This is a genomic window from Streptomyces sp. Ru62 (genome assembly GCF_002920615.1).
Taxonomy (GTDB): Bacteria; Actinomycetota; Actinomycetes; order Streptomycetales; family Streptomycetaceae; genus Streptomyces.
Window position 1 is genome coordinate 1 of record NZ_PQSU01000049.1, and the last position, 47,127, is coordinate 47,127.

The 47,127-nt window shown below is 71.7% G+C and carries 38 protein-coding genes, 1 tRNA gene and 2 pseudogenes; 19 read left to right on the forward strand and 22 right to left on the reverse strand.

The genetic code is table 11. The features are described 5' to 3' along the window. The 3 genes from C3492_RS40170 to C3492_RS40180 form a co-directional block, all read left to right on the forward strand. Nucleotides 1–899, forward strand: an 899-nt coding sequence (locus C3492_RS40170) for a chitinase (RefSeq protein ID WP_103817573.1), incomplete at its 5' end; no start/stop codon positions are given. A gap of 234 nt (nt 900–1,133) precedes the next feature. After that, nucleotides 1,134–1,493, forward strand: coding sequence for a DUF6204 family protein (locus C3492_RS40175; RefSeq protein WP_103817543.1), 360 nt, complete (start codon nt 1,134–1,136; stop codon nt 1,491–1,493). A gap of 75 nt (nt 1,494–1,568) precedes the next feature. Then, nucleotides 1,569–2,012, forward strand: coding sequence for a MarR family winged helix-turn-helix transcriptional regulator (locus C3492_RS40180; protein ID WP_103817544.1), 444 nt, complete (start codon nt 1,569–1,571; stop codon nt 2,010–2,012). A gap of 182 nt (nt 2,013–2,194) precedes the next feature. On the opposite strand, the gene C3492_RS40185 is transcribed toward C3492_RS40180, so the two are convergent. Continuing rightward, nucleotides 2,195–2,626, reverse strand: coding sequence for a MazG nucleotide pyrophosphohydrolase domain-containing protein (locus tag C3492_RS40185; protein ID WP_103817545.1), 432 nt, complete (start codon nt 2,624–2,626; stop codon nt 2,195–2,197). A gap of 128 nt (nt 2,627–2,754) precedes the next feature. Here C3492_RS40185 and C3492_RS40190 point away from each other — a divergent pair, with 128 nt between their 5' ends. Then, the gene (locus C3492_RS40190; protein ID WP_103817546.1) at nt 2,755–3,753 is read left to right on the forward strand and encodes a TAXI family TRAP transporter solute-binding subunit; all 999 of its coding nucleotides are present in this window, start codon (nt 2,755–2,757) and stop codon (nt 3,751–3,753) included. 33 nt (nt 3,754–3,786) lie between these two features. Here the strand turns inward: C3492_RS40190 and C3492_RS40195 are convergent, their stop codons facing one another. Both C3492_RS40195 and C3492_RS40200 read right to left on the reverse strand, forming a co-directional pair. Further along, nucleotides 3,787–5,217: a HAMP domain-containing sensor histidine kinase gene (locus C3492_RS40195; protein WP_103817547.1), complete on the reverse strand. Its 1,431-nt coding sequence runs from the start codon at nt 5,215–5,217 to the stop codon at nt 3,787–3,789. 9 nt (nt 5,218–5,226) lie between these two features. After that, nucleotides 5,227–5,913, reverse strand: coding sequence for a response regulator transcription factor (locus tag C3492_RS40200; RefSeq protein WP_103817574.1), 687 nt, complete (start codon nt 5,911–5,913; stop codon nt 5,227–5,229). A 296-nt stretch (nt 5,914–6,209) separates the two neighbouring features. Between C3492_RS40200 and C3492_RS40205 the strand changes: the two genes are divergently transcribed. The 8 genes from C3492_RS40205 (at nt 6,210) to C3492_RS40235 (ending at nt 12,731) form a co-directional block, all read left to right on the forward strand. Beyond that, complete coding sequence (locus C3492_RS40205) at nt 6,210–6,986, forward strand: amino acid ABC transporter ATP-binding protein (RefSeq protein ID WP_014675420.1); 777 nt, start codon at nt 6,210–6,212, stop codon at nt 6,984–6,986. A gap of 136 nt (nt 6,987–7,122) precedes the next feature. Then, nucleotides 7,123–7,962, forward strand: coding sequence for a glutamate ABC transporter substrate-binding protein (locus C3492_RS40210; protein WP_103817548.1), 840 nt, complete (start codon nt 7,123–7,125; stop codon nt 7,960–7,962). A 75-nt stretch (nt 7,963–8,037) separates the two neighbouring features. Next, on the forward strand, nt 8,038–8,703 hold the full coding sequence (locus tag C3492_RS40215; RefSeq protein WP_103817549.1) for an amino acid ABC transporter permease: 666 nt from the start codon (nt 8,038–8,040) through the stop codon (nt 8,701–8,703). Beyond that, complete coding sequence (locus C3492_RS40220) at nt 8,700–9,593, forward strand: amino acid ABC transporter permease (protein WP_103817550.1); 894 nt, start codon at nt 8,700–8,702, stop codon at nt 9,591–9,593. The genes C3492_RS40215 and C3492_RS40220 overlap by 4 nt, the downstream gene beginning before the upstream one ends. A gap of 177 nt (nt 9,594–9,770) precedes the next feature. Further along, nucleotides 9,771–11,432, forward strand: a complete 1,662-nt coding sequence (locus C3492_RS40225) for an FAD-dependent monooxygenase (RefSeq protein WP_103817551.1) — start codon at nt 9,771–9,773, stop codon at nt 11,430–11,432. Between the two features lie 195 nt (nt 11,433–11,627). Beyond that, on the forward strand, nt 11,628–11,675 hold the full coding sequence (locus tag C3492_RS47065; RefSeq protein ID WP_309506048.1) for a hypothetical protein: 48 nt from the start codon (nt 11,628–11,630) through the stop codon (nt 11,673–11,675). 67 nt (nt 11,676–11,742) lie between these two features. Beyond that, nucleotides 11,743–12,294, forward strand: coding sequence for a cysteine dioxygenase (locus C3492_RS40230; protein ID WP_103817575.1), 552 nt, complete (start codon nt 11,743–11,745; stop codon nt 12,292–12,294). Further along, a complete protein-coding gene (locus tag C3492_RS40235; RefSeq protein ID WP_103817552.1) occupies nt 12,291–12,731 on the forward strand; it encodes a rhodanese-like domain-containing protein in 441 nt (146 codons plus the stop codon). Before C3492_RS40230 ends, C3492_RS40235 begins: the two co-directional genes overlap by 4 nt. Nucleotides 12,732–13,222: 491 nt before the next feature. Here C3492_RS40235 and recX read toward each other — a convergent pair whose 3' ends face one another. Next, nucleotides 13,223–14,119: a recombination regulator RecX gene (recX, locus tag C3492_RS40240; RefSeq protein ID WP_103817553.1), complete on the reverse strand. Its 897-nt coding sequence runs from the start codon at nt 14,117–14,119 to the stop codon at nt 13,223–13,225. Nucleotides 14,120–14,122: 3 nt separating this feature from the next. Beyond that, on the reverse strand, nt 14,123–15,253 hold the full coding sequence (gene recA, locus C3492_RS40245; protein WP_103817554.1) for a recombinase RecA: 1,131 nt from the start codon (nt 15,251–15,253) through the stop codon (nt 14,123–14,125). Between the two features lie 280 nt (nt 15,254–15,533). Between recA and C3492_RS40250 the strand changes: the two genes are divergently transcribed. Both C3492_RS40250 and C3492_RS47070 read left to right on the forward strand, forming a co-directional pair. Beyond that, the gene (locus tag C3492_RS40250; RefSeq protein WP_103817555.1) at nt 15,534–16,031 is read left to right on the forward strand and encodes a hypothetical protein; all 498 of its coding nucleotides are present in this window, start codon (nt 15,534–15,536) and stop codon (nt 16,029–16,031) included. 248 nt (nt 16,032–16,279) lie between these two features. Continuing rightward, the gene (locus C3492_RS47070; RefSeq protein WP_374938426.1) at nt 16,280–16,408 is read left to right on the forward strand and encodes a hypothetical protein; all 129 of its coding nucleotides are present in this window, start codon (nt 16,280–16,282) and stop codon (nt 16,406–16,408) included. 48 nt (nt 16,409–16,456) lie between these two features. Here C3492_RS47070 and C3492_RS40260 read toward each other — a convergent pair whose 3' ends face one another. Further along, nucleotides 16,457–17,707, reverse strand: coding sequence for an AI-2E family transporter (locus C3492_RS40260; RefSeq protein ID WP_181140811.1), 1,251 nt, complete (start codon nt 17,705–17,707; stop codon nt 16,457–16,459). 135 nt (nt 17,708–17,842) lie between these two features. After that, complete coding sequence (locus C3492_RS40265; RefSeq protein WP_103817556.1) at nt 17,843–18,037, reverse strand: DUF3046 domain-containing protein; 195 nt, start codon at nt 18,035–18,037, stop codon at nt 17,843–17,845. A gap of 80 nt (nt 18,038–18,117) precedes the next feature. Here C3492_RS40265 and C3492_RS40270 point away from each other — a divergent pair, with 80 nt between their 5' ends. Beyond that, nucleotides 18,118–19,062, forward strand: a complete 945-nt coding sequence (locus tag C3492_RS40270) for a hypothetical protein (RefSeq protein ID WP_181140808.1) — start codon at nt 18,118–18,120, stop codon at nt 19,060–19,062. Nucleotides 19,063–19,192: 130 nt separating this feature from the next. Here the strand turns inward: C3492_RS40270 and C3492_RS40275 are convergent, their stop codons facing one another. Genes C3492_RS40275 through C3492_RS40285 form a run of 3 tightly spaced genes read right to left on the reverse strand, consistent with a single transcriptional unit; the run spans nt 19,193 to nt 21,197 of the window. Beyond that, nucleotides 19,193–19,501: an AzlD domain-containing protein gene (locus tag C3492_RS40275; protein WP_103817558.1), complete on the reverse strand. Its 309-nt coding sequence runs from the start codon at nt 19,499–19,501 to the stop codon at nt 19,193–19,195. Further along, nucleotides 19,498–20,253 (reverse strand): AzlC family ABC transporter permease, encoded by a 756-nt coding sequence (locus C3492_RS40280; protein WP_103817559.1) that lies wholly within the window; start codon nt 20,251–20,253, stop codon nt 19,498–19,500. The genes C3492_RS40275 and C3492_RS40280 overlap by 4 nt, the downstream gene beginning before the upstream one ends. Before the next feature lie 23 nt (nt 20,254–20,276). Next, complete coding sequence (locus C3492_RS40285) at nt 20,277–21,197, reverse strand: AraC family transcriptional regulator (RefSeq protein WP_103817560.1); 921 nt, start codon at nt 21,195–21,197, stop codon at nt 20,277–20,279. Between the two features lie 258 nt (nt 21,198–21,455). Between C3492_RS40285 and C3492_RS40290 the strand changes: the two genes are divergently transcribed. The 3 genes and pseudogenes from C3492_RS40290 to C3492_RS40300 form a co-directional block, all read left to right on the forward strand. Next, a complete protein-coding gene (locus C3492_RS40290; protein WP_103817561.1) occupies nt 21,456–26,513 on the forward strand; it encodes an ATP-dependent helicase in 5,058 nt (1,685 codons plus the stop codon). Between the two features lie 169 nt (nt 26,514–26,682). Beyond that, entirely contained in the window at nt 26,683–27,528 is an 846-nt protein-coding gene (locus tag C3492_RS40295) for a DNA-formamidopyrimidine glycosylase family protein (protein ID WP_103817562.1), read from the forward strand. 71 nt (nt 27,529–27,599) lie between these two features. Continuing rightward, nucleotides 27,600–27,938, forward strand: a pseudogene (locus C3492_RS40300) (SDR family NAD(P)-dependent oxidoreductase); the annotation flags it as partial. Here the strand turns inward: C3492_RS40300 and C3492_RS40305 are convergent. From C3492_RS40305 to C3492_RS40355, 10 genes and pseudogenes are all read right to left on the reverse strand, one after another. After that, nucleotides 27,886–28,164: a hypothetical protein gene (locus tag C3492_RS40305; protein WP_103817578.1), complete on the reverse strand. Its 279-nt coding sequence runs from the start codon at nt 28,162–28,164 to the stop codon at nt 27,886–27,888. The pseudogene C3492_RS40300 and the gene C3492_RS40305 sit on opposite strands and share 53 nt — an antisense overlap. Nucleotides 28,165–28,415: 251 nt before the next feature. Next, a complete protein-coding gene (locus C3492_RS40310) occupies nt 28,416–28,886 on the reverse strand; it encodes a Dps family protein (RefSeq protein ID WP_103817563.1) in 471 nt (156 codons plus the stop codon). Nucleotides 28,887–29,165: 279 nt separating this feature from the next. Further along, nucleotides 29,166–29,540 (reverse strand): helix-turn-helix domain-containing protein, encoded by a 375-nt coding sequence (locus C3492_RS40315; protein ID WP_014675397.1) that lies wholly within the window; start codon nt 29,538–29,540, stop codon nt 29,166–29,168. 109 nt (nt 29,541–29,649) lie between these two features. Continuing rightward, nucleotides 29,650–30,195 carry a CinA family protein gene (locus C3492_RS40320; RefSeq protein WP_103817564.1) on the reverse strand — a complete coding sequence of 182 codons (546 nt, stop codon included), beginning with the start codon at nt 30,193–30,195 and terminating at the stop codon, nt 29,650–29,652. Continuing rightward, complete coding sequence (pgsA, locus tag C3492_RS40325; RefSeq protein WP_103817565.1) at nt 30,192–30,962, reverse strand: CDP-diacylglycerol--glycerol-3-phosphate 3-phosphatidyltransferase; 771 nt, start codon at nt 30,960–30,962, stop codon at nt 30,192–30,194. The genes C3492_RS40320 and pgsA overlap by 4 nt, the downstream gene beginning before the upstream one ends. Next, nucleotides 30,959–32,431, reverse strand: a complete 1,473-nt coding sequence (rimO, locus tag C3492_RS40330; RefSeq protein WP_103817566.1) for a 30S ribosomal protein S12 methylthiotransferase RimO — start codon at nt 32,429–32,431, stop codon at nt 30,959–30,961. Before rimO ends, pgsA begins: the two co-directional genes overlap by 4 nt. Nucleotides 32,432–32,526: 95 nt before the next feature. Next, the gene (locus C3492_RS40335) at nt 32,527–33,372 is read right to left on the reverse strand and encodes a helix-turn-helix domain-containing protein (protein ID WP_181140809.1); all 846 of its coding nucleotides are present in this window, start codon (nt 33,370–33,372) and stop codon (nt 32,527–32,529) included. Between the two features lie 282 nt (nt 33,373–33,654). Then, the gene (locus C3492_RS40340) at nt 33,655–36,405 is read right to left on the reverse strand and encodes a DNA translocase FtsK (protein ID WP_181140810.1); all 2,751 of its coding nucleotides are present in this window, start codon (nt 36,403–36,405) and stop codon (nt 33,655–33,657) included. 139 nt (nt 36,406–36,544) lie between these two features. Beyond that, nucleotides 36,545–37,225 carry a two-component system response regulator gene (locus C3492_RS40350; RefSeq protein ID WP_103817570.1) on the reverse strand — a complete coding sequence of 227 codons (681 nt, stop codon included), beginning with the start codon at nt 37,223–37,225 and terminating at the stop codon, nt 36,545–36,547. 294 nt (nt 37,226–37,519) lie between these two features. Next, nucleotides 37,520–42,978, reverse strand: a pseudogene (locus C3492_RS40355) (HAMP domain-containing protein). Nucleotides 42,979–43,387: 409 nt separating this feature from the next. Between C3492_RS40355 and C3492_RS40365 the strand changes: the two are divergent. Next, a complete protein-coding gene (locus C3492_RS40365) occupies nt 43,388–46,147 on the forward strand; it encodes a SpoIIE family protein phosphatase (protein WP_103817571.1) in 2,760 nt (919 codons plus the stop codon). Nucleotides 46,148–46,191: 44 nt separating this feature from the next. Here the strand turns inward: C3492_RS40365 and C3492_RS40370 are convergent. Both C3492_RS40370 and C3492_RS40375 read right to left on the reverse strand, forming a co-directional pair. After that, nucleotides 46,192–46,267 (reverse strand) — tRNA-Thr (locus C3492_RS40370). A gap of 83 nt (nt 46,268–46,350) precedes the next feature. Continuing rightward, nucleotides 46,351–47,013 (reverse strand): DegT/DnrJ/EryC1/StrS family aminotransferase, encoded by a 663-nt coding sequence (locus C3492_RS40375; protein ID WP_103817572.1) that lies wholly within the window; start codon nt 47,011–47,013, stop codon nt 46,351–46,353. Nucleotides 47,014–47,127: the final 114 nt, after the last annotated feature.

The window sequence follows — 47,127 nt, forward strand, 5'->3', positions numbered from 1 at the left end:
CGCCTGCGGCCGGCGGCGGCACCCCCTCGGCGCCGATGGCGGTGGCGCCGTACCTGTACAACGGCTGGGGCAGCCCGCCCGACCCGACCACCATCACGCAGGCCACGGGCGTCAAGTGGTTCACGCTCGCCTTCGTGCTGAGCAACGGCTACTGCAACCCGCAGTGGGACGGCAGCCGTCCGCTGACCGGCGGAGTGGACCAGCAGACGGTCAACACCGTGCGGGCGAACGGCGGTGACGTCATACCCTCCTTCGGCGGCTACAGCGGCAACAAGCTGGAGAGTTCCTGCTCCAGCGCCGGCGAGCTCGCCGCCGCCTACCAGAAGGTCATCAACGCCTACGGCCTGAAGGCGATCGACATCGACCTGGAGGCCGACGCCTACAGCAACGGCACCGTCCAGCAGCGCACGGTCGACGCGCTGAAGACCGTGAAGGCCAACAACCCCGGTCTGAAGGTGTACATCACCATCGGCACCGGGCAGAGCGGCCCCGACACCAGTCTCATCAACCGTGCCGCCGCCTCCGGGCTCACCGTCGACGCCTGGGCCATCATGCCGTTCGACTTCGGCGGCGCCGGCCAGAACATGGGCAACCTGACGGTGCAGGCGGCCGAGGGCCTGAAGAACGCCCTGAAGAACGCCTACCACTACAGCGACGACCAGGCCTACCGGGACATGGGCATCTCGTCCATGAACGGCATCACCGACCAGAACGAGACCGTCACGGTGGCCGACTTCCGCACCATCCTCGGCTACGCCCAGCAGCACCACCTGGCCCGGCTGACCTTCTGGTCCGCCAACCGGGACCGTCCCTGCACCGGCGGGCCCGCCGACAGCTGCTCGGGCGTCGGCCAGTCCGCCTGGGACTACACGCGGGTCTTCGCCGGCTACACCGGCTGACCGGTCCGGCCCCGGGACCGGCGGCGGACACCGCCACGACGGCCCGGGGCTCTCGCGGTGACCTCACGGGAGGCGATCGGCGCGCTCGACGCGCTCGACGCCTCCCGTTCCCGGATTTCCCGGCTTGGCGCCGAGCGCCCGTCGGGCATCCGGCATCGGAGCCTTGGCGTACGGCGCCGCACGGACCGGGAAACCCGGTGGAGGAGTCACCCGGACAGTGCCTAAGGTCGCGGAATGAGTACACGAACCTTCCGGATCACCGTCCGCGGTGCCTTCGACGCCCTCACCGACGCCCAGCGCGCCGCCCTGCTGGCCGACGCCGCCGAACACGACGTCCTGCGCGCCGCCTTCACCCCCGAGGGCACCCTCACCTACGACATCGCCGCCCGGCCCGCCTTCGTCTTCCGCTTCTCCGCGACGGGAGAGAAGGAGGAGGACGTCCTGGAGGCGACGGAACGGGCCGAGGAGTCGGCGAGGTCCTGGCTGGCGGCGCGCGGCTACGGCTTCAAGCACCTGCGGACGACCGCCGAGGACCTCTCCCAGGCACCCCTGGGCAAGCGACAGCGCCGCGCCGCCCGTACGACCGGTCTCTGACGCCCGCCATGAACTTGAGTACTCAAGGAGAAGGCAAGGGATGCGGAGGCAGGGGATGCGGGAGGAGCTGGGGACGTGAGTGAGGGCCTGGACGCGGTGCTGCGCCTGGTACGGGCCCAGTCGGCGCTCGTACGGCGCTTCGACGCCCGGCTCGGCGGCCTGCACGGCGTCAGCCTGGCCGACTTCACCCTGCTGCTGCGGCTGGAGCAGGCGCCCGGCGGCCGGATGCGCCGGGTGGACCTCGCCGAGGCGCTGGGGCTGACCGCCTCGGGCGTGACGCGCGGGCTCGCTCCGCTGGAGCGGATCGGGCTGGTGACCCGGGAGCCCGACGCCCGGGACGCGCGGGTGGCGTACGCGGCGCTGACCGGGACGGGCCGGCGACGGCTGGCGGAGATGCGGGCCACGGCGGAGGAGACCGCCACCGAGGTCTTCGCCGGCCCGGCGTGGCCCGCGGCGGACATCGCCCGCCTCGCGGACCTGCTGACCCGTCTCGGCGGTACGGGCCTGACGGGACGCTGAGCCGGCGCCGCCCCGCTGCCTCAACTCCTTTCGGTACGGCTCACATCGAGGGGTGGCCGGTTGCGCGCCGGCTGCGCAGGGGGCTGCCCGCCCCTGGCCGCACCCGACGTGCCGACCGGTTCGCGGCCCACTGCGGCGTGGGACGGTCCGGCACCCTGCGCCTCCGGCTCTCGGGCACCACGTCAGGCCGCGCCGCCCGGTATCCAGCCCTGGCGGCGCAGTACGGCCGCCACGTCAGGCGCCCGGTAGTGCTCCCCCTTGAGCACCTTGCCGTCGGCCCGGCGGGCGACCGTCCCGTCCGGGCCTCTCTTGCTCATGTTGGCGCGGTGGATCTCGGCGATCACCGCGTCGAGGTCGATACCGTGCACCAGGGCCGTGCCGTAGGCCACGTACACCACGTCGGCCAGCTCGTGCGCCAGCCGGTCCAGCGGTCCCTCCACCGCGACCTCGGCCACCTCCGCGGCCTCCTCGGCGAGCAGTTCACCGCGGTGAGCGGCCAGCTCCGGGTCCACCTCCGTCGGCGTGCTGCGGGCGTCGAGACCGAAGGCGTGGTGGAACTCACGGACGAGGCGGGCGGGCGACGTGCTCGTGCGGTCGGCGGGCGAAGTGGTCATACGGCGACTCTAACGGCGGCCACTGACAACGCCCCTCGGCCCGTGCGGACCCCCGCGGCGTCCGCTTCCGGCCTCCGGAGTGACCCCGGCCCTGGTCAGTGCCGCGCGTCGCCTGGCAGGATCGCGGCATGTCCAAGGTGTTCCCCCGGCTCGGCAGGCGCCGGGCGTTGCAGGGCGCGGCCGTCGGTGCCGTCGCCCTCGCGCTGCTGCTGTGGTGGCTGCTGCCCTTGGGCGAGAAGCCGCCGAGCGGGACGATCGTGTTCAGCACCGGTACCTCCCGCGGGGTCTACCAGGAATACGGCGAGCGGCTGCGCACCGAGCTGGGCAGGGACATGCCGGGCCTGAAGGTGAAGCTGCTGAGCAGCGCCGGCTCCCAGGAGAACGTGCAGCGGGTGGCGACCGGGCAGGCCGACTTCACCATCGCGGCGGCCGACGCGGTGGCGACGTACGAGCTGCGGCACGGCAGCGGCGCCGGGCGGTTGCGCGGTGTGGCCCGGCTGTACGACGACTACGTGCACCTCATCGTCCCCCGCGACTCGGACGTCCGCAGCGTCGCCGACCTGCGGCACAAGCGGGTGGCGACCGGACTGCCCGATTCCGGGGTGCGGCTGATAGCCGACCGGGTGCTGCGGGCCGCCGGTATCGACCCGCGCAAGGACATCGAGCCGGTCGCGGACGGCATCGACACCGGGCCCGCGCGGTTGCGGGACGGGAAGATCGACGCCTTCTTCTGGTCCGGCGGCCTGCCGACGAAGGGGCTGGTCGCGCTGGCGCAGCAGGGCGGCTTCCGGTTCCTGCCGATCGACGACGCCCTCGTCGCCCGGCTGCACGGGCAGGGCGAGGGCGCGCGCTATTACCGGACCACCAACATCCCCGAGTCGGCCTACCCCAACGTGCAGCAGGGGGTGCAGGTTCCGACGATCGCCGTGTCCAACCTGCTGATGACCCGCACGGACGTGGACCCCCGGCTGACCGAGTGGGTGACCCGTACGGTGATCAAGAGCCGGGACGACATCGGCGCCCACGTCCACTCCGCCCAGCTCGTCGATCTGCGCACCGCCATCTACACCGACCCACTGCCCTTGCAGGCGGGCGCCCGGCGGTACTACCGGTCGGTCAAGCCGTAGACATTCCGCAGCCGCCGCCGGCCTTGGCGGAGCCTAGGCGGCGGCGTCCGCCGTGCCCCCGCCGGTCTCCGCGTGCCGGGGCACCCGGACCGTCACCCGCAGGCCCCGCGGCTCGTGGTGGGCGTAGTCGATCGAGCCGCCGCCCGCCCCGAGCAGCGCACGGGTGATGGACAGGCCGAGGCCCGAGCCCTTCACGTTCTGGTGCCGGCCGCTGCGCCAGAAACGGTCGCCCACGCGCGCGAGTTCCTCGTCGGTGAGGCCGGGGCCGGTGTCCGTGACGACGACGGTGGTGGTGTCGCCGTCTGCGGCCACGGTGACCTCGACCGTGCCCCCTTCGGGGGTGAACTTCACGGCGTTGTCGATCACCGCGTCCAGGGCGCTGGACAGGGCGATGGGGTCGGCCCAGCCGGTGGTGGGCGGGCAGTCGCCGGTCAGCCGGACGCCCTTGGTGCGGGCGGCCGGTGCCCAGGCGGCCACCCGTTCCCCGGCCAGCGCGCCGATGTCCGTCAGCACGAGGTCGGCCTCGGCGTGCTCGGCCAGCGCCAGGTCGAGCAGGTCGTCCAGGACCTGTGCGAGACGCTTGCCCTCGGTGCGGACCGAGGCGATCTCCTCGTTGCCCTCCGGCAGTTCGAGGGCGAGCAGTTCGATGCGCAGCAGCAGCGCCGCGAGCGGGTTGCGCAGCTGGTGCGAGGCGTCGGCGACGAAGGCGCGCTGCTGCTCCAGCACGGCCTCGACGTTGTCCGCCATCTCGTTGAACGAGCGGGCCAGCCGCCTGAGTTCCGGCGGCCCGCCGGCGACCGCGACCCGGGACTTCAGGCGGCCGGTGGCGATGTCGTGGGTGGTGGCGTCCAGGATCCGCACCGGCCTGAGCACCCAGCCGGTCAGCCTGAGCGCGGCGCCGACGGCGAGCAGCATGGCCGCGATCTCGCCGGCCCCGATGAACAGCCAGCCGCGCAGGATCCGCGAACGAAGCTGCCCGGTGGGCGAGTCGGTGACCACGACCGCGACGACGTCCCCGTCCCGGATCACCGGCGAGGCGACGACGAGCCAACCGCGCTGCCAGGGCCACACCTGCCGCGGGTCATGGCTGCGCCGGCTGAGCAGCGCCTCGTCGAACGCCCTGCGCACCTCCCCCGTCCGCGGTACGAACCAGTCGCCGGGCGCGTTGGCCATGGCGGAGCCGTTGCGGTAGAAGACACCGGCGCGGATGCCGTAGACGCCGTAGTAGCTCTCCAGTTCGCTGCGCAGGGTCTGCCCGCGCTCGTCCGTGGCGGTGCGGTGGGGTCCGCTGGGCCCGTCGGTGACGAACTGCGCGAGCGCCGCGAAGCGTGCCGTGTCGTCTATCCGGTCGACGACGACCCGCTGCTGCTGCGCGGCGGCCACGCTGCCGGCGAGCGGGATGCCGAGCGCGAGCAGGACGGCCGCCAGCAGGACGATGAGCAGCGGGAGGAGGCGTGTGCGCACCCGTCCCCGCTAGGCGGCCGGGGCGACGAGCCGGTAGCCGACGCCGCGTACGGTCTCGATCAGCGCGGGCATCCGCAGCTTGGCGCGCAGGGAGGCGACGTGCACCTCCAGGGTGCGGCCGGTCCCCTCCCAGCTGGTGCGCCAGACCTCGCTGATGATCTGTTCGCGCCGGAAGACCACGCCGGGCCGCTGGGCGAGCAGGGCGAGCAGATCGAACTCCTTGCGGGTCAGTTGGACGACCGAACCGTCCACGCTGACCTGGCGGGTGGGCAGTTCGATCCGCACCGGGCCGAGGAGCAGGGCGCTCTCGCCGCCGGTCGCCGGGTCCTCGTGGGCGGTACGCCGGCTGACGGCGTGGATCCGGGCGAGCAGTTCCCCGGTGTCGTACGGCTTCACGACGTAGTCGTCGGCGCCCAGGTTGAGTCCGTGGATGCGGGAGCGGACGTCGGAGCGCGCGGTGACCATGATCACCGGGGTGCTGGTGCGCTTGCGGATCTTGCCGCAGACCTCGTAGCCGTCCTGGTCGGGCAGGCCGAGGTCGAGCAGGACGACACCGAAGCCGTTGCCCTCGGGGACGAGCGCCTGGAGCGCTTCCTCGCCGCTGCGCGCGTGGGTGACCTGGAAGCCGTGCTTCGCGAGGACGGCCGACAGCGCCGCGGCGACGTGGTTGTCGTCCTCGACGAGGAGCAGTCTCATCCCGGCCCCCTCCGGTTCAGCGGTCGTACGGTCTCGGTTCGCGTCGGGCGTGTAGATCACGCGCACGCGCGCGTGCACCATGGCAGTGACGCTGATGGACAAGGACGGCGTCAAGAGGCTTCGGGTTGCCCGTCGCTTCCGTTATCCGGCCGATACGCGCACCGGCGACAAGTACTACGACATGTGTCCGATTGCTATCGGATCGTGATGCTCAGATCTCCCTCAGATGTGATGACGCAGGTCACAGCCCCTCACTACTGTCCTCGGAAACCCGAGGAGGACGGAGCCTGAGAGCGATGACCAATGTATCGGTGGCCAAGGAAGATGTGGCCACGTCCGACGAACTGGTCGTCCTGAGGAGCGTCAACAAGCACTTCGGCGCGTTGCACGTGCTCCAGGACATAGACCTGACGATCGCCCGCGGCGAGGTCGTCGTGGTCATCGGGCCCTCCGGGTCCGGGAAGTCGACCCTGTGCCGCACCATCAACCGCCTGGAGACGATCGACTCGGGCACGATCACCATCGACGGCAAGCCCCTGCCGCACGAGGGCCGCGAGCTGGCCCGGCTGCGGGCGGACGTGGGCATGGTGTTCCAGTCCTTCAACCTCTTCGCGCACAAGACGGTGCTCGAGAACGTGATGCTGGGACAGGTCAAGGTCCGCAAGGCGGACAAGAAGCAGGCCGAGGAGAAGGCCCGGGCCCTGCTGGACCGGGTCGGCGTGGGCACGCAGGCCGACAAGTACCCCGCCCAGCTCTCCGGCGGCCAGCAGCAGCGGGTCGCGATCGCGCGGGCGCTGGCGATGGGCCCGAAGGTCATGCTGTTCGACGAGCCGACCTCCGCCCTCGACCCCGAGATGATCAACGAGGTACTGGAGGTCATGCAGCAGCTCGCGCGCGAGGGCATGACGATGATCGTGGTCACCCACGAGATGGGCTTCGCGCGGTCGGCCGCGAACCGGGTGGTCTTCATGGCGGACGGCCGGATCGTCGAACAGGCCACGCCCGACCAGTTCTTCAGCAACCCGCGCAGCGACCGGGCCAAGGACTTCCTGTCCAAGATCCTGCACCACTGACGGCGTCGCCGGGCCGCCCGCACCGCCCGGCCGACGCTCCGCCCAGCGGCACCCGCCGACCGACCGCACGCCCGCCCGGGTCCGCGTCACCCCCGCCTCAGGGGCTCGTTCCTCACCACTCAGAAGGATGTTCACCATGAAGCTCCGCAAGGTCACCGCCGCCTCGGCCGTCCTCCTCGCGCTCTCCGTGACCGCCACCGCCTGCGGCGGCGACAAGAAGGACGACGGCGCCGGTTCCTCCGGCGGCGACAAGAAGATCACCATCGGCATCAAGTTCGACCAGCCGGGCATCGGCCAGAAGACCCCGCAGGGTTACTCGGGCTTCGACGTCGACGTGGCCACCTATGTCGCCAAGAAGCTCGGTTACAACGCCGACCAGATCGAGTGGAAGGAGTCGAAGAGCGCCGACCGCGAGACCATGCTGAAGCGCGGTGACGTCGACTTCATCGCCGCCTCCTACTCGATCACCCCGGAGCGTCAGAAGCTGGTCGACTTCGCCGGACCGTACCTGCTGGCCCACCAGGACGTGCTGGTCCGCGCGGACGACAGCAGCATCAAGTCGCCGGCCGACCTGAACAACAAGAAGCTGTGTTCGGTCACCGGTTCGACCTCGGCGCAGAACGTCAAGGAGAAGCTCGCCCCGAAGGCGCAGCTCCAGCAGTACCCGACGTACTCCGCGTGCCTGACCGGCCTGCAGAACAAGGTGATCGACGCCCTGACCACGGACGACTCGATCCTCGCCGGCTACGCCGCCCAGTCCCAGTTCAAGGGCAAGTTCAAGCTCGGCGGTCTGAAGATGACCAACGAGAACTACGGCATCGGCGTCAAGAAGGGCAGCGACCTCAAGGACAAGATCAACAAGGCGCTGGAGTCCATGGTCTCCGACGGTTCCTGGGACGCGGCCGTGAAGAAGAACTTCGGCCCGGCCGGCTACAAGAACGAGCCGGCCCCGAAGATCGGCGACATCAAGAGCTGAGGCAACGCCCGCTGGATGCGCCGTCCGTGAGGGCGGCGCATCCGGGCATCCCTACACGCGAAAGCGCGGGAGATCGTGTTCGACTTTCTTGACGGTTACGACGTACTGGGCGCCTTCTGGACGACCGTGCAGCTGACGCTGCTGTCCGCCGTGGGCTCCCTGGTCTGGGGCACTCTGCTGGCCGCCATGCGGGTGGGTCCGGTACCGCTGATGCGCGGTTTCGGCACCGCCTACGTGAACATCGTGCGGAACATCCCGCTCACGGTGATCATCCTGTTCTCCTCTCTCGGCCTCTACCAGACGCTGAACATCACCCTCGCCGCGAAGGACACCGACACGATCAACTTCCGGCTCGCCGTGCTGGGTCTGATCGTCTACACGTCGGCCTTCGTGTGCGAGGCGATCCGGTCCGGCATCAACACGGTGCCGGTCGGCCAGGCGGAGGCCGCGCGGGCCATCGGCCTGAGCTTCTCCCAGGTGCTGTTCGTGGTGGTGCTGCCGCAGGCCTTCCGGGCGGCCGTCGGCCCGCTCACCAACGTCCTGATCGCCTTGACGAAGAACACGACCGTGGCGGCCGCGATCGGCGTCGCCGAGGCGGCCCTGCTCATGAAGGACATGGTCGAGAAGGAGGCCCAGCTGCTGCTGATCTCCGCGATCATCGCCTTCGGATTCTGCTGCCTGACCCTGCCGACCGGTCTGATCCTCGGCTGGGTGGGCAAGAAGGTGGCGGTGAAGCGATGAGCTCGGTCCTCTACGACGCCCAGGGGCCGCGCGCCAAACGGCGCAACATCCTCTACACGGCGCTCTTCGTCGTCGCGTTCGCGGCCGTCCTCTGGTGGGTGTACTCGTCCCTGGACGAGAAGCACCAGCTGGACTGGGCGCTGTGGAAGCCGTTCTTCAGCGGCTCCGAGGCGTACTCGACCTACATATGGCCCGGCCTGCAGAACACCCTGAAGGCGGCGGCCCTGGCGATGGTCATCGCGCTGCCGCTGGGTGCCGTCCTCGGCATCGCCCGGCTCTCGGACCACATATGGGTGCGGGTCCCGGCCACGGTCGTGGTCGAGTTCTTCCGGGCGATCCCCGTCCTGGTCCTGATGATCTTCGGCAACGAGCTGTACAGCCAGTACACCGACGTCAGTTCCGACGACCGCCCGCTGTACGCGGTCGTGACCGGCCTCGTGCTGTACAACGCGTCGGTGCTCGCCGAGATCGTCCGCGCGGGCATCCTCGCTCTGCCGAAGGGCCAGTCCGAGGCGGCCATGGCGATCGGCATGCGCAAGAACCAGGTGATGCGCCTCATCCTGCTGCCGCAGGCGGTCACCGCGATGCTCCCGGCGATCGTCAGCCAGCTCGTGGTCATCGTGAAGGACACCGCGCTCGGCGGCGCCGTGCTCACCTTCCCCGAACTGCTCGCCTCGGCGAACACCATGAGCGGCTACTACGGCGCCAACACCATCGCCTCCTTCACGGTGGTGGCCGTCATCTTCGTGATCATCAACTTCTCACTGACCTCGTTCGCGAGCTGGCTGGAGGGCCGGCTGCGGCGCGGCAAGAAGTCCACCGGCGCGGTGCTCGGCGCCGACGAGACCGTGGACATCCCCGGCCACGCGGGTACGGGCACCGCGGCCTGACGCCGGATCAGACCCGAACGAGTCACCCGGAGGCAGTGGCATGATCGCCACTGCCTCCGGTCGCTTGACGCAAACTCTGCCAATGGGTTGCATACGTCGTGTGATCGTGCACCCCGCTTCACCTTCCTGTTCACTTGTCTCCGTCAAGGCATCGCCGCGAGCAGGGGGCGCCACACCGTGGACCCGGTGATCATCGTCGGAGCGGGGCCCGTCGGGCTCACGCTCGCCCTGGCGCTGGCGCGTCAGCAGGTGCCGTCCATCGTGCTGGACGAGGGTGTCGGCAAGGAGGAGCCCCGTCCGGCGCGCACCGTCGTCCTGCGCGAGGACACGACCGCCCTGCTGGAGCGGCTGACCGGGGCCGCGCTCGGGCAGCAGGGCGTGCGCTGGGCCGGCTGGCGGTCCGTCAGGCGCAAGCAGGTGATGAGCGAGATCACCTTCGACGGGACCGAACCCGCGCCGCTGCACATCGCGCAGCATGTGCTCACGGGCCTGCTGCGCGGGGCCATCGCCATGGAGCCCCTGGTGGAGACGGCGGTGGAGAGCCGCCTGGACGCGATCGAGCAGGAGCGTTTCGGCGTCACCGCGCGCACCCGCGGCCCGCAGGGAACCTGGTGGCGCGGCAGTTACCTGGTGGGCTGCGACGGTGCCCGCTCGACCGTGCGCAAGCTCCAGGACATCCGCTTCCCGGGCCGTACGGCGGTGGAGCGGCACGCGGTCGCCGCGCTGCGCACGGAACTTCCGTGGGAGGGTCGCGCGTTGCTCCATCGGATGCCGCCGTGGCGGTCGTCCGGGCCCTCGGCCGGGGAGGTGACCGCCCGCCCCCTCCCGGACGGCGTGTGGCGCCTGGACTGGCTGCTGCCGCCGGGCAAGGACCTGGTCACGCCCGAGATCCTGCTGGCCAGGATCCATGAGACCCTCACGGGCTGGACGGACAGCGCCACACCGGCGTACGAGCTGCTCGACACCGGCGTCCACACGGTGCACCACCGCCTCGCCCGCCGGTGGCGCGCCGGCCGGGTCTTCCTCGCCGGGGACGCGGCCCACCTGCTCGGCGCGCTCGGCACCCAGGGGCTCGACGAGGGCCTCAGGGACGCCGACAACCTCGCCTGGAAGCTGGCCGCGGCCTGGCACCACGGCCCGCACGAGGCCCTGCTGGACAGCTACCAGACCGAGCGGCGCGCGCTGGTCGCCGCCCGGCTGCGCGCCGCCGACCAGGCGCTGCCTGTGCTGCGCGGCGGGGGCGGGCTGCGCCACATCGTCCCGGGCACGGCCCGCAACCACGACGCGCTCTTCACCGACGGTCATCTGGGCCGCGGTCCGCTGGGTGCGTCCGGCACGTACGCCGAGTCGCCGCTCGCACCCCCGCGATCGGAAGGGGAGATCCCGGTCGGCACCCCGCCCGGCGCCCCGGTCACCGACGTCCGGGTCACGGCGGAGGACGGGTCCTTCGTCCAGCTGCGCGACCGGCTCGGCCGCGGCGCGCTGCTCGTGCTGCTCATCGCGCCCGGTACGGGCGTCTGGGACCGCAAGCACTGGATGTCCGCCGGGGTCATGCCCCGGCTCGCGGCGGCCGTGACCGCTCTGCCGCACCCCGCCGAGCTCTTGGTGGCCGAGAGCTACCCGGGAGCGCCGGCGCACAGCGTGCTGCTCGTCCGCCCCGACGGCCATCTGGTCACGGCGCTGAGCGGGGTCCGCCCGGCCGATCTGTACGCGGCGGCCGAGGCCACGGTGGGAGGCGCGGCGCAGACGCGGGAGACGGAACAGACGGAGGAGGAGAGACAGGGGGACGGGGAGAAGGATCAGAAGGCGGCGGCGGAGGCCGGCTCGGGCGCACGCTGAAGGAGGGCCCGCTCGTACACCGGCCGCGGCCGCCGGCTCGCGCGCCGACCGTGCTCCGCAGAGGGCTCCCGTACGCGCCGGCCGCCCCCGCGCACCCCTGTCCACAAGGTGACACCCGGTTGACCGCGGTGCGAGGGCAATGCTGTACTCCGGATCGTGACCGACACCTGTGTGCTCCTGTGGCGGAGGGTCCATATGGACCTCGTCCGCTATGCGGGCTGCGTGTGTCGCCCGTCCTGCTGAATTCGCACCCCTTCCCTCTTCCGGGCGCCGTCGCGCGCCCGTTCCGCGAACGCTCAGGACGGTGTACGTGTCTGTCCCCTCCCCCTCCCCTTCCCTGCCCGCGTCCGTCTCCCCCGCCGCCGGCCCGGCGCCCACCCAGGCGGACCTCCTGGACTTCGTCCGGCGTACGGCGGCCGACGCCGAGCTGATCGCCTCGCTACCGCTCGATCCGGAGGGCCGCACCTGGGTACGGCTGCAGGGCCCCGGCGGCAGCGAGGCCTGGCTGATCGGCTGGCCGCCCGGTACCGGCACCGGCTGGCACGACCACGCCGACTCGGTCGGCGCCTTCCTCACCGCTTCGGGCGAGCTCACCGAGAACTCCCTCGCCGCCCGGCTGCCCACCGACGGCTGGAAGACCCTGGAGCTCACCGAGGGGGTGGACCGCGTACGCCGGCTGCCCGCCGGACAGGGCCGCGCCTTCGGCCGCCACCATGTGCACGAGGTGTTCAACGAGTCCCGCGAGCGACACGCGATCTCCGTCCACGCCTACTACCCGCCGCTGCCCCGGATCCGCCGCTACAGTCGCACGGGCCAGGTGCTGCGCCTGGAGCAGGTCGAACGCCCGGAGGACTGGCAGTGAGCGGCACGATCGAGCAGCCGGGGACCAAGGGTGCGACGGCGGCACGGCCGCTCGGTATCGACGAGTTGCTGGAGCGCGTGCGAGCCGGCTACCGGCGCGTGGAGGCACAGGAGGCGCATGAGGCGGCGCAGTCCGGCGACGCGCTCCTGGTCGACATCCGTTACGCCGCCCTGCGCGACCGGGACGGGCTCATCCCCGGCGCCGTCGTGGTCGAACGCAACGAACTGGAGTGGCGACTCGACCCCCAGGGCAGCCACCACCTCCCCGAGGCCACCGGCCACGACCTGCGGATCGTGGTGATCTGCAACGAGGGCTACGCCTCCAGCCTCGCCGCCGCCTCCCTCCACCAGCTGGGCCTGCACCGGGCCACGGACCTGGTGGGCGGCTTCCAGGCCTGGCGTGCGGAGGGCCTGCCGGTGAGCCCGGCGACGCCCTGACCGGCACAGGGCACCTGACTCGGTGTCGGGCGCCCGAACCGGCACCGGGCACCTGGAACAGGGGCGATACCGGTGCCGACCGACGTGGCGAGCGTGTTGACGACGGCGATGACGGTGAAGGCCAGGACGAGCCCCATGGCCAGGTAGTTGACCTCGGCGTTCGTCTGCTGCCGATCGTCTTGAGGGTGCCGCCAGCGGTGACCAGAGCGGCCGCGCACATCAGGGCGAGGAAGGCGCCGAGAGACCCCGCCTTGCGGGCGCGGACCGACTGCAGGGCATGACGCAGCATCAGGGACGGGCTCTCTTGCGGGGATGGGAGAGCACTGCGGCGGCCCGGCGTCTTGCGACGGGGGTCACCCCGACCGTCCACGGCGGGGGTTGCCCTCACCCCTGGGTGCCCGTCAGCAGCCTCCCGCTTCTCGTCCTTCCTCTCTGAGAAGCAGCCAGAAGTCCCCGTCCCGATGAGCAGTCGGAAGCCCGGTCCCGGGCCGTCAGAAGTCCCCTTCCCCGAGGAACTCCGTGTCCTCGCCCTCTTCCTCCAGGGCCTGGCGGACGACTCTGAGGGCCATGCCCTCGGGGTAGCCCTTGCGGGCGAGCATGCCCGCGAGCCGGCGGAGTCGCTTGTCCCGGTCGAGGCCGCGGGTGGCCCTCAGTTTGCGGGCGACGAGTTCGCGGGCGGTCGCCTCCTCCTGCTCGGAGTCGAGCTGGGCGACGGCGTCCTCGATCAATGCCGAGTCGACGCCCTTGGTACGCAGTTCCCGGGCGAGCGCGCGGCGGGCGAGCCCCCGGCCATGGTGCCGGGACTCCACCCACGCGTCCGCGAAGGCGCCGTCGTCGATGAGCCCGACCTCCTCGAACCGCGACAGCACCTCCTCGGCCACGTCCTCGGGGATCTCCCGCTTGTGCAGGGCGTCCGCGAGCTGCTTGCGGGTGCGCGGGGTCCCGGTGAGCAGGCGCAGGCAGATCGCCCGGGCCCGCTCGACCGGGTCCCCTGAAGACTCCCCTCGCTCGTCCCTCGCCGAGGGAGGGCCGCCTTCGTCCTCACCGGGCCCGGACGCGTCGCCGAACCCGCGCCGCCGGCCACGCCCCCGGCGACCGCCGCGCGCTCCCCCGGACCGCCCGGACCCACGACCACCGAGGGAACCGCCCCCGTACGGCTCGCCGCCCTCGTCCCCCGGGTCCGCGGCACCGCCGTCACCGTCGTGGCCGGCGGCCCCGTGGTACGCGTCATGTCCGCCGTACGCGCCGAAGCCGTCGCCCCCGGGTCCGCCGCCCCGGTGTCCGCCGTCACCGTCCGGGGCGGAGTCCGGGTGGCCGCCGGTGCCCCTCCCCCGTGGGGCACCGGGGGTGGCGTACTCGTACTCGGCCCAGTCGGTTCGTCGTGTCACGGGTCAGCTCTTGGCTGCGGCGGCCTTGGGCTTGGTCGCCTTGGCGGCTGCCGGGGCGGGCACCGACTTGGCGGGGTCGTCGGCCGCCGCGGTGGTGACCGCCGCGTCGGCACCCGGCTCGGCGGCGGGCTCCTCCGGCCGGACTCCCACGCCCAGCTTCTCCTTGATCTTCTTCTCGATCTCGTTGGCCAGGTCGGGGTTGTCCTTGAGGAAGTTGCGCGCGTTCTCCTTGCCCTGGCCGAGCTGGTCGCCCTCGTACGTGTACCAGGCGCCGGCCTTGCGCACGAAGCCGTGCTCCACGCCCATGTCGATCAGACCGCCCTCGCGGCTGATGCCCTGGCCGTAGAGGATGTCGAACTCGGCCTGCTTGAAGGGCGGCGCGACCTTGTTCTTGACGACCTTGCAGCGCGTGCGGTTGCCGACCGCCTCCGTGCCGTCCTTCAGGGTCTCGATGCGGCGGATGTCGATACGCACCGAGGCGTAGAACTTCAGCGCCCGGCCACCGGTCGTGGTCTCCGGGGAGCCGAACATCACGCCGATCTTCTCGCGGAGCTGGTTGATGAAGATCGCGGTGGTCTTGGACTGGTTGAGCGCGCTGGTGATCTTCCGCAGGGCCTGGCTCATCAGGCGGGCCTGCAGACCCACGTGGCTGTCGCCCATCTCGCCCTCGATCTCCGCGCGCGGGACGAGCGCGGCGACGGAGTCGATGACGATGAGGTCCAGGGCACCGGAGCGGACCAGCATGTCCACGATCTCCAGGGCCTGCTCGCCGTTGTCCGGCTGGGACAGGATGAGGTTGTCGATGTCGACGCCGAGCTTGCGCGCGTACTCGGGGTCGAGGGCGTGCTCGGCGTCCACGAAGGCGACCTGGCCGCCGGCCTTCTGCGCGTTCGCCACGGCGTGCAGGGTCAGGGTCGTCTTACCGGAGGACTCCGGTCCGTAGATCTCCACGACACGGCCGCGCGGCAGACCGCCGACGCCGAGGGCGACGTCGAGGGCGGTCGATCCGGTCGGGATGACCTCGATGGGCTCCTTCGACCGCTCGCCCATGCGCATGACCGCGCCCTTGCCGAATTGCCGTTCAATCTGCGCGAGCGCGGCGTCGAGCGCCTTCTCGCGGTCGGTTCCTGCCATGGGTTCCACCCGGTTTGCTTGAGTCGATCGCTTCACGTCAAAGACGCTAACGCCTGCCACTGACAATGCGTCCCGACGCAGGCCCAGCCTGTGGATAACCGAGGGACATCTACCCGTGAATCGGGGCGAAATCCCCAACCTAAAGCCTCGCCTGAGCCTCCATAAGAATGGATGTTCGATTTTCGTGTCAAGCGCGCCACCCGGCACGGGCCGGCACTTCCGCGGGGCGGGCCCCGGCTCCCGCAGGGCAGGGGCCGGGGCCTGCGTAAGGTGGCCGGAGATGAACGACGACGACCGGACGTCGGCCCTGTTCCGCGCCCTGGACAGACTGCCCGCACCCCATCATCTGGAGCACCCCGACGGCTTCGACCACGCCGGGGCCCGGCTCCGTGCGGCGAGGCTGCGGGACCGGCTCACCCAGGACTTCGGCCGGCCCTGCCGGCTCGACGAGGGCATCCAGGACGCGAGCTTCTCCTTCTCCGTGGACATCCCGGCCGAGGCGACCGGGGCCGGTGTCCTCATCGCCGTACGGCTGAGCAACTACGGCGATCTGGCGGCGGTCACCACGTCGGCGCCGGGCAGCCACGACGACCTGGACGACGCCGTGCGCGACGGAGCGCTGTCGCAAGCGGACCGCGACCGGATCACGGCCGCCCTGTCCGACCTGGGCTACCGGCTGGTCGCCACTCGGCTGCTCCACCGTCCGTACGACGGCGTGACCTGGCTCGTCGACGAGGACCACGCGACCTGGTGGACCCGGTTCTTCGACCATCTGTGACACGGTCCGGCCTACCCCCGGTGACGTACCACGGGCGTCTCCGGCCGGACGACGTCCGCGCGCCCCGCGCCCGGAAGCCTTGGGCCCATGAAGAACCCGCGTGCCATCGCCGACCACTCTGCCACGTGACGGGGCCGCCCCTCGTCCTGTCCGGCCTCGTCCACCGGGTGGTGTGCGCGGTCGGCGGCGGCCCGTGGGACGGTCCCGTCTCCAGGCGCAATCCCGTCACGTTCGGGCTCCCGTCCTGAGTGACGCTGATCGCGGTCAGGTGGGTCACGTGGTACCTGCGGACCGGTGACCGACCGCGCTCGGTCCTGCTGCTGGTCCTCACCGCCGACTGCGGGGTGGAGGTGAGCGGCATCACCCTCCAGGCGTGACGCCGGGTGCCCTCGCACCTGGTGAGGCGGCGTTCGCGCGCGGGCGGGCTACGGCCGCTGCGCCCCGCCCGAGCGGCGGCCGGCCCAGAGCCGGCGCATGCGCGTGAGCATGCCGGGGCCGCCCGGGCCGCTGCCGCGGCGCCCGTGCACCCGGGGGTCGTCCGTGACGGCGTACCGCTTCACGTACGCCCCGAGGAACGCCTGGAGCGTGGCCACCGCCGGGATGGCGATCAGCGCGCCGACCGCGCCCAGCAGCGCGGTGCCCGCGACGACCGAGCCGAAGGCGACCGCCGGGTGGATGTCGACCGTCCTGGCGGTCAGCTTGGGCTGGAGCATGTAGTTCTCGAACTGCTGGTAGATCACGACGAAGATCAGCACCCAGAGCGAGTACCAGGGGTTCACGGTGAACGCGATCAGCATGGGCAGCGCGCCCGCGAGGTACGTGCCGATGGTGGGGATGAACTGCGAGACCAGGCCCACCCAGACGCCGAGCACGGGCGCGTACGGCACCCCGAGCGCCTCCAGCAGGACGTAGTGGGCGATGCCGGAGATGAGCGCCATGAGGCCGCGCGAGTACAGATAGCCGCCCGTCTTGTCGACGGCGATCTCCCAGGCCCGCAGCACCTCGGCCTGGCGTGCGGGCGGCAGGACGGAGCACAGGGCGCGGCGCAGCCGTGGGCCGTCGGCGGCGAAGTAGAAGGAGAACAGCGCGATCGTCAGCAGCTGGAAGAGCCCGCCGAGCACCTGGGCGGAGACGTCCAGGACTCCGGCCGCGCTGTTCTGCACGTACTTGCGCAGCCAGTCGGAGTGGAGCAGGCCCTCCTGGATGTCCACCCGTCTGAGGTCGGTGCGGAAGGTCTGGTTGATCCAGTGGATGAGCGAGTCGAGGTAGCCCGGGAAGCCCTCGATCATCTTGATGATCTGGCCGGCCAGCATGGACCCGAGCAGGGTGACGAACCCGGCGGCGAAGACGGTCAACCCCAGGAAGACCAGGAAGGTGGCGAGCCCCCTGCGCATGCCACGGGCCGCCATCCGGCTCACCGCGGGCTCGATCGCGAGGGCCAGGAAGAACGCGATCAATATGTTGATCAAGAGTCCGGTCAACTGGTGGAAGGCCCAGCTGCCGAGCTGGAACGCCGCGATCAGCGCGAGCGCGAGCACCATGGCGCGCGGCAGCCAGCGCGGCATCCGGGCGGCCGGAGCGACGGCGCCGGAGGCCGGGGGCCGGCCGGGCGGGGTCGTAGCGGCCGGTGCTGCCTGCCCGGGGGACGGCTCGCCGTCCTCGGGAGTGGATGCCAGGGGGTCCTCGTTGGGTGCCACGGGCCCAGTCTCGCCCACGCCACCGACAACCGGCGCCCCGCGGCGATCTTCGTGACAGATCAGTGCCGTACTGTCGACTTCTTCACCGGCAAACCCGGCATTTCGGCCGACGCCTCAACGCTTCTCACCAGGCACGTCCATCACCGCGCACACCACGCGCCACACGTCCTTCGCCTCCCAGCCGGCGTCCAGCGCCTGGTTCACCGTGCGTCCGCCGAGTTCCGACATCACGTGATCGCGCGCGAAGGTGTCGGCGTACCCCGGACCGAAGTGTTCCGCCATCCGCTGCCAGAAGACCGTCAACCGCATGACTCCAGTATCCCGCCCCTGGGGGTGGGCCCTGCCCGGGAGCGCCTGCCGAGACCGCTTTCCGTCCTACGGTCTGACGCATGGCCGAAACAGGAGCTTCCCCACTCCCCTCCACGCCCCCGGCGCGCTCCCCGCTCTTCCGTGCCGAACAGTTCGTGTGGCTCACCGCGCGCGTGCTGGAGCAGCACCTCTTCGCCTACCACTTCCTGCGCGGCAGCCCGGAGGCGGTGGAAACGGCACTGGACGCCTACCGCAACGAGGACGGAGGCTACGGACACGCGCTGGAGCCCGATCTGCGCGGACCGGTCAGCCAGCCCCTGCACACGGCGCACGCCCTGCGCGTGCTGGACGCCATCGGGCGCTGCGGCGGACAGCGTGTGGAGCGCGTGTGCCGCTACCTGACCTCCGTGTCCACCCCGGACGGCGCCCTGCCGGCGATCCATCCCGGTCAGCGTGGGTATCCGACGGCGCCGTTCGTCCCGGTCGTCGACGATCCGCCCAGCGACCTGCTGGCCACCGGACCGGTGGTCGGGCTGCTGCACCGCAACGAGGTGTGGCACGCCTGGCTGTTCCGGGCCACCGACTTCTGCTGGCAGGCGGTGGAGTCCCTGGAGAAGTCCCACCCCTACGAGGTCCAGGCCGCCGTGACCTTCCTGGACTCCGCTCCCGACCGCCCGCGCGCGGAGGCCGCCGCCGACCGGCTGGGCCGCCTGGTGCGGGAGCAGCGGCTCGCGGCTCTGGACCCGGACCGGCTCGACGCGTTCCCGGTCGCGTCCGGCTATGCCCCGGGCGAACACCACTTCCCGCACGACTTCGCCCGGACTCCGGAGTCGCTCGCGCGCGCGTGGTTCACGGACGACGAGATGACGCGCTCGCTGGACCACCTGGCCGCCGGGCAGGAGGAGGACGGCGGCTGGCCGGTCCGGTGGCGCCGATGGGCCCCCGCGCCCGCCCTGGAGGCGCGCTCCCTGGTGACGATCGAAGCCCTGTGCACCCTGCGGGCCTACGGGCGTTTCGTGGGCTGACCGGTCCTGTCCACGGCCCAGGTCCGCCCGTCGGGGGCCCGCTCGGCCACCGACGGCCTGCTCACGCGCCGCCCGCCCCCGCTGCCCCGGGCCGACGGTCCGTCTCACCCGCCGACAGCCCGCACGCCCCTCACCCGCCGACAGCCCGCACGCCCGCCGTCACCACCACGGCCGCCGCGACGACCAGCAGGAACGGCGCGCGCAGGAGCAGTGCGACGGCCGCCGCGCCGAGCCCGGCGGCCCGGGCGTCCAGCGCCGGCGCGTGCCCGTCGGCGAACGTCTGCTGGGCCGTGAGAGCGGCGAGCAGGGCGACCGGCAGGAGGGCGGCGAGCCGCCGCACGTACGGCCGCTCGACGGCATGTGCCGGGACCAGCAGGCCGGCGAGCTTGACGGCGTAGCAGCCGAGGGCGGTCACGCCGATCGCGATCCAGGTGTTCACCGGTTCTCCTCCGAGCCGTCCAGAGCTTCCTGGCGGGTACGGCCCCCTCGTCGGCCTTCGACGAAGAGCGCCAGCGGAGCCGCCAGTGCCGCCATCAGCACCGGCACGCCGGCCGGCAGGACGGGCAGCAGACCGAGGCCCAGCAGGACGGCGAGGCCCGCGACCGCACGCTCGGTGGCCGTCCTCAGCATCGGGGCGAGCAACGCCAGGAACACGGCCGGCCCCGCCGCGTCCAGGCCCCACGCGCGCGTGTCGCCGATCGCCCGGGCACCCAGGGCGCCGAGCAGCGTGGTCAGGTTCCACAGCGCGTACAGGCTGAGCCCGGTGACGGTGAAGCCGAGCCGCGCGGCCCGCCGGGTCGGCTGGGCCAGGGTCACCGCGGTGGTCTCGTCGATCACCCACTGCGCCGCGAACGGCCGTACCGCGCGCGGGAGGGCGAGAAGCTGGGAGAGCCGCAGTCCGTAGAAGGCGTTGCGCACGCCCAGGAAGAGGGCGCCCGCGGCGGCCGTGAACGGGTTGCCGCCGGCGACGAGCGCCCCGACCAGCGCGAACTGGGAGGCGCCGGTGAACACCAGGAGGCTGAGCGCGCAGGTCTGGAGCAGCCCCAGTCCACTGCCGGCCGAGGTCACTCCGAAGGCGAAGCCGGACAGGCCCACGGCGACGCCGACCCCGAGGGCGTCCCGTACGACGGCCGCGTCCGGCTTGTCCGCGCCGTCGGTGGTCTGGTTCGTGAGTGCTGTGTGCTGTGCCACGCCCCGGACGGTACGGGCGTCCGTCAGCCCGCGTCTTGTACGTTCTTGCGCTCTCCCGGCTCCGTGCGTTCACCCAGCTCCGTGCGCTCCCCCAGTCCCCCAGCTCCGGTGCGCTCATCCAGGCCGGCGCGCTCGCGCTGGTACGCGCCCGGGGGCACGCCGACGATCCGGGTGAAGTGCCGGTTGAGGTGGGGCTGGTCGGTGAAGCCGACGGCGACGGCCGCCTCGGCGGGGGGCGTCCCCGCGTCCAGCAGCAGCCGCGCGCGGCGCACACGGGCGTCGGTCAGCCAGGTGTGCGGCGGCATGCCGTAGGCGTTGCGGAACGCCCGCAGCAGGGCGAACGGGCTGGTCCCGAGGTCGGTGGCCAGCTGTTCCAGGGTCGGCGGCTCGCCCATCCGCTCCTCCAGCGCCGCACGCGCGCGTGCGGCGATCCGCGCGCCGGCCGTCCGGGGCCGCCGCTGGGGCAGGGAGCCGCCGTTCAGCCGCAGCAGCCTGGTCACGGCGACCCGCAGGAGCGTGTCGGCGGCCAGCGCGTTGCCCTCGTCGGTGGCGCGCAGCACCTGGTGGACCAGGCGGGCGGCGTACGGGTCGTCGAGGACGGGGCTGACGAAGCCCGGCGTGCCCCGGAGGGTCGTGGTCTCGGCGGCGATCGCGGCGACCACGTCCGGCGACGGGTACAGGGCGCCGTACCGCCAGCCCTCGGGGACCCCGGCCCGGCCGGTGTGCGGCGTGTCCGGGTTGACGAGGGCGAGCGCTCCCGCACCGGCGGAGACGTCGGAGCCGCGGTGGTGGAAGACCTCGACGCCGTCGGCGATGGCCGCGATCACGAAGTTCTCGTGGGTGTGCCGGATGAAGGTCTTGCGGATGTACCGGGCCCGCAGCAGGTCGACCCCGGGCAGCTCCGCGTACCGCCAGTGCCGTGCCCGCTCCCCTGAACCCGCCATGGACCCATTGTCCGCCCCACCCACCACCCCGCCGGCTCCACCCGCCCCAGCCCCGCTCCGCACGCTGCGCCCCGGCTCCACCGACTGCGCAGTCGCCCCGCCGCCGGCACCCCGCCCGACCCGAACGCCCAGCCCCCGCAGTCCCCTCGCCGCCCGCGCAACCGGCCCGCACCCCTCGGCGCCTCACCCCACCGCCCCGTACGCGCCCCGTTTGCCCAGGTCAGGGCGATTGTCAGTGGGTGGGTGCAGGATGGACGCATGGTCAGCTCCGCACACCGAGCCCTCGACGGCTTCTCCCCCGCGACCCGCGGCTGGTTCACGGGGGCCTTCTCCGCGCCCACCGCGGCCCAGGCGGGCGCGTGGCAGGCCATCCGGGAGGGCTCGGACGTGCTGGTGGTCGCCCCGACCGGCTCCGGCAAGACGCTGGCCGCGTTCCTCGCAGCCCTGGACCAACTGGCCTCGACCCCGCCCCCGGCCGATCCCAAGAAGCGCTGCCGGGTGCTGTACGTGTCCCCGTTGAAGGCCCTGGCGGTCGACGTCGAGCGCAATCTGCGCAGCCCGCTGACCGGTATCCGCCAGGAGTCCGTGCGGCTGGGCCTGCCCGAGCCCGAGGTCAGGGTAGGCATCCGCTCCGGCGACACCCCGGCCGCCGAGCGCCGCGCCCTGTCCACGCGCCCGCCGGACATCCTGATCACCACCCCCGAGTCGCTGTTCCTGATGCTGACGTCGGCCACGCGCGACGCGCTCACGGGCGTGGAGACGGTGATCCTGGACGAGGTGCACGCGGTCGCGGGCACGAAGCGCGGCGCGCACCTCGCGCTCTCCCTGGAGCGGCTGGACGAGCTGCTGCCCAAGCCCGCCCGCCGTATCGGCCTGTCGGCGACCGTGCGCCCGGTGGACGAGGTGGCCCGTTATCTGTCCCCGCGCCGCAAGGTGGAGATCGTCCAGCCCGAGTCGGGCAAGGAGTTCGACCTCTCCGTGGTCGTCCCGGTCGAGGACATGGGCGAGCTGGCGGGCGCCCCGGCCGCCGACGCCTCCGAGGGCGGGGAGCGGCCGTCGATCTGGCCGCACGTGGAGGAGCGGATCGCCGACCTCGTGCAGGCCCACCGGTCCACGATCGTCTTCGCCAACTCCCGCCGTCTGGCGGAGCGGTTGTGCAACCGGCTCAACGAGATCGCGTACGAGCGCGCCACCGGCGAGACCCTGGAGGAGCACCACTCCCCCGCCCAGCTGATGGGCGGCTCCGGCGCGGCCCAGGGCGCGCCGCCGGTGATCGCCCGAGCGCACCACGGCTCGGTCTCCAAGGAGCAGCGTGCCCTCGTCGAGGAGGACCTCAAGGCCGGGCGGCTGCCCGCGGTGGTGGCCACCTCCAGCCTCGAACTCGGCATCGACATGGGCGCCGTGGACCTGGTGGTGCAGGTCGAGTCCCCGCCGTCGGTCGCCTCCGGTCTGCAGCGGGTGGGCCGCGCGGGACACCAGGTCGGCGCCGTCTCCACCGGTGTCGTCTTCCCGAAGTACCGGGGCGACCTGGTCCAGGCCGCCGTGGTCACCGAGCGGATGCGCACGGGCGCGATCGAGTCGCTGAAGGTGCCCGCGAACCCGCTGGACGTGCTCGCGCAGCAGCTGGTCGCCATGACGGCGCTGGACACCTGGCAGTTCGACGACCTGCTCGCCGTGGTCCGTCGGGCGGCCCCGTTCGCCTCGCTGCCCGAATCGGCGTTCACGGCGACGCTGGACATGCTGGCGGGCCGCTATCCGTCGGACGCGTTCGCGGAGCTGCGCCCGCGCGTGGTGTGGGACCGCGTGACCGGGGACATCACCGGCCGCCCGGGCGCCCAGCGCCTCGCCGTCACCTCCGGCGGCACGATCCCGGACCGCGGCCTGTTCGGCGTCTTCCTCGCCGGTTCCGACCCCAAGAAGGGCGGCGGCCGGGTCGGCGAGCTGGACGAGGAGATGGTCTACGAGTCCCGGGTGGGGGACGTCTTCACGCTGGGCACGAGTTCCTGGCGGATCGAGGACATCACGCGCGACCGGGTGCTCGTCTCGCCCGCGCCGGGCGTGCCGGGTCGGCTGCCCTTCTGGAAGGGTGACCAGCTGGGCCGGCCGCTGGAGCTGGGCCGCGCGGTGGGCGCGTTTCTGCGCGAGGTCGGCTCGCTGGCCAAGGACGACGCCCGGCTGCGGCTGCTGGCGGCGGGCCTGGACGCGTGGGCGGCGGACAACGTGCTGTCGTACCTGGACGAGCAGCGCGAGGCCTGCGGCCACATCCCGGACGACCGCACGATCGTCGTGGAGCGGTTCCGTGACGAGCTGGGCGACTGGCGGGTCGTCGTCCACTCGCCGTTCGGCGCCCAGGTCCACGCCCCCTGGGCCCTCGCCCTCGGCGCCCGCCTGTCCGAGCGGTACGGCATGGACGCGCAGGTCATGCACGCCGACGACGGCATCGTGCTGCGCCTGCCCGACGCCGACCTGATGGGCCTGGACCTGCTCGACCAGGAGCCCGTGAAGGCCGGCACCGAGTACGACAGCGACCAGGCCCCGGTCGGCGCGGCCGACGTCGCCTTCGACAAGGGCGAGGTCGACCAGATCGTCACCGACCAGGTCGGCGGCTCGGCGCTGTTCGCCTCCAGGTTCCGCGAGTGCGCCGCCCGCGCCCTGCTGCTGCCGCGCCGCAATCCCGGCAAGCGCACCCCGCTGTGGCAGCAGCGCCAGCGGGCGGCGCAGCTGCTCCAGGTGGCGAGCGAGTTCGGCTCGTTCCCGATCGTCCTGGAGGCGATCCGCGAATGCCTCCAGGACGTCTTCGACGTCCCCGGGCTGGTCGAGCTGATGGGCGACATCGAGTCCCGCAAGGTGCGCCTGGTCGAGGTCACCACCCCGGAGCCGTCCCCGTTCGCCCGCTCGCTGCTGTTCGGGTACGTCGCCCAGTTCCTGTACGAGGGCGACTCCCCGCTGGCCGAGCGGCGCGCCGCCGCGCTGTCGCTGGACTCTCGGCTGCTGGCCGAGCTGCTGGGCCAGGCCGAGCTGCGCGAACTGCTCGACGCCGAGGTGCTGACCGAGCTGGAGCGCGAGCTCCAGTGGCTCACCGAGGACCGCCGGGTCAAGGACGTCGAGGGCGTCGCCGACGTGCTCCGGCTGCTCGGCCCGCTGACCGACGCGGAACTGGTCGCGCGCGGTGCGGACCCGCAGTGGGCGCGGGAGCTGGCCGGGGCCCGCCGGGCGATCAAGGTGCGGATCGCGGGCGCCGAGCACTGGGCGGCCGTCGAGGACGCGGGCAGGCTGCGCGACGCGCTCGGCACGGCGCTGCCGGTCGGTGTCCCCGAGGCGTTCACCGAGCCGGTCAAGGACCCCCTGGGCGACCTCCTCGCGCGCTACGCCCGTACCCACGGCCCGTTCACCTCGGCCACCGCGGCGGCCCGGTTCGGCCTGGGGGTGGCGGTCACCGAGGGCGCGCTGCAGCGGCTGGCCGCGGCCGGCCGGATCGTGCAGGGCGAGTTCCACCCGGCGGGCATCGGGCAGGAGTGGTGCGACGCGGCCGTGCTGCGCCGACTGCGCCGCCGTTCCCTCGCCGCCCTGCGGCATGAGCTGGAGCCCGTGCCGCCCGCCGCTCTCGCCCAGTTCCTGCCGCAGTGGCAGCACATCGGCAAGGGCCATGGCCTGCGGGGCATCGACGGACTGGTGCGGGCCGTCGAGCAGTTGCAAGGGGCCTCCGTGCCGGCCTCCGCGCTGGAGAAGCTGGTCCTGCCCTCCCGCGTGGCGAACTACACGCCCTCGATGCTGGACGAGCTGACCGCCGCGGGCGAGGTGGTGTGGGCCGGGGCGGGCGCCCTGCCCGGCAAGGACGGCTGGGTCTCCCTCTATCTGGCGGACGCGGCCCCGGTGCTGCTCCCGGCGCCCCACCCGCTGGAGCTGACCGCGCTCCACCAGTCGGTCCTCGACGCCCTCTCCGGTGGCTACGGCCTGTTCTTCCGGCAGATCGCCGACCAGGTCCGCGCCACCACGCACCCCGACGTCACCGACCCGCAGCTGGCCGACGCGCTGTGGGACCTGGCCTGGTCGGGCCGGCTCACCAACGACACCCTGGCGCCGATGCGTTCCCTGCTGGGCTCGGGTCGCACGGCCGGCTCGACCGCCCATCGTGCCAAGCGTGCCGTCCCGCGCGGGCGCTACGGCTCCCTGACGGCCGCCGCGCGCACCGCCTCCCGCACCGGGCCGCCGACCGTCGCCGGCCGCTGGTCACTGCTGCCCGCCGCCGAGCCGGACGCCACCGTGCGCGCGCACGCGCTGGCCCGCACTCTCCTGGACCGGCACGGTGTGGTCACCCGGGGCGCGGTCGCCGCCGAGGGCGTCGAGGGCGGCTTCTCAGCGGTGTACCGGGTGCTGTCGGCGTTCGAGGAGAGTGGTCAGGCCCGGCGCGGTTACGTGGTCGAGGGGCTGGGCGCGGCCCAGTTCGCCATGGACGGCGCGGTGGACCGCCTCCGCGCGGTGGCGAACGCCCGCGAGCGGGCGGAGGGCCTCCCGTCCCCAGCCCGCCCACAGGGCTTCGGCTTCCCTGGTGGTGCGAACGGCTTCGGCGCCCCGGATGCCGTGAACGGCTTCGCCGGGCCGAACTTCCCGAACCCGTTCGACGGTCCCGACGGTCGTTCAGCCACCACCGGCACCCCGCACGGACACACACCCCCCGGTGCCTTCGACGGAGCCGAGGGCGGTTTCGGCCACCCCGGCCTCGACGGCGACTTCACCTGGCCCCCGGAGGACCCCTCCGGCGGCGACGGTGCCCCCACGGCAGACCGCGACCTCGCCGACCCGTTCGCCTCCCCCGGCTACGGCGGCCCCCGCGGCGGCGGCCCCACCCACTACGGCTCGACCGCCTACGGCGCGGCCCCGTACCGCGGTTATGGCAACGGTCGGCTGGGCACCGCCACGCCCGATCCCCGCGCCGTGGTCCTCGCCGCGGCCGACCCCGCGAACGCCTACGGCTCCGCGCTGCCCTGGCCGGAACCGCCGACCGGAGCCGGGCACAAGCCGGGCCGCAAGGCGGGCTCGCTGGTCGTCCTGGTGGAGGGCGAGCTGACGCTGTACATGGAGCGCGGCGGCAAGACGCTGCTGGCCTGGCCGAGCACCCCCGACACGGCCGCGACGGACGACCCCCGTCTGCGCACGGCCGCCGAAGCGCTGGCCGCGGCAGCCCGCGCGGGCTCACTCGGCACGGTCACGGTCGAACGGATCAACGGCACCCAGGCCCTGACCTCCCCCATAGGCACCCTCCTGGAGGCGGCGGGATTCGTGGCGACACCGCGCGGCCTGCGCCTGAGAGCGTGAGGCCCAGTAGGCCGGGCGGCGGGGACCGACACCGACACGGGGCCGGTCCTGATCCCGTCGCCCCGCACTCCCGCCGACCCGACGCCCATCAGGCCGCGCTCCCGGCGCCCCGAACCGCCATCGGCCCGCGCCGCCACCCCCTCTCACCCCACCGTGGCACCCTTGACCCATGCCCGAAGGTGACACGGTCTGGCAGGCTGCGCGGCGGCTGCATGAGGCCCTCGCGGGCAAGGCGCTGACCCGCAGCGACTTCCGCGTGCCGAAGTACGCGACGGTCGACCTGACCGGCCGCAGGGTGCTGAACACCATCCCGCGCGGCAAGCACATCCTCACCCGGTTCGAGGGCGACCTGACCCTGCACACCCACCTGCGCATGGAGGGCGCGTGGAAGGTGTACGGCCCAGGCGAGCGCTGGCGGGGCGGACCGGCGTACCAGATCCGGGCGGTTCTCGGCACCGCCGACCGTACGGCCGTCGGTTACCGGCTACAGGTCCTGGAGCTGCTGCGCACGACCGAGGAGGAGCGGGTCGTCGGCCACCTCGGCCCCGACCTCCTCGGCCCCGACTGGGACCCCGAGCGCGCCCTGGCCAACGTCCTCTCGGACCCGGCCCGCGAGCTCGGCGAGGCCCTGCTGGACCAGCGCAATCTGGCCGGCATCGGCAACGTCTACAAGAGCGAGCTGTGCTTCCTCCTCGGCGTGACCCCCTGGCTGCCGGCCGGGGCGCTCCCCGCGGAGCTCGCCCGGCAGCTGCCCGCGCTGGCCAAGCGACTGCTGGAGACCAACCGCGACCGCCCGGTCCGGCAGACCACCGGTCTGCATCGGTACGACCTGTTCGTCTACGGCCGCGCACCCCGCCCGTGCCTGCGCTGCCACACCCCCGTGCGGGTGGCCGACCAGGGCGACGGCTCCCAGGAACGCCCCACCTACTGGTGCCCCACCTGCCAGAGGGGCCCCGCCCCCGCCCCCGGCACACCCCAACGCTGGCGCGACAAGTACCCGCGCCGCACCGGCTGACCGACCGGCCCGACCGTCCGACCGGGCCCAACCCCCTCAGACCCGGCCCCCTCGCCGACGCCGCCATACACACCGGCCCGGTGGACACCGGTGGCGCCGGGCTTCGCTGCTACAACGCGGCGAAGGCGGCCGTGACGCAGTGGACCAAGACACCGGCCACCGAGGTCGGCCCGCACGGCATCCGGGTCAACGCCGTCGCGCCGGGCTGTATCCGCACTCCCATGACCGACCGGCGCGACCGCGCGGCACAGGCCCGCTGCGGGGCCGCGATGACCCGGACGACCCCGCTGGGCCGGGCCGGCGAACCGGACGACGTCGCGCACGCGGTGCTGTACCTGGCGTCGGATGCGTCGGCGTTCATGGCGGGTCAGATACTTCGCCCGAACGGGAGCGTGGCGATGCCTTGGTGACGTCCCCCGCCCGCCAGGCGGCCACCCAACGCCCCGGGTGCACGGCGCCGGTCGCGCGCCCCTTGGGCACACAGTGCACCGGCAGCAGGCTCAGCCCCCAGCCACCGGCGGCGACGGCCCCTTCCAGCACGCCCGAGCCCTCTCCCACGGCGAGCCGCAGCACGGCCCACCACCACACCGCTCCCAGGCCGAGCGCCAGTCCCCAGCGCACTGTCCGTCCCGCCATGCCCGCCATCACCTCCAGCCGGACGCTAGACCGCCGCCCCGACCGCGCGGGAGGCGCACCGAGGGCTCACTGATGCAGCGCCGGGAGGCGCAAGCAGCCCGTCCGGCGCTCACGGCAGGCTTCCGTGCAGGGCGCCGGGGCTTCCGTGCAGGGCAGGCTCCGACGGGCTTCCACGCAGGGCCGGCTCCGACCGGATCCCACGCAAGGCCCCGACAGGCTTCCACTCCGGGCTCCGCCCCCGGCCGCACCGCTTACGCGTTCTCCGCCTGGAACATCCAGTGGTGCTTCTCCAGGTCCGCGGTGATCCCGATGAACATGTCCTGGGACACCGGGTCGGGCTGTGCGGTCGCCTCCACCCGCTCCCGCATCCGGATGATCACCGAGCCCAGCGCGTCCACCATCGTCCCGACCGCGTCCGCGTCCTTGATCCACCCGGCCGGGGTGGTCTTGATGCCGCTGCCGGAGGCCACCGTGCCGACGCGTCCGTCGGGCGGTATGCCCAGCGCAGAGGCCCGCTCGGCCACCGCGTCCATATGGGTGCGGGCGGAGTCGACCACCTCGTCCAGCTGGAGGTGGACGGAGCGGAAGCGCGGGCCGACGACGTTCCAGTGGATCTGCTTGGCGACCAGCGAGAGGTCCACGAGATCGACGAGGGCGCTCTGGAGCGCCTCGGACACGGTCTTCAGGTCTCCGTCGGCCAACGGGCTCTTCACGACGTACATCCGCTTCCTCCGGTGGTTCGGGCGCCGTCACGTCCCTCCCACGATGACCGCAGCCCGCAGCACCGGCAAATGGGCGCACATCCGGCACAGTGCGTGAAAAAGCCCCGGCCGGCTCCTCAGGTCTCCCTGGAGAAGCCGGCCGGGGCTCAAGCCGTATCGGACCGCTCGACCCGCACCCGGGTCGCTTCGCCCGCGTCCCGGTCACATCACCCGTGTCCGGTCGCTTCACCGGTAGCGGATCGTCACTCGTCCCGGAGCGTCAGACCACGTCCGCGAATCTCACGCGGCGACGACGTCCACCGCTTCCGCGGGCGCCTTGATGGTCACCCGTTCCGGTGGCACGCCGGTCACCGACACGGAACCCAGCATCGGCCGGACCGGCGTGGGCACGGGCTCGGTGGCCCGGGCGGACTGGGCCAGTTCGGCGAGCGCCAGTTCGTCGCTCACCTCTCGCATCAGTTCCGACATCCGTACGTCCAGCGCGTCGCAGATGGCGGCGAGCAGTTCGGAGGAAGCCTCCTTCTGCCCCCGCTCCACCTCGGAGAGATAGCCGAGTGAGACTCGGGCGGACGAGGAGACTTCGCGCAGAGTACGGCCCTGGCGTTGGCGCTGCCGACGCAGCACGTCACCCAGCAGGCGACGGAGCAGAATCATCGGTGGCTCCCTCCTCGGACCGCGTAGCCGCATCCTTCTCGCCCCACCGTACCGCCTTGCGCCGCGGCCGTGCGGGGAGCGATGTCGTGTTCACTCAGGGCTGCAAACATCAAAACCCCCCGTTCCGTTCCGTATCCTGTGCCCGCTCATTCCCAGTCTGTTCGCCCGCAAGCTGCTCCAGAAGCACTGCGAGTACGCTCCGTACACTCTCCATACGAATTTCCGCACGGCTGCCGTTCAACCGCAGACCCTCGACTTTTCCGCCACCGGCAGAACCGGACCGCGGGGTGAAGGGTCCGTCGACGGCCACGAAGACCGTCCCGACGGGCTTGCCGTCCTGCGGATCGGGGCCGGCGACCCCGGTGGTCGCGATGCCCCAGTCGGCGCCCAGTGCCTTGCGGACCCCGGCTGCCATCTGGCCCGCGACCTGCGGATCCACCGCTCCGCGCTGGGCCAGCAGGGTGGCGTCGACACCCAGCAGCTCATGCTTCAGTTCGGTTGCGTACGCGGTGACCGAACCCCGGAACACCCGGGACGCGCCGGGTACCCCGGTGATCTCCGCCGCCACCAGGCCACCGGTCAGCGACTCCGCGACGGCGAGGGTCTCTCCCCTCACGGTCAGTAGTCGCACCAGTTCGGTGGCCTGGGAACTCACGCTTCCTTCTCCTCCAACGCTGCCGTGCGCTCGGCGATTCCCCGTCGGCGCAGCACAACGGCTTGTCTTATGTAGTCGAGGCCCGTGACGACGGTGAGGACGACCGCCGCGGCCATCACCCAGAAGCGCAGGCTGGCGAGCCACCCGGTCAGGGCCAGGACGTACATGCCGACGGCCACGCCCTGGGTGAGCGTCTTCAGCTTGCCGCCCCGGCTGGCGGGGATCACACCGTAGCGAATGACCAGAAAACGCAGCAGGGTGATGCCGAGTTCCCGGCCGAGGATGACGGCCGTCACCCACCACGGCAGATCACCGAGGGCGGACAGACAGATGAGCGCCGCACCCATGATCGCCTTGTCGGCGATGGGGTCGGCGATCTTCCCGAAGTCGGTGACCAGGTTGTAGGTGCGCGCCAGATGCCCGTCGAACAGGTCGGTGATCATGGCGATGGCGAAGGCCGCCCAGGCCAGGGAGCGCCAGGCCGGGTCATAGCCGCCGTCGGCGAGCATCAGTGCCACGAAGCCGGGCACCAGGACCAGCCGGAGCATCGTCAGCAGATTGGCGACGTTCCAGACGCTCGCCTGGTTGACGGCCGCGGCCGCGATCTTCGCGCCGCGCGGCGACTTGCCGCCCTCGGGAGCCGTGGCCGGACCCGAAACAGAACCGGAGACCTCGGACGGGGTTCCGCCGTCGGCAGCGGCGGCGGAGCCCCGGGCGCCCTGCGCGCCGGAGGAGCCGCCCGCGGCGGATGCCGGGACTCCGGTCATCTGCCCGCCTCCTCACTACACGCGAGCGAGCCGGTCAGCGGCTCGGCCACCAGGTCGACACCTTCGGTGCCGACCACCTTCGCCTCGACCATACGTCCGACGCTCAGACCCGCGCCGCTCGTGAGGAGCACCTGGCCGTCGGTCTCCGGCGCCTGGTGCGCGCCGCGGCCATGGACGCCCTCCTCCTCGTCCACGGACTCCACCAGGACCTGGACGGTCTCGCCGACGCGTTCCTCGGCGCGCTGCGAGACGAGTTCCTCGGCGAGCCGGGAGATGTGAGCCAGGCGCTCGGCGACGACGTCCTCGTCCAGTTTGTTGTCGTACGTCGCCGCTTCCGTGCCCTCCTCGTCCGAGTAGCCGAAGACACCGATGGCGTCCAGCCGGGCGCCGTTCAGGAAGCGCTCCAGTTCGGCGAGGTCGGACTCGGACTCGCCGGGGAAGCCGACGATGAAGTTGGAGCGCACACCGGCCTCGGGGGCCTTGCTCCGGATGGTGTCGAGCAGTTCCAGGAAGCGGTCGGTGTCGCCGAAGCGGCGCATGGCGCGCAGCACGTCGGGCGCGGAGTGCTGGAAGGACAGGTCGAAGTACGGGGCGACCTTCGGCGTGGAGGTCAGGACGTCGATGAGTCCGGGGCGCATCTCGGCCGGCTGGAGATAGCTCACCCGGACCCGCTCGATGCCGTCGACCTCGGCCAGCTCAGGCAGCAGGGACTCCAGCAGGCGGATGTCACCGAGGTCCTTGCCGTAGGAGGTGTTGTTCTCGGAGACCAGCATGATCTCCTTCACGCCCTGCTCGGCCAGCCAGCGGGTCTCGTTCAGGACGTCGCTGGGGCGGCGGGAGATGAAGGAGCCGCGGAAGGAGGGGATGGCGCAGAAGGAGCAGCGCCGGTCGCAGCCCGAGGCGAGCTTGACCGAGGCGACCGGGGAGCCGTCGAGACGGCGACGCAGCGGCGCACGGGGGCCCGAGGCGGGCGCGACGCCCTCCGGGAGGTCGGCCGGGCCGTGCCCGGGCAGTGCGACGGACGCTGCCGACTGCTGGCGCTCGGCCGGGCTGATGGGCAGCAGCTTGCGCCGGTCGCGGGGGGTGTGGGCGGCGTGGATGCCGCCGGACAGGATGGTCTGCAGGCGGTCGGAGATGTTCGTGTAGTCGTCGAAGCCGAGGACACCGTCGGCCTCGGGCAGCGCCTCGGCCAGTTCCTTGCCGTACCGCTCGGCCATGCAGCCCACCGCCACGACGGCCTGGGTTCTGCCGTGGCTCTTGAGGTCGTTGGCCTCCAGCAGCGCGTCGACGGAGTCCTTCTTGGCGGCCTCCACGAAGCCACAGGTGTTGACCACGGCGACGTCGGCGTCCGCGGCGTCCTCGACGAGCTGCCAGCCGTCCGCCTCCAAACGGCCTGCGAGCTCCTCGGAATCCACCTCGTTACGAGCGCAGCCGAGAGTGACGAGTGCGACGGTACGGCGTTCAGGCATGGGCTCAAGACTACTTTGTCTCACTGACGGCCCACGTCGACGGGGTTGGCCGATCAGGGCCGACTCCGTCACACGTCCGTCCCGCGGGCCCGTCGTCAGCCTGCGACCGGGTCGCCCTTCGTGTAGGTGAGGCGCTCCACCGCGCCGGGCCGGAAGGTGTCCTCGATCTTCTTGCCGTTGACGTACAGCTCGATCGCCCCGGCGTCGCCGAGGATCAGGTTGATCTTGGAGCTGTCCTGGAAGGTCTTGGACTCGCCCTTCTTCAGCAGCCCGTCGTAGAGCATCCGGCCGTTGTGGTCCTTGGCCGAGATCCAGCTGCGTCCGTTGGGCGCGCTGACCTGGACGGTGACCTTGTCCTGGGGCGCGGCGGCGATGGCGCTGTCGGAGGGCTCGCCGGTCGGTGCGGCGGGCTTCTCCTGCTTCTTCGGCGTGGGCGAGGCGGACTTGCCGGGCGTGCTGGTCTGACCCTCGGCGACCTGCGACTTCGCGTCACCGGAGGCTCCGCCGCCCTTGAACGCGGTGAACCCGACGAACCCGATCACGACGACGATCGCGGCGACCATCGCGGCGGTCCAGTTCGGGCCGCGCCTCTCGGGCCGGATCCGCTCCGCCTCGAACAGAGGTGCGGCGGGCGTGGGCGCGGGCCGGCCGCCGTGCTCGGCGTCGTACTGGGCGATCAACGGCTCGGGATCGAGGTGGACGGCCTTGGCGAGCGTGCGGATGTGCCCACGGGCGTAGACATCGCCGCCGCAGGGGGCGAAGTCGTCCGCCTCGATGGCGCGCACGATGGCGATACGGACACGAGTGGCACTGCTGACGTCGTCCACGGTGAGCCCGGCCGCGATCCGCGCCTGCTGCAGCGCGCGGCCCACGGAGGGTCGGGCTTCCTGGGACTCGTCTCGGAACGGACGCTCGTCTTCAGGGGAGTTGCCGATGGACACGGGGGCGCCTTTCGAGCGTGTAGCCACCTGTGCTGGAAGCTCAGTCTAGGGGGGGTACGAAAGGGTGGGACAACCGGACGGTAGGACATTTGTGCGCCATCGGATTGGCCGGACAATCCGATGGTTTGACAGGCTGGTACCCCATGATGGGACGCCTACCTGTCCTTTCGCTCAACTGGACGTACGACAAAGGGAAACGGTTGCCCGCTGCTCGCTAACGGGTGGGTCACGGCGGCCCCGCCACCCGGCGTAACCCACGTCCGCCGAACGGCCCTTCGCGCCTCACCCGTCCGACTCCCCGCGGATCACGGCGAGCACGCCGTCCAGCTCGTCGGGCTTCACGAGAACGTCACGTGCCTTGGAGCCCTCGCTCGGCCCCACGATGTTGCGGGACTCCATGAGGTCCATGAGCCGGCCGGCCTTGGCGAAGCCGACGCGCAGCTTGCGCTGGAGCATGGACGTCGAGCCGAATTGGGTGGAGACGACCAGCTCGGCCGCCTGGCACAGCAGGTCCAGGTCGTCGCCGATGTCCTCGTCGATCTCCTTCTTCTGCTTGGTGCCCACGGTGACGTCGTCCCGGAAGACCGGCGCCATCTGCTCCTTGCAGTGCCGGACGACGGCCGCGACCTCCTCCTCGGTCACGAACGCGCCCTGCATGCGCGTGGGCTTGTTCGCGCCCATCGGCAGGAACAGGCCGTCGCCCTTGCCGATCAGCTTCTCGGCACCGGGCTGGTCGAGGATGACCCGGGAGTCGGCGAGCGAGGAGGTGGCGAAGGCCAGCCGGGAGGGCACGTTGGCCTTGATCAGACCGGTGACCACGTCGACCGACGGGCGCTGGGTGGCGAGCACCAGGTGGATGCCGGCCGCGCGCGCGAGCTGCGTGATGCGCACGATCGCGTCCTCCACGTCCCGCGGCGCGACCATCATGAGGTCGGCCAGCTCGTCCACGATCACCAGCAGATACGGGTACGGCTGCAGCTCGCGCTCGCTGCCCTCGGGCGGCTTGGCCCTGCCCTCGCGCACCGCGCGGTTGAAATCGTCGATGTGCCGGTATCCGTAGGCGGCCAGGTCGTCGTACCTGAGGTCCATCTCGCGGACCACCCACTGGAGGGCCTCGGCCGCCCGCTTGGGGTTGGTGATGATCGGGGTGATCAGGTGCGGGATGCCCTCGTAGGCGGTCAGCTCCACGCGCTTGGGGTCGACCAGGATCATCCGGACGTCCTCCGGGGTCGCCCGCATCATGACCGAGGTGATCAGGCAGTTGATGCAGGACGACTTGCCGGAGCCGGTGGCGCCGGCGACCAGCATGTGCGGCATCTTCGCCAGCGAGTGCATGACGTACCCGCCCTCGACGTCCTTGCCGAAGGCGACCAGCATCGGGTCGTCGTCCTCCGCCGACTCCGCCAGACGCAGCACGTCGCCGAGGTTGACCATCTCCCGGTCGGTGTTCGGGATCTCGATGCCGACGGCGGACTTGCCGGGGATCGGGCTGATGATCCGCACGTCCGGGCTGGCCACCGCGTAGGCGATGTTCTTGGTCAGCGCGGTGATCCGCTCGACCTTCACGGCGGGACCGAGCTCGACCTCGTAGCGGGTGACCGTCGGACCGCGGGTGAAGCCGGTGACGCGCGCGTCGACCTTGAACTCGGTGAAGACCTGGGTGAGCGAGGCGACGACGGCGTCGTTTGCCGCGCTGCGGGCCTTGCCGGGGCCGCCGCGCTGGAGCAGGTCCAGGGAGGGCAGCGCGTAGGTGATGTCGCCGGACAGCTGGAGCTGCTCCGCGCGCGCGGGCAGCTCGCGGGGCACCTCCGGGGCCTTCTTGGTCAGGTCCGGGACGGATCCGGTCGTCAGCCTCTCCTGCTTGGGGCGGGCCGCCGGGACCGGCTTGGGGGCGGGAGCGGGGGCCGGCTCGTCGGCGGGCTCCGGTGCGGGCACCGGGGTGGTGTCCTCGCGTTCGCCCGCGCTCACCCCCTGGGTGAGGTCGGCGACGAGCGGGGACGGAGGCATGCCGTGCAGGACGGCGCCGTCGAGCGCGGCGGCGGCCGCCGCCGCGACGTCCACGGCGTCCATCTGCCGCTGCAGGTCCGGCTGGGGCACCGCCGAGCGCCTGGGGCGACCGCGGCGCTGCGAGAGGGCCTCTTGCTCGGCGCTGTCGGGGTCGTACGCCTGCGGGGCGGCGGAGCGTCGGCGGGGGCGCGCGGGCGTCGCCTCGCGCCACTGCTCGTCGTAGTACTCCTCCCCGAACCGGTCCTCCTCCGGGTCGCGCAGCAGGCCCAGGTGCACGCCGAGCGTCCGCAGCCGCTGCGGGATGGCGTTGACCGGGGTGGCGGTCACCACGAGCAGCCCGAAGACGGTCAGCAGCACCAGCAGCGGTACGGCGAGCACCTCGGTCATGGTGTACGTCAGCGGGGTGGCCGCCGCCCAGCCGATGAGGCCGCCGGCGTCCCTTATGCCCTGCATGCCGTCGCTGCGCGCGGGCGAGCCGCAGGCGATGTGGACCTGGCCGAGGACGCCGACGACGAGCGCGGACAGGCCGATCACGATCCGCCCGTTGGCCTCTGGCTGTTCCGGGTGCCGGATGAACCGTACGGCGATCACCGCGAGCAGTATCGGCACCAGCAGGTCGAGCCGACCGAAGGCGCCGGTGACCAGGATCTCGACCAGGTCGCCGACGGGGCCGCGCAGGTCCGCCCAGGTGCCGGCGGCGACGATCAGGGCGATGCCGAGCAGCAGCAGCGCGACGCCGTCCTTGCGGTGGGCCGGGTCGAGGTTCTTCGCTCCCTGCCCTATGCCGCGGAAGACGGCGCCGACGGCGTGCGCCAGGCCGAGCCAGACGGCGCGCACGAGCCGGTACAGGCCCCCGGTCGGGCTGGATGCCGGCCGCGCGGGCACGGCCTTCTTCGCCGGGGCCTTCTTGGCGGGCGCCTTCTTGGCCGGGGCTTTCTTCGGGGCGGCCTTCTTCGCCGGAGCCTTCGCGGGAGCCGCCGCCTTCTTGGCGGGCTGCTTCTTGGCTGCGGAGGGACGTGAGGCCATGGTGTGAGGTTACCGGGGGAGACGACAGCGGACACGTGTGCCCACAGCTTCACCCGTTCGTGTCGTGCCTGCGGGGGCTCGGAACTGACGCACACTCATCCGCGACCCGGTCCCGGTGTACGTCAGTTCCGCCTGTACGTCAGTTCTGCGAGGGCACCGAGGCACCGGCGCCGCCCGTGCCCGGCTCCAGGGCGTCGAGCGCCCGGCGCAACCCGGTGAGCTTGCGCTCCAGATGGGCTGCCGTGGCCACCGCGGCCGCGTCCGCGGAGTCGTCGTCCAGCTGCTTGGACAGCGCCTCCGCCTGCTCCTCGACGGCCGCGAGCCGCGCGGACAGCTCGGCGAGGAGCCCGGCCGGCTCCTTGCCGGCGGCTCCGCCCTTGCCGCCGCCCTCCAACTGGAGCCGCAGCAGCGCCGCCTGCTCCCGCAGCTGGCAGTTCTTCATGTACAGCTCGACGAAGACCGAGACCTTCGCACGCAGCACCCACGGGTCGAACGGCTTGCTGATGTAGTCCACCGCGCCCGCCGCGTAGCCCCGGAAGGTGTGGTGCGGGCCGTGGTTGATCGCCGTGAGGAAGATGATCGGGATGTCCCGGGTGCGCTCGCGCCGCTTGATGTGCGCGGCGGTCTCGAACCCGTCCATGCCCGGCATCTGGACGTCCAGCAGAATGACCGCGAAATCGTCCGTGAGCAGCGCTTTGAGCGCTTCCTCCCCGCTCGATGCCCGCACCAGCGTCTGATCGAGCGCAGAGAGGATGGCCTCCAGCGCCAGCAGATTCTCCGGCCGGTCATCGACCAGGAGGATCTTGGCCTTCTGCACCATGGCCCGCCCTCCTCGCCCCGGCGGTACACCGGGCGCCGCCCCAGGGGACGACTCCCTTTCGCCGCCCGTCCTTGTGCCGGTCATCGTAGCCGCACCCCGCCTGTCGCCACACCCTGTCACCGCGATGTCACTGTGCACACAACGGAAACGCGGCAAGACCCCGGACGGTTCCCGGAATCCGGAATTCCGCCACGTACCCGGCCTTCATCATGCAGCAACTCCCCGCGCCCGCCGAAGGTTCCCCCGGCGTTCACCGCACACCCGTCCGATCCGCTCACCATGGACACTCCTCGGTCACTCCGCGGTCATCCACTGACGCATCACCGACAGCAGGTGATCAGGATCGACCGGCTTGGTGACATAGTCGGAGGCGCCCGACTCGATCGCCTTCTCCCGGTCGCCCTTCATCGCCTTCGCGGTGAGCGCGATGATCGGCAGCCCCGCGAACTGCGGCATCCTGCGGATCGCCGTGGTCGTCGCGTAGCCGTCCATCTCCGGCATCATGATGTCCATCAGGACGACCGCCACGTCGTCGTGCTGCTCCAGCACCTCGATGCCCTCACGGCCGTTCTCCGCGTACAGCACCGACAGGCCGTGCTGCTCCAGAACGCTCGTCAGCGCGAACACGTTGCGGATGTCGTCGTCGACGATCAGCACCTTCTCGCCGCCGAACCGCACCGCGCGGCCCTGCTGCGGCGCGCGCTCCTGCTCCGGCACCGCGGTCCACTGCTCGGGCCGCTGCCCGTCCTCCGGCCGGCTCCGCCGCCGGCGCCTGAAGAGCGCGGCCGCGCCGTTCTGCGTCTCCTGGTACGACTTCACCTCGGCCGGCGTCTCGATCTCCACCGCGGACAGCTCCGAGGACAGGTGCGCCTCGGAGGCGACCAGATCGCCGGCCTCCAGCGCGGGCACGGACTGCTGGTAACCCTGCGGCGGCAGTTCGCTCGGGTGCAGCGGCAGGTAGAGCGTGAACGTCGAGCCACGGCCCGGTTCGCTCTGCGCGTGGATCTCACCGCCGAGCAGCTGCGCGATCTCCCGCGAGATCGACAGGCCGAGGCCGGTGCCGCCGTACTTGCGGCTGGTGGTGCCGTCCGCCTGCTTGAACGCCTCGAAGATCACCCGCATCTTGCTGGCCGCGATGCCGATACCGGTGTCCGTCACCGAGAACGCGATCAGCTCGCCGCCCGGATCGCGCAGCGAACCGGCCTCCAGCAACTGTTCCCGGATGGACTGCGGCACGCTCGCGCCCGCGGGCCGGATCACCAGCTCCACCGACCCCGAGTCGGTGAACTTCACCGCGTTGGACAGCAGGTTGCGCAGCACCTGGAGCAGCCGCTGCTCGTCGGTGTGCAGGGTCGCCGGCAGCTCCGGGGAGACCCGGACGGACAGGTCCAGGCCCTTCTCCGCGGTCAGCGGCCGGAAGGTGGCCTCCACGTAGTCCACCAGCTGGACGAGCGCGATCCGCGTGGGGGAGACGTCCATCTTGCCCGCCTCGACCTTCGACAGGTCCAGGATGTCGTTGATCAGCTGAAGCAGGTCGGAACCGGCGCCGTGGATGGTCTCGGCGAACTCCACCTGCTTGGGCGAGAGGTTGCCCTCGGCGTTGTCGGCGAGCAGCTTCGCCAGGATCAGCAGCGAGTTGAGCGGGGTACGCAGCTCGTGCGACATGTTGGCGAGGAACTCGCTCTTGTAGCGCATCGAGACCGCGAGCTGCTCGGCACGTTCCTCCAGGACCTGCCGGGCCTCCTCGATCTCGGTGTTCTTCACCTCGATGTCCCGGTTCTGCCGGGCCAGCAGCTCCGCCTTCTCCTCCAGTTCGGCGTTGGACGCCTGGAGCGCCTTCTGCCGGTTCTCCAGCTCGGCCGACCGCTCCCGCAGCTGCTCGGTCAGCTCCTGCGACTGCTTGAGCAGCTGTTCGGTCTTGGTGTTGACCGAGATGGTGTTGACGCTGGTCGCGATCATCTCGGCGATCTGGTTGAGGAAGTCCTTCTGGATCTGCGTGAACGGCGTGAAGGACGCCAGCTCGATCACCCCGAGCACCTTGCCCTCGAACAGCACCGGCAACACGATGACCTGCGCGGGCGGCGCTTCGCCGAGCCCCGAGGAGATCTTCAGGTAGCCGCTCGGCGCGTCCGACACCAGGATCGTGCGCTTCTCCTGCGCGGCCGTGCCGACCAGCGCCTCACCGGGCCGGAACGACGTCGGCATGGAGCCCATCGAGTAGCCGTACGAGCCGAGCATCCGCAGCTCGTAGTCGTCCTCGCCGTTGCCGACGCCCTTGCCCTCCATGAGCGGCATCGCCACGAAGAACGCGCCGTGCTGCGCGGACACCACCGGCGTCAGCTCGCTCATGATCAGCGAGGCGACGTCCTCCAGGTCCCGGCGGCCCTGCATGAGGGCCGAGATCCGGGCCAGGTTGCCCTTGAGCCAGTCCTGCTCCTTGTTGGCGATCGTGGTGTCACGCAGATTGGCGATCATCTTGTTGATGTAGTCCTGGAGCTCCTGGATCTCGCCGGACGCGTCCACGTCGATCTTCAGGTTCAGGTCGCCGCGGGTCACCGCGGTCGCCACGCGCGCGATGGCCCGCACCTGCCGGGTCAGGTTCCCGGCCATCTCGTTCACGGACTCGGTGAGGTCCCGCCAGGTGCCGTCGACGTCACGCACGCGTGCCTGACCGCCCAGCTGCCCTTCCGTACCCACCTCACGGGCCACCCGGGTGACCTCCTCGGCGAAGCTGGACAGCTGGTCGACCATCGTGTTGATCGTCGTCTTCAGTTCGAGGATCTCGCCGCGGGCGTCAATGTCGATCTTCTTCGTCAGGTCACCCTTGGCGATGGCCGTGGTCACCATGGCGATGTTGCGCACCTGACCGGTCAGGTTGGACGCCATCTGGTTCACCGACTCGGTGAGGTCCTTCCAGGTACCGGCCACACCCGGCACGTGCGCCTGGCCGCCCAGGATGCCGTCCGTGCCCACCTCACGGGCCACCTTGGTGACCTGGTCGGCGAACGAACTCAGCGTCTTCACCATGGTGTTGATGGTGTCGGCGAGCTGCGCGACCTCACCGCGCGCCTCGATCGTCACCTGCCGCGTCAGGTCACCGTTGGCGACGGCCGCGGCCACCTGGGAGATGTTCCGCACCTGCATCGTCAGGTTGTTGGCCATCAGGTTGACGTTGTTGCTGAGGTCCTTCCAGATGCCCGTGACGCCCGGCACGTGCGCCTGGCCGCCCAGGATGCCCTCGGTGCCCACCTCGCGGGCCACCCGGGTCACCTGCTCGGCGAAGCTGGACAGCTGGTCGACCATCGTGTTGACCGTCGTGACGAGCTCAAGGATCTCGCCCTTCGCGTCAACAGTGATCTTCTTGGACAGGTCACCCTTGGCGACCGCCGTCGTCACCTCGGCGATGTTGCGCACCTGGATCGTCAGGTTGTTCGCCATGAAGTTCACGGACTGCGTGAGGTCCTTCCAGGTGCCGGAGACACCCTGCACCTCGGCCTGACCGCCGAGCATGCCCTCGTACCCACCTCACGGGCCACCCGCGTGACCTCCTGGGCGAACGACGACAGCTGGTCCACCATCGTGTTCAGGGTGTTCTTCAGCTCCAGGATCTCCCCGCGCGCGTCCACGGTGATCTTCTGGGACAGGTCACCGCGCGCCACGGCGGTGGCGACCTGCGCGATGTTGCGCACCTGGGCCGTGAGGTTGCCGGCCATGCCGTTCACGGAGTCGGTCAGGTCCCGCCACACACCGGCCACACCGGGCACCTGCGCCTGCCCGCCCAGGCGGCCCTCCGTACCCACGTCCCGCGCGACGCGGGTCACCTGGTCGGCGAAGGCGGACAGCTGATCAACCATCGTGTTGATCGTGTTCTTCAGCTCAAGGATCTCGCCGCGCGCGTCGACGTCGATCTTCTGCGACAGGTCACCGCGCGCCACGGCCGTCGTCACCTGGGCGATCTGCCGCACCTGGGACGTCAGGTTGCCGGCCATGAAGTTGACGGAGTCCGTCAGCTCCTTCCACGTACCGGAGACGCCGTCCACCCGGGCCTGACCGCCCAGCCGGCCCTCCGTACCCACGTCCCGGGCCATCCGCGTGACCTGGTCGGCGAAGCTCGACAGCTGGTCCACCATCGTGTTGACGGTGTTCTTCAGCTGGAGCATCTCACCGGACACGTCCACGGTGACCTTCTGCGACAGGTCGCCGTTGGCCACCGCCGTGGTGACCTGGGCGATGTTGCGCACCTGCCCGGTGAGGTTGCGGAACGCGGTGTTGACGGAGTCCGTCAGGTCCTTCCAGGTACCGGCCGCCCCCGGCACCTGCGCCTGGCCGCCCAACTCACCCTCGACACCGATCTCCCGCGCGACCCGCGTCACCTCGGCACCGAACGCCGACAGCTGGTCCACCATCCCGTTGACGGTGTTCTTCAGCTCCAGCATCTCGCCGGCCACGTCCACGGTGACCTTCTGCGACAGATCACCGCTGGCCACCGCGGTGGTCACCGCGGCGATGTCCCGCACCTGGGTGGTCAGGTTCCGGAACACCGTGTTGACGGAGTCCGTCAGGTCCTTCCACGTACCCGCGGCGCCCGGCACGTTCGCCTGCCCCCCGAGCCGCCCCTCCGCGCCGACCTCGTTCGCCACCCGCGTGACCTCGTCCGCGAAGATCCGCAGCGTCTCGGTCATCTGGTTGATCGTCTCGGCGAGCTGCGCGACCTCCCCGCGCGCGGGGACGGTCACCTTCTGCGACAGATCACCGTTGGCCACAGCGGTCGTCACCTGGGAGATCCCCCGCACCTGCGCGGTCAGGTTGCCCGCCATCGTGTTGACGGAGTCCGTCAGCTCCTTCCACACGCCGGCCACCTCGGGCACCTGCGCCCGGCCGCCCAGGATGCCCTCCGTGCCCACCTCCCGGGCCACCCGCGTGACCTCGGAGGAGAACGCCGAGAGCTGGTCCACCATCGTGTTGACGGTGTTCTTCAGCTCCAGCATCTCGCCGGCGACATGGACGGTCACCTTCCGGGACAGGTCACCCTTGGCCACCGCCGTGGTCACCAGGGCGATGTCCCGCACCTGGGCGGTCAGCCGGTCCGCCATCGTGTTGACGGACTCGGTCAGGTCCTTCCACGAACCGGACATCCCGCGCACCCGGGCCTGGCCACCGAGCTTGCCCTCGGTGCCGACCTCGCTGGCCACGCGCGTGACCTCGTCCGTGAACGTCGACAACTGGTCGACCAGGTTGTTGACGGTCCGGCCGACCTTCAGGAACTCGCCCCGCAACGGATGCCCCGTACCGCCGTCCGGCGCCTGCGTCCGCAGCTCCATCCGCGGCGACAGATCACCCTCGGCGACCGCCGTGAGCACCCGGCTGACCTCCGAGACCGGCCGGACCAGGTCGTCCACCAGCGCGTTGGAGTTGTCGATCGCCGTCGCCCAGGAGCCCTCACAGGCCCCCGTCTCCAGCCGCTCCGTGAGTTTTCCCTCACGCCCCACCATGCGCCGCACCCGCGACAGCTCACCGGTCAGATGCAGATTCCGGTCGGCCACCTCGTTGAAGACGGCCGCGATCTCCGACATCACGCCGTCACCGGAGACCGTGAGCCGCTTGCGGAAGTTCCCGTCGCGCATCGACACGAGGGCCGCCAGCAGCCGGTTCAGGGCAGCCGTGTCCACCGTGGTGGTGCCGCCGCTCCTGCCCAGGGACGATTCGCCTTTCGCGCGCGTCCTCGTGCCTCGCGTCGCCGCGCCAGACTCCACTGTGTCCCTCCCGGAGGGGTAGACCGTCACTGCTGTGCTCGGCCGCTTCGGCCCGGCTGCCGGTCATCGGCATACCGGTTACTTCCGCGTACCGGTTACTGCTGCGTATTCCTGCCAGACGAGATCCGGCCACACCAGGAGCTGCTGCCCGCCCTGCACGGAACCCACTCGGCCAGGCCCGACCTTCGTCAGAAGCCTGCCCAGTGTTTCACCCCGGCCGAACCAGGCCATAACAGTTCGGCAGCTTCGCACATCGTCCGCACACCCTGGGGGCGTAAACACCGGCGACCGGCATCCGCCAGGACCGCGAAGGTAAGTAACCTTGCATGCGGCTGTCCAGCCGCACCGGTTTGACCGGTCTGGGCGGTGGCACGAGTACGAGCGGGCATCGGAGGGGCGGCCGGACACCATGACCACCGGACTGATCCCCGGGGGGCAGCCCCCGGAGCCACAGCCGACAGGCGAGCTGATGCCGCAACAGCGGAGCGAGCCGGCCGGCCACGCAGCCCCGCATGTCGACAACCGGCCGAGGAGTTCTGTGATCACCGCGCGCGCGGCTGCCAGTTTCGAGCCCGTCGGACGATCGGTCGCGACCGCCCGGTCCTTCGTCCGCGACACCCTCCAGGGCTGGGGGTTCGCCGACATCGTCGACGACGCGGTCGTCCTCACCAGCGAACTGGTGACCAACGCCGTCGTCCACGCGGGCACACACGCGGAGGTGCTGTGCCTGCGCACCGAGGACGGCGTGCGCATCGAGGTCTCCGACCGCTACCCGGAGCGCGAGGTCCCCCTCCAGAGCTCCGCCGTCGCCATGAGCAGCCCCGACCGCGAAGGCGGCCGCGGCCTCCAGCTCTGCGCGGCCCTGGCCACCCGCTGGGGCGTGGACTACACCCCCACCCACAAGAACGTCTGGTTCCAGCTCAACCTGCCCGAGCGCCCGGTCGGCACCCGCACCGCGGGCCCGGCCCTGCCCCCCGACCTCCTCCCGCTGGCCGACGGCCGCGTCCGCGTCGCCGTCCTCCAGGTCGACCGGAAGGGCGGCATCAGCGCCTGGAACGAGGACGCCGAGGAGCTGTTCGGCTACCCGGCGTCCGACGTCATCGGCAAGCCTCTCACCGACCTGGCCGCCTGGCCGCACACCCCGGGCACCGGCACCGGCATCGCCGAGGCCCTCCAGCTCTCCCGCTGGGAGGGCACCTACGGCATCCGCGGCGCCGACGGCCGTGTGGCCCAGGTGTACGCCTCCCACCTCCGGGTCCGCGACACCGGCGGCGAACCCTCCACCGTCTGCCTCCTCGTCCGCGACCACGAGCGCGCCGTCCTGCAGACCCCCTCCCGCGTCCCGGCCACCGACCCGGCCCCGTCCGCCGACGGGCAGAGCACCGACCCCTTCGAGGTGTTCATCGGCTCCCCCGCCCCCGACGACCTCGACGGCCTGCTCCAGCGCACGGTGGAACGCGCCCGCGACATGCTCGACGGCGACTCCGCGTTCCTCCTGCTCGCCACCGACGACGAGACGGAACTGGAGGTCCGCGCCTCCACCGGCCTGCCCTCCGCCCGGCAGCGCTTCGCGCGCGTGCCCGTCGAAGCGGGCCCCGGCCGCTACGGCTCCGCCCGCATGCCCGCCGTCCACGACGACCTCGCCGCCGTCCCCGGGGCCGTACCCCTGCTCGCCGGAACCGGCATGCGCTCCGTCGTCACCGTCCCGCTCAAGGTCGAGGGCCGCCTCACCGGCTCCCTCGGCGTCGCGGCGGAGGCACCCGGCCGGTACACCAACGAGGAGGCGCTGCGCCTCCAGTTCGCCGCCGACCGCATCGCCCTCGCCGTCGAGTCGGCCCGCCTCGGCGAACTGGAACGGCTGCGCCGCGGCTCCCTGAGCTTCCTGGTCGAGGCCTCCGACCTGCTGGCCGGCACCCTGGACCGCGACCAGACCCTCGCCCTGATGGCCCAGATGACGGTCCCGACGCTGGCCACCTGGTGCGCGGTCTACACGATCGCCGACCAGGCCTCCGAGCCGTACCTGTCGTACGTCCTGCACGAGGACGAGGAACTCATCGACGGCATCAAGTCCCTGCTGTCGAAGGTCCCCCCGCCGGACCCGGTGCCGACCCCCGGCGCCCGCGTGTGGACGGCCCCCGGCGAGGTCGCCCATCAGGCCGCCCTGCGCACCTCCATGCGCAGCCTGGGCCTGGCCGGCGGCCCCACGCACCAGATCGCCTCCGGCATCGGCCCGACGCTCGCGACGGCCTCCGCGGTCGGCGGGGAGACGGTCGTCCTGCCGCTCGTCGCCCGCAACCGCGTCATCGGCATGCTGACCCTCGGCAAACCCACCGACGAGCACTTCCGCCAGGAAATCCTGGAACTCGCCGAGGACTTGAGCCGCCGCGCCGCCCTCGCCCTGGACAACGCCCGCCTGTACTCCGAACGCACGGCCATCAGCCAGTCCCTCCAGCGCAGCCTGCTCCCGCCGGGCCTGCCGCAGATCGACGGCGTCGAGGTCGAGGTCATCTACCGCGCGGCCGGCGAGGGCAACGAGGTCGGCGGTGACTTCTACGACCTCTTCCCCATCGGCGACGGCGCGTACGGCTTCGCCATCGGCGACGTCTGCGGTACGGGCCCCAACGCGGCGGCGGTCACCGGCCTGGCCCGGCACGCCCTGCGCCTGCTGGCCCGCGAGGGCCTGTCCGGCCCGGCCGTGCTGGAGCGCCTGAACTCCGCGATCCTCGACGAGGGCGACCGCAGCCGCTTCCTGACCCTCCTGTACGGCGAGATGCGCCCCCAGGAGGACGGCAGCGCCGAGCTGAAGGTGGTCTGCGCCGGCCACCCGCTCCCGCTGCGCCTGCGCCAGGACGGCACGGTGACGGCCGCGGCCGAACCCCAGCCGCTGCTGGGCGTCATCGAGGACTTGGAGCTGTACGAGCAGACGGTCACCCTCGACCCGGGTGACGTGCTGCTGTGCGTCACGGACGGCGTCACCGAACGCCGGGAGGGCTCGCGCATGCTGGGCGACGACGGCCTCGCCGACGTCCTCACGACGTGCACGGGTCTGACGGCGGGCGCGGTCGCGGCACGCATCATGCGCGCGGTCGAGCGTTTCGCCTCCGACGCCCCCTCCGACGACATGGCCATTCTGGCGATGCGCGTGCCGGGAATCCACAAGGAGGCCTGAGGAAGCACGAAAAGGCCCCACCCGGAAGGGTGGGGCCTTTTTGCTGGAGCCCCCAAACGGAATCGAACCGTTGACCTTCTCCTTACCATGGAGACGCTCTGCCGACTGAGCTATAGGGGCCTGTCGTTTTCGAGGTTTCCCTCGCGGCGACGAAGAAACTGTACCCCGAGCAGGCCCGAGTTCCCAAATTCGTGCGCGCCCGGTCAGAAGGCGGGCTGAAGCAGACCGCCCAGGGCGTTGCAGGCGGACACTATGCGGTGCATCTCCCGCTTGGTGAGCGCGGCGTCCACGGGCAGCGCGAGCGTTTCGTCGGCGGCCAGCTCGGTCTCCGGCAACGACACGCACCGGCGGAACTCCGGCAGCCGGTGCACGGGCGTCTTCACCGGCACCCGGCAGTCGACTCCCTTGGCCCGTACGGCCCGCGCGAACGCGTCCCGGTCCGGCCGGCCGTTCCCCGGCACCCGCACGACGTACTGCTGGTAGGTGTGCCCGTCCCCGCCGTCCGGCGTCCGTACGCCCTTCAACTTGGCGTCGAGATAAGCCGCCCGCTGCCTGCGCTGCGCTATCTCGTCGTACGGCGCCTCCGACTCGCCCTGCTCCAGCACCAGCAGTCCGTACCGCTGCCCGAGCGCGTGCAACCGACCGATGTCGGCCCGCCGTCCGAAGCGGTGGACGACAACCACCGCGGCCGTACGTGCGGTTACGGCCGCCTCGACCGCGTCCGGGTCGAGGCAGTAGGTCACGGGATCTATGTCCGCGAACACCGGGAGCGCGCCCGCCAGGGTTACGGCCTCGGCGACCTCGACGTTCCCGAAGGCCGGTACGACGACCTCGTCACCGACTCCTACGCCGGCGGCCCTGAGCATTGCTGCAGTTCCCATGTCTGGGATGCTGGGCTCGCAACGTGAACGACACGTTACGCACAACAGAAAAAGGCCGGACCCCGAACCGAAGTTCAGGATCCGACCTCTTCAACAATT

Coding starts and splice junctions, on each gene's coding strand:
- C3492_RS40210 (WP_103817548.1), top strand. CDS start 7,123: ATGAAGCTCCGCAAGGTCACCGCCGCCTCGGCCGTCCTCCTCGCGCTC.
- C3492_RS40375 (WP_103817572.1), bottom strand. CDS start 47,013: ATGCTCAGGGCCGCCGGCGTAGGAGTCGGTGACGAGGTCGTCGTACCG.
- C3492_RS40285 (WP_103817560.1), bottom strand. CDS start 21,197: ATGGCGGGTTCAGGGGAGCGGGCACGGCACTGGCGGTACGCGGAGCTG.
- C3492_RS40295 (WP_103817562.1), top strand. CDS start 26,683: ATGCCCGAAGGTGACACGGTCTGGCAGGCTGCGCGGCGGCTGCATGAG.
- C3492_RS40185 (WP_103817545.1), bottom strand. CDS start 2,626: ATGACCACTTCGCCCGCCGACCGCACGAGCACGTCGCCCGCCCGCCTC.
- C3492_RS40205 (WP_014675420.1), top strand. CDS start 6,210: ATGACCAATGTATCGGTGGCCAAGGAAGATGTGGCCACGTCCGACGAA.
- C3492_RS40290 (WP_103817561.1), top strand. CDS start 21,456: ATGGTCAGCTCCGCACACCGAGCCCTCGACGGCTTCTCCCCCGCGACC.
- C3492_RS40365 (WP_103817571.1), top strand. CDS start 43,388: ATGACCACCGGACTGATCCCCGGGGGGCAGCCCCCGGAGCCACAGCCG.
- C3492_RS40175 (WP_103817543.1), top strand. CDS start 1,134: ATGAGTACACGAACCTTCCGGATCACCGTCCGCGGTGCCTTCGACGCC.
- C3492_RS40200 (WP_103817574.1), bottom strand. CDS start 5,913: ATGAGACTGCTCCTCGTCGAGGACGACAACCACGTCGCCGCGGCGCTG.
- C3492_RS40270 (WP_181140808.1), top strand. CDS start 18,118: ATGGCCGAAACAGGAGCTTCCCCACTCCCCTCCACGCCCCCGGCGCGC.
- C3492_RS40220 (WP_103817550.1), top strand. CDS start 8,700: ATGAGCTCGGTCCTCTACGACGCCCAGGGGCCGCGCGCCAAACGGCGC.
- C3492_RS40305 (WP_103817578.1), bottom strand. CDS start 28,164: ATGGCGGGACGGACAGTGCGCTGGGGACTGGCGCTCGGCCTGGGAGCG.
- C3492_RS40250 (WP_103817555.1), top strand. CDS start 15,534: ATGAACGACGACGACCGGACGTCGGCCCTGTTCCGCGCCCTGGACAGA.
- C3492_RS40265 (WP_103817556.1), bottom strand. CDS start 18,037: ATGCGGTTGACGGTCTTCTGGCAGCGGATGGCGGAACACTTCGGTCCG.
- C3492_RS40315 (WP_014675397.1), bottom strand. CDS start 29,540: ATGATTCTGCTCCGTCGCCTGCTGGGTGACGTGCTGCGTCGGCAGCGC.
- C3492_RS40190 (WP_103817546.1), top strand. CDS start 2,755: ATGTCCAAGGTGTTCCCCCGGCTCGGCAGGCGCCGGGCGTTGCAGGGC.
- C3492_RS40350 (WP_103817570.1), bottom strand. CDS start 37,225: ATGGTGCAGAAGGCCAAGATCCTCCTGGTCGATGACCGGCCGGAGAAT.
- rimO (WP_103817566.1), bottom strand. CDS start 32,431: ATGCCTGAACGCCGTACCGTCGCACTCGTCACTCTCGGCTGCGCTCGT.
- pgsA (WP_103817565.1), bottom strand. CDS start 30,962: ATGACCGGAGTCCCGGCATCCGCCGCGGGCGGCTCCTCCGGCGCGCAG.
- C3492_RS40310 (WP_103817563.1), bottom strand. CDS start 28,886: ATGTACGTCGTGAAGAGCCCGTTGGCCGACGGAGACCTGAAGACCGTG.
- recA (WP_103817554.1), bottom strand. CDS start 15,253: ATGGCAGGAACCGACCGCGAGAAGGCGCTCGACGCCGCGCTCGCGCAG.
- C3492_RS40340 (WP_181140810.1), bottom strand. CDS start 36,405: ATGGCCTCACGTCCCTCCGCAGCCAAGAAGCAGCCCGCCAAGAAGGCG.